This is a genomic window from Pseudoalteromonas sp. HL-AS2 (assembly GCF_031198805.1).
GTDB lineage: Bacteria > Pseudomonadota > Gammaproteobacteria > Enterobacterales > Alteromonadaceae > Pseudoalteromonas > Pseudoalteromonas nigrifaciens.
On sequence record NZ_CP133572.1, the window covers coordinates 634,385 to 680,547 of the forward strand.

The window sequence follows — 46,163 nt, forward strand, 5'->3', positions numbered from 1 at the left end:
ATAGTTTAAATAAAAGTTATAGCGCTATAAAAATCAGTTAATCCACTTATAAACTCACCTTAGAGTAAATACTCACACCTTGGGGTTGATTTTTTAACCGTGTGCCCAAAACTCCTGTATTAAGATATACATACTTAACCTGAGCTCTGGTTAAGAGATTTACTAACGTATTGAATCATCGTTATATTTGATTTTATTTTCTCTAGCCAGAGGTTTTCAGTGAAAACAAGGCGAATTTACGCGTCAATAGCTGGCCTATTGCAAGTAAATTCAACGCAGTTAGCGCTGAAAATAGCTGCTTGAGATAAGTTTATTATCCGGAGCTCAGGTTTCTTACTACTTATCTGCGCATTATTGTTTAGTTTCAACTTTGCTTTAAACACAAACTAAAACATTCAGATCAAAGTAGTTCACTCATCTATTGGAGATTTTATATGTCAGTAACCAGTCGACAACTCACGTTAGCATCACGCCCACACGGTGCTCCTACCGATGAAAACTTTGCATTAAAAACACTAGAGCTGCCGCCATTAAAAAATGGTGAAGTATTACTGCGTACCATTTACTTATCCCTTGACCCTTACATGCGTGGCCGCATGAGCGACGCTAAATCGTATGCCGACCCAGTAAATGTTGGCGACGTGATGGTTGGGGCAACTGTATGCCAAGTTCAAGAGTCTAAAAACGACTCCTTTAGCGAAGGCGAATGGGTATTGGCTTACACTGGTTGGCAAGACTACGCTATTAGCAACGGCGAAGGGTTAATGCAATTAGGCAAAGAGCCTGCTAATCCTTCGTATGCACTAGGTATTATGGGAATGCCGGGCTTTACCGCTTATATGGGATTACTTGATATTGGTGCACCTAAAGCAGGTGAAACCGTGGTCGTTGCTGCAGCAACAGGCCCTGTGGGCGCTACCGTTGGCCAAATTGCAAAAATTAAAGGCTGTAGAGTCGTCGGCGTTGCCGGTGGCAGTGAAAAATGTAAGCACGCAGTAGAAGTATTAGGTTTTGATGCCTGTATTGATCACAAAGCAGATAATTTTGCACAGCAACTTGAACAAGCCTGTGATAACGGTATTGATGTTTATTATGAAAATGTGGGCGGAAAGGTATTCGACGCCGTATTGCCACTTCTCAATACATCAGCACGCGTACCTGTGTGTGGTTTAGTGTCGCAGTATAACGCAACTAGCTTACCAGAAGGCCCTGATCGTTTGGGTATGCTAATGGGGCAAATACTCTCTAAGCGTATTAAAATGCAAGGCTTTATTATTTTTGACGATTATGGCCATCGTTATGATGAGTTTGCAACCGCTATGCAGCAATGGCTACAAGATGGAAAAATTCAATACCGCGAACATATGGTAGAGGGCATCGAAAATACCATTACTGCCTTTAACGATATGATCAGCGGAAAAAACTTCGGTAAAACCGTAGTTAAAATTAACAGCCCACTTTAAATTTAATGCGTTGCTGTCTATATAAAGTAGCAACGCAACAAGGATTACTATGATCAAGCTACATCATTTAAATAAATCACGCTCAAAACGTATTATCTGGTTACTAGAAGAATTAGCCGTAGATTATGAAATAGTTGCTTACCAACGTAATAAAGACACTTTTTTAGCCCCAGATGAACTTAAACATATTCATCAGCTTGGTAAGTCGCCGGTGATAGAAGATGATGGGATTATTGTTGCCGAGTCGGGCGCAATTACCGATTACCTCATTACTAAATACGGTAACGGAAAGTTTGCACCTAAAGCAGGCACTAGCGATTATGTTGATTATCAGCAATGGCTACACTTTGCCGAAAGCTCAGCTATTTTACCGCTGCTGCTTAAAATGTTTGTATTAAAAGATGGCGCTAAAACCCAGTTTTTAGAAGGTTACGCCGACGCCGAAACAGCTAAAGTAATAAGCTACTTTAACGATCGCCTAGCAGGCAAACGTTACTTAGTAGGCGACACCCTAACCGGCGCCGATTTTATGATGTCGTTTATTGTCGAAATTGTTAAAAACTCAGGTCAACTAGCGCACTTTAAAAACCTAGTTAAGTACGATGAGCAATTACAAAGCCATGAAAAATTTCATACCGCACAAGAGCTTGAAGCTAAATACGATTAATAATCGGCTGGTATTAGTTTTATAGTTATACCAATTACATTAAATTAGTACACATTTAAAAAGGGCCTTGGGCCCTTTTTACGTTTGCTGTAATAATTTAAATTCCGCCTAGCTCGCGCTCGGTAATACACTCATCCGACGCCATTTCAAATTCGCGACACACTAACGGGCGGTTTTCGTAAATAGAACACATGAGTGTGTTGCGATCGAGGGCTTGGCACCAGCCATCATCGGCACGTTTCATTACTTCGCTGCCCCATTTATCGTATTCAATATAATGAAATGGCACACCGGTATCTGTCACTATGCGTACTTCTAATTGGCAGCAACAGGCTTGGCAATTAGCACACGTAACAGGCTCTGGGGTGGTGGTGAGGTTTTTAACCGGAATAACAATTTGAGGCATAGTGGCTTAATAAAATAAAGTAAGCCACTAGGATACACCAACTAAGCTCAAATCGGCAGAGTAAATCTATCTCTAGGGGCTATTTTAAAGGCTAACTAGGTTAAATTTAGCTAATATTATGCTAGCTGACGCGCCAGTAATTTCGCTTTAATATCACTGTAGCGCATCGCTTCACACAGCGCAAAACCACTCAATTGGCGCACTTTATTGCGTGCAAATAAAGGCACGCTCATGCCCGCTAAAAAGCGACATTGGGTTTCTACACCTACGTTATTAATGCCTTTACTGGCTAGATGCTGTAAAAATTCATCTACTTTTTGATAAATTACACTCTCATCAACAACATCTGCTTGCACTGAATATTCAAGCTTAACACTGTGGCCTCTGCATACTGAGCAATGGCCGCATTGCTGGGGCGCATTTTGATCGTCAAAATAACGGGCAAGGTTGTAGCTTAAACAGCTTTGCAACTCAAAAAAGCGTACCAATGCAGCTATACGTTTTATTTCGGCTTGTTCTTTATCGGTAAAGTAATCATGCAGTTGCTGCGCAAGTTCAGGGTTGTTTATCACCTCACTATGCACTTTATACACTTGGGTAATACGTTTGGTTTCTAGGGTAATAAGCTGTTTTTCGGCTAAGTAGTCAAGCGCCGCAACCACTCGTTTTCGATCGACTTGCGCGGCTTGTGTCAGGCTATCAAAATTAAGCGTGCCCCATACTTTTTTAAAATCGGTATGGCTAAATATTTGCGTTAAAAATGCTTGGCGCTGCTCATCAAACTGGCCTAGCAACTCGTTTTTATCAACCAAAAACTTATATTTAAAATCGGCGTAGTAAGCGTATTGCGGCGTAATTGCACCTTGCATTTCTAGCTGTACTAACAAAGTTTTAAGCGCAAGTTGCCTAATATTACTGTCGCTTGAAAGGCTATATTCTTGCATTTCCCATTGCTGCTGCGAGCTGTGGTGCTGGCGAATATCGTTAATTACATGCTCAATACCGCTTAGCTCTGGGGTGTCGCCATACACAAAGTTCTCTACAGTATTTAACCCATCAAGGTTGGCTAAGGTAAAACACTGTGACGGGTTACCATCGCGCCCTGCTCGGCCTATTTCTTGGCTGTAGTTTTCAATCGATTTAGGTAAGTCGTAATGAATAACAAAGCGAATATCGGCTTTATCTACGCCCATTCCAAAAGCAATCGTAGCCACTACTACATTAATTTTACCACCCATAAAGTCATCTTGAATTTGCCATCTAAGTGTATCTTCAAGCCCAGCATGATACGCCACCGCTTGCAGCCCTTGATTGCTTAGCATATTAGCCACTTGTTCGGCACTTTGCTGCAAGGTAACATACACAATACCTGGGCCATTTTGTGCGCTAATAATGTTAGCAAGCTCGGTATTTTTATCCGCCGTTTTTACACTCAGCACACTTAAGTCTAAATTAGCGCGGTAAAAACCGGTTTGTACAATGCATTCTGGGGCAATGGCAAAGCGCTCGGCCATATCGCGCTTTACTTTTTTAGTCGCGGTGGCGGTTAATAATAATACCAGCGGAATATTAAGCTCTTCACGGTAGCGTGGTAGTTTTAAGTAGTCGGGTCTAAAGTTGTGTCCCCACTCAGAAATACAGTGCGCTTCGTCAACAACCAACATAGACACTGCTATTTGATTAATAAACTCTCTAAAACGCTCGTTCTTAAAGCGTTCAACCGACACCATTAACACTTTAACTTTACCGCTGCGAACATCGTTCATTACTGTGCTGCTTTGCATTTGGTCTTGGCTCGAATCAAGGCTGGCAGCATAAATACCTTTGCTGTTTAAAAAGCTAATTTGATCTTTCATCAATGCCAATAATGGCGACACCACTAAGGTTAAATGTGGTAAATGCAACGCGGTTAATTGATAACACAAAGACTTACCCGAGCCGGTGGGAAATATAGCCAACGACGATTGCCCATTTAACAGCTGCTCTATGGTTTGCTGCTGCCCGCCTCTAAACTGATTAAAGCCAAAGTGTTGCTCAAGTGATTGAATTAATGAAGGGGTCATAAAATATCCTGTTTAAATATTTCCCTCAAAAGGAAAAATATTCCTACACGGTAAAACCTAAGTAAGTATAAAAATACACACTATTTAGCTTTAAAAGTGTGAGTATAACTTATTCATTATTTTTTGCTGACACATCCTTTATTTAGGCGCAGAATATAGCCATATAAATAACGAGTTTAGCCTTTGCCAAAATAACTTGATTCATACCCAAGTAACCTCAAAAAAATAATTCTACATAGATTATTTGGGTATATTATTTTTAAAGGCAGCGTTATGAATATTACCACACCTAAAGTCGTCGTTATTGGCGGTGGGGCTGGCGGATTAGAGCTTGCAACCCAACTAGGACATAAACTAGGAAAGAAAAAACACGCAGACATACTACTCATAGATAAAAACCGCACCCACATATGGAAGCCGTTACTGCACGAAGTAGCGACCGGTTCTATTGACCCAGATTTAGATGGCGTAGTGTACAGCGCTCATGCTGCTAAACATCATTATCGCTTTCAGCTTGGTACATTTTGTAATATTGACCAAAGCAATAAAACCATTACCCTCGCACCACTTTATGACGAATTAGGCCACACTATTTTACCCGAGCGCAACGTGCGCTACGACCATCTTGTTATTGCCATAGGCAGCGTAAGTAACGACTTTAATACCCCTGGTATAAAAGAGCATTGCTATTTTTTAGATTCTAATCAGCAAGCAGAGCGCTTTCAGCATTCGTTACTCGACAGCTTTACCCGTTTGCACCAAGACGACAATCAACAACAATCTTTAAACATTGCCATTGTGGGCGGCGGCGCAACCGGTGTAGAACTCTCGGCTGAGTTGTATCATGTTTCTGAGTTATTAAAGCTATACGGCTTAACTAATATGTCGTCCAAACGTTTACATATTCATTTAATTGAAGCCGGGCCACGCATTTTACCCGCACTTCCCGAGCGCATTGCCGTTAGTGCCAAGCGCGAGCTGCTAAAATTAGGGGTTAATGTACGCGAACAAACGCAAGTAAAAGAGGCCACCGAGCACGGCTTCATTACCAAAGACGATGAGCACATTAATGCCGATATTATGCTTTGGGCTGCAGGAGTAAAAGCTCCTGATTTTATTAAAGACCTAGGTATTTTTGAGCTCACTCGCAGCAATCAAATTCAAGTAAACCAATTTTTACAAAGCACGGTTGATGGCAGCATTTTTGTATTAGGCGATTGCTGCGCCTTTACCCAAGCCGACGGCAAACAAGTGCCACCGCGGGCGCAATCGGCGCATCAAATGGCGCAATGTGTTGAAAAAAATCTTATAGCCACATTAAAACAGCAACCATTGAGTGGCTTTAAGTACAGCGATCACGGCTCTTTAGTTAATCTGTCTCGCTACAGTACAGTTGGTAATTTAATGGGTAATCTCACCAGTAATAGCTTTTTTATTGAAGGTAAAATTGCCCGCTTTATGTATATTTCGCTCTATCGCATGCATCAACGCGCCATTCACGGCAGTGCAAAAACCTTTGCCTTGTGGATCAGCGAAAAAATACTGCGCGTGGTACGCCCTAAAATGAAGTTACATTAGGGCCTGTTGATCTTTCAAGGTTAAATTTGCAGCAGTGTGTTTGGTATTTAGGCAAGGCAGAGCCTATGTGGTGTGGTTATTCCCCATAAATAGGCGATAACGTAGAATCAATGCCAAACATGCGCTGCCCGAAGGGTTCTGCCTAGGGGCGATTAACTCTTTGTTGCTCGGTTTTTACTTAGCCCACTAGGTTAAAAATCTCGCGCCGTGATTAAATCGCCCCTAGTTTGAACAAATTTTAATCCGCAAAGGTCAACAGACCCTAAAGTTTTGCAGAGTTTAAACACCACAGCGGTGAATTTATTACCGCTGTCATTAATATTTAACACTTTTACGTTATATATCCAAACCATCTCAAAATGCAAAGTTCAGCATTTCAAAGGCTTGCTTTGGGTATAAAGTAAAAAAGCTTAGGAGGTAATATGCAATGACGGCTAAAACACTCATTTTTAACTTTGATGGCACCGGTGCTGAGCCTAGAGACGCCGAGCAGTTTAGTGCTGATCATTTTAAAGAAGACAGCAGTATTTCTAATATTCTTAAACTACACTTACTCGCTGGCGGACAACTTAATAACTCTCCTAATACTAAATTAACCAATCAACTTAGTTTTTATTATCAAGGTATTGGTACTAAAGGCAGCCGCTTAAAACGTTTTTTAAATCAAACACTCGCACCACGTAACGACGATGTAGCTAGCATTTTAAAACAAGCCCTAAGTGATTTTAAAAGCCATTATAAGCTAGGCGACATTGTCTTATTAACTGGTTTTAGCCGAGGCGCTGCACTCGCTAGGCGCTTAGCAAAATTATTAGAACCATTAATAAGTGAGCAAGTATACCTGTGTGTATTTGACACTATTGCCTCTATTGGTTTATCAAAAATAACCAAAGCGACCCGTGGCGCAGAGCATGTAATTTTTGAAAACCACACCATAGCAAGTAATGTTACTCAAGCCTTACATTTTGTAGCCCTGGATGAAAAGCGTCGCGCGTTTGAACCCACACTAATGAACCAACAAAGCAACATTACCGAATTGTGGTTTGCTGGTGCGCATTCTGATATTGGTGGCGGTTACTATCGCGATGGTTTAGCCGATATTTGCTTGCGCTATGCAATAGAGTGGTTAATCTCGCAGCCGTTAAATATCACCTTTTTAACCAGTCACGATATTGACTATGCAGCCTTACTTCCTAACAATAAAGTAATCGCGCAAGACGATATAACAATTACACCCGACCCGTTGGCATTAAGCCATCAGCAAAATTATTTTTGGTTTAACCCATTTTTTAAACTAGGGGCTGTTGATCTTTGTAGTACATATATCAATCAGCCCACATTGGTAGCCACATCATAGTAAATGCTAAAGCGAGCATTGAATGATAATTTCGTTCAAGCTTTTCATACCGCGTGGCTATCCCTCTATATTGCTTAATACGGCCAAATGCATTCTCAACCAAGTGCCGATATTTGTACATGCACCAGTCAATATCTTCATTGCCTACTAAACTGTTGCCCTTACGTGGAATAACGGGTGTAGCGTTATTATCACGAACAAACGCTCTCAGTTTTTCACTGTCGTAGCCTTTATCTGCGACAACCATATTACTTGTTGGGCAATTAGCTACGAGTGACTCTGCATGGACGATATCATGCGTATTTCCACAGGATAATTCATAATAAACAGGCAACCCTCCGCTATCGACTGCAAGATGAATTTTCGTAGAATTTCCACCTCGGCTCTTTCCAATTGATTCATTGTCAGCAGTTCTTGCACCGCAACTATGTTGATGAGCCCTGACAATACTGCCATCAATGAAGACCCAATCCATGTCCGCATCACGAGATAATGCGCGAAACAGTTCATTCAAAATCCCTTTTTTGGACCATAAATTAAACCGTCTGTAGATAGCACTCCAACGGCCAAAATCAGAAGGTAAATCTCGCCATGGAATACCTGTGCGCATCTTATACAGTATGCCTTCGAGCGTTTTTCTATGGTCGGGCTTATTATAAATTCGACCACTTAAGTACATTACTTTTGATAAGACATTCCATGTCCCGTCTGTTAACATTAATCTTGGCATGTAGGTTCGGTGTAAAGTTTTCTGGCGAATTCAATTATACCTTATCTTCATGCTGTTTGTTTTTCATACCACAAAGATCAACACGCCCTAGTAGATAGAGAATGCTATGTACTGATAGATAACGAACCAAGTCCCCTTGAGCCATTAGTGCACCACAGCGTGGCCGAACGCATTAACAAACTCACCAGTTACCGCCCAGAGTCACTTAAAAACCTGCCTTATAAAATAATCTATAACGATAATACCCAACTTAGTTTTACCGGGTTAAGTGCACATATTATGCTTGCTAACCAAAATATGAGCGTACTGGCAGTAAAGCAAAGCCAAGATGTGGTGGTATTTGCCAGCGAAGCCTACAACGCCACTGGTTTAATGCTAGAGCAAGGCGCAACGTATCGCTTTACCCCTTACCCTGATCAGTATTGGTTCGACGACGGTATAAAATGTACTGCGCTTGGCTGGCACCGCGATGACGTGCAACTTGGCGTAAAAGAAATCTCTATGGCATTGCTCGAGCCATTTAGACGACTGCCAAATGCACAGTGGTTTTCGTTAATTGGCGCTATTAATAAAAGTGACAAGAACTTATTTGCAATAGCCGACGGCGCAGATGTTAAAATAGTGCAATCAGGTGAGTTTACTCCATTTGCAAACGACTTAAGCCGATTTTATGGCGCTAACGCCGGTAAAATTAAAGTCAAAGTAACGAGGTTAAAATAAAACAGCGTTCAGGTAAAAATTAAGCAAACCTTGTATTTAGGCTTGCTTAATTGCAATTTTATATCGCGCTATATAAGCTAAAACTGTATGCGTATTAGCATAATACTTGTTTCTTAATAGATGGCTAAATTAACTATGCCACTACACTCCCGAACTTTTAGTACGAGATTCAACAACAAAAATTTAAGGGAAAGTACTGGCTTTAGGTCTCAAGTTTTAGGTAAAGATTAGCCAAGCTCGGTGTTTGGGTTTACTTGTAAGTGCGATTTTTACATCGTGCTTTTTGTTATTAAGCTTTAATTTCATGCTAGCTCTGCCGCGCACCGCCTGCCCGCTCCGCAGTTTGGTGTGCTGGTAACCACAAACACACACCAATAAATTCCTACCTACCATTACTAATATCTTACTTGGCGAGCCTTTGCTGATATTTAATTTATTACCGTTAACCTATTTATTCCCCCACCTTTAATTTTTCTACATTGTTACTGCCAGGTAAAAGTCATTTTATTTTTATGCCGGTTATCATTTGTGATAAACAATGTAAAGTACGGCTCATGGGTCAAACAGCAGCAATGCACTGACGCTAAGCATTAAAACAAAACACACAATTTATAGATACTGATGTTTCAGTACAGCATATTAGGATCACATTAATGACTCAATCTGTTACCACTAAACTTGCTCAAGAGCCAAGCATTCAATTATTTAAAGCGGGCACTTATAAACTTAACGATCTTGCGGGCTTGCTTGAAGTTAAAGATTTAAAAAGTCAGATGGCTGAGCTGACAGTCACCGATAACTCAAACGGCTTAACGGTTGGTTTTTTTGCTATGCAGCCTGGCGTTGAATTTGAATTTGTTTATGAATTTGTAGAATACAAAGTAATCACTAAAGGCAAAATTGTGATGCGCGATTTACAAGGCAATAAATATGTAGCAGAAGTAGGCGACGTTGTGCTTTTCACGCCTAATGTTACCGTTATATTTGATGCTCAAAGTGATGGTGAAGCCGTATATACCGCACACCGCACTGCAGATAGCATGTTTACACCTAAATAAATTTTATTAAATTTTCGGAGAATCCACTATGAGCATATATACACATACAACAGTAGGCACAAACGATTTAAACAAGGCTCGCGCCTTTTACGACAACGTATTAAGTATTATTGGTCTTAAGCGTATTGCAGATTTAGATGACAATGGTTCAATTTGGGGCGTAGACGCACCGTCTTTCTTTGTACTAAAACCTGCCAACGGCCAGCCTGCAACTGTGGGTAACGGCACTATGGTTAGCTTTGAAGCCCCTGATCGTGCATCAATAGATGCTTTCCATGCAGCGGCTTTAGCAGCAGGTTGCCCTGATGAAGGCGCACCGGGTACTCGCGGTTGGGCTCCTAATGCCTACGCTGCTTATACTCGTGATTTAGACGGTAACAAACTTGCAGTATACTGTTTTAAAGCAGCATAACTAGGGTCTTATATTTGATAACAGCGGACTGTCGGCCATTTTGGCTGTCAGTCCGCTTTTTCATTTTGGGGGGCGAGCAGGCTTTAGGTAGTAATTAGCTTTGAAAACTAAAGTATTTGTTTAACCTACCTAGCACCTAATTTTTAACTAAAAGCCCTATTTGATCACAGCTATTTAAGCGGCGATTAAATAGGACTCTTGTCCTGCATGTTTGTTGCTGCGCTTGAAAGAGCCTTTACCTTTTTTAGCTTTAACCACTTGTGGTTTAAACACCTTAGAAGTAACCAGTGCAGCCAACGCATTGTGCCTTATAACACCGCGGCCAGTATCTACGGCGCTGTTAGTGGCCGTTTTTGCTTTCGATTTTTTAGTCATCATTTTTCCTATAAACCAACTAATTATAAAATAGATTGTATATTACTCAGATATGGCGATTGTATGCTTAATTTACAAGCTTGCAAGTGATTTAAAGCGCCATTTAAAAAATATGTCACTCCCCCTTTTCCCCCTATTTCACAGCCCTCATTTGTATAAAATTAAGGCAAAAAAAAGCGCAGTAAATAACTGCGCTTGTTACTGTTTAGCTGCTATTAAATATTAAAAGCTAAAGCTTAATTTTGCATAGTAGCTACGGCCATCAAAACCATAAGGTACGGCACGTAATGGGTATTTAAATCCGCCATTAGAGATAAAGTTAAGTACTTCATCATCACCTAATTCATCTGGCGTTTCGTCAAATACGTTATCAGCACCAACCGATACAGCAAACGTATCGTTAATTTGGTAAGTCACGTTTAAATCAACCAATACTGCTGACTCAACCGTGCTGGTAGGCTTAAATGAACCCGTAGGTGATAAAAACCCAGGTAACGAAATATGGTCGTTAGCAAAGTATTTAACATCGGTTTCGCCAAAGTAGTTAAAGCGTATCATTGAACTATAAGCATCGCGCTCATAATCAAAGGTTAACGTACCACGCTCACCTGGTTGGCCGTCTGTTAAAAAGCTGCTTTGTATATCATCAAGCGCGACATTTTTTGGAATACCAGGTGCTGCATTTACATTATCAATTTTAGTTTCGTTTAGGTTACCCGCAAAAGTAATACCTAAGTTACCACCGTCCAGTTCAGTACGGTAAGATGCAATAATATCAACACCTTGCGTAGTTGAATCTAAAGAATTTGAGAAATAGTTTGCTTGCACTGCACCGGTTGCTTGTAATGCAGCAACTGCCTCTGCACTAAATGCCACATCATCTGCTGATAATAAACTACCTAGCGTTATACGGTCTTTAATTTCTACGTGGTAAAAATCAACCGTTAACGAAAGCTCGCTGGTTACATCATAAACAAAGCCTGCGCTTAAGTTTTTAGATGTTTCTAGCTCTAAACTATTAACCCCTAAAGCAGAAGGAAATGCCGAACCTGTGGTTGCTGTAAACGATTGGCTTAACGTGCCGTCTGAGCCTAAGTTAGTGGTAAACGCTGTATAGCCACTTTGTTGTAACGACGGTGCTCTAAAGCCTGTTGATGCAGCAGCGCGCACGGCAAAGTCATCATTAAACTCATAACGCGTTGCTAATTTACCAATTAAATCATCGCCTGCATCCGAGAAATCTTCGTAGCGCAGTGCACCACTTACGTTCCATGCATCGGTGATCATGGTTTCAGCATCTACATAAAATGCATAACTGTCGCGGCTTTGTGAATTTGACGCTTCAGGGCGCAAACCGTTATAAGCTTGAAAACCACACTCTGCAAATTGATTAGGATCGTTAACTGACGGATACGAGGTATCCATATTAGCTAAACCACACGCATAAGAAGCTTCTTCCCCTGGGACTATTTCGTAATTTTCTTTACGGTACTCTGCGCCAAACGACAAATAAAGAGGCTCACTACGACCAATATCTATAATGCCATTAATGTCGGCATTAACTGTAGTTTGATCAAAACGGAAACCACCTGAATACCCACCACTTGGGCCCGCATTAGCCGCTATATCAGCGTCACTCGCATTTGGGTTATTAGCAACATACTCTGCCGCATACGAGGCATTAATGCTGTTACGTGAAGTAAAGTCGTATTGGTTTTCACCATACACCGCCGATACATCGTATCCCCAGTCGGTATTAATTTCGCCTTTAAGTCCAAGCGCAAGTGAAATATCTTGTGCTTCGTTAAAAATCTGCGGTAAAAAACCATCTGCGTATACTTGAGTTACGTTTTTGCCAGCTTCATTAAAGTTTCGGTAAAAACCATTACCTAAAGCGGTACGTTCAGAATAGCCACCAAATGAGTAAAGTTCATTATCGCCACCAACTGGCAGTGCCATATTATAAAATAGTGAGGTAAATTCGCTCTCTGCATTACCTTGGCTCCAGCGTACATCTTTAGAAAGCGTACCAGGTGCTACATCGAGTGAACCGCCAATATCGCGCTCTGCACGGTTCGTACCCTCGGCATCACGGTGCTCAAGTGATAGGTTAATAAATCCACCTTCGCTGCCTAAATCAAAACCGCGGTTTAAGCCAACCGATACTGTTTCGCCATCGCCTTCGCCGGTTTCGCTATATTGTACATAACCTGTAGTAACGCCAGTTGAATTGTTAAGCGATAAGTTAATAACCCCTGCAATAGCATCAGAGCCATACTGTGCTGCAGCACCATCACGCAGTACTTCAACACCTTTTAAAGCAACTAACGGAATCGCATTCATATCGGTGCCTGCTGAACCACCACCAACCGTACTTGTTAAACCAAAAATGGCTTGATTATGACGGCGCTTACCATTTATTAATACTAGTGTTTGATCTGGCTGTAAACCACGTAAAGTGGCAGGTCTAAATAAATCAGAGCCGTCAGATACTTGCGTACGCGAAAAGTTAAATGAAGGTGCGGTTGCTTGTAAGCTTTGCCCAAGTTCGGTAAAGCCACCTTTATTTAGATCGTCCGCGTCAATTAAATCAATAGGAGATGAGGATTCAGTAGAAGTACGATTAGATACGCGTGACCCCAATACTGATATTTGCTCAATGTTTTTTACAGCTTTAACCGGTGCTTCTTGTGCGTTAACAATGCTTGGTGCACTAAAAGCAAAAGCAACGGCAACAGCGAGTGTGTTTAAACGATATGTTGACATAGTGACGACCCTGTTTTGTGTGTTCTTATAATTTATGAAAGGCTGTTACATACAAACCTTGCTGCCAACATCCTAGCAACATATATAAATAAAAAGATACTAAAACGCATAAATAATTAGTCTATGTATGCAAATAACTTCTAAAATAGAAAATTAACACCTTTAATAGGTTAAAATACCATCAATTCGGCATTTTATTTTAAATATTAAAAAGTTAACGTATTATTTACACTGGCCTTCAACTCACTGACTGCTCATTTTACAGCCAAACCATGGTTACTTAGCTTTACAGTCTGTAACCTGGTGTTTACAGTGCACTAAAATGGCAGGTTTTTTAGTTTTTATATAAAAAGTAATAACCTCAAAGTATCTAATCGTGCTGATTTTTTAAAATTATAATTAAAACAACTAAATGATTGATCTAAACAGTGCTTTTTTTCGTTACACTATGCCTTAATAGTTATTTCTGAATATTTTGCTTGAAGGAGCATAACGTGTCGCGATTTTCTGCCGTTACCGATAATCCCCATGATGGGCGTTTCAATCAAAAAACAGGCATATTACTCACCAACTTAGGCAGCCCTGATGCGCCAACAGCAAGTGCTTTGCGTACTTATTTACGTGAGTTTTTATCAGATCCACGTATTGTAGAAATACCACGTTTTGTATGGATGATTATTCTCCATGGTATTATTTTACGTATTCGCCCAAAACGCTCTGCCAAGCTTTATGAAAGTATATGGACCGAAAACGGCTCACCACTTACCCATATTACTCGCCAGCAAAGCCTAAAATTAAATGCGCTATTAAAAGAGCATGGCTATACCAATACCGAAGTGGTTATGGCTATGCGTTACGGCAATCCTTCAATTGAAGCTGGGTTGGAACAACTTCGCGATAAAGGCCTTACGCGCATAATTGTATTACCGTTATACCCACAATACTCAAGCCCAACTACGGGCTCAACCTTTGACGCGGTATCAAACGTGCTGCGTAAATGGCGCTGGGTTCCTGAGCTGCATTTTATAAACGGCTATCACAAAAATACGCGTTACATAGAGTCGTTAGCTAACAGTATTAGCGAAGATTTAGCAGCCAATGGTATGCCACAAAAACTCGTTTTTTCGTACCATGGTATGCCTAAACTATTTTTAGAACGAGGCGATCCGTATCACTGTTTATGCCTACAAACCACACGTTTAGTAATCGAAAAGCTTGGCCTTGATAAAGACCAAGTAATAAGTACCTTTCAAAGCCGCTTTGGTAAAGCAGAATGGTTAAAGCCTTATACCGACGCTACGCTTGAAAGCTTTCCTGCACAAGGCATTAAAGATATTGCCATAATTAGCCCCGCGTTTAGTGCTGACTGCTTAGAAACCCTCGAGGAGTTAGAGGGCGAAAACCGTGAAATTTTTGAACATGCCGGCGGTGAAAAATACCGTTACATTGCTGCACTAAACGAGCGAGACGATCACATAGACGCCATGTTTGATATATTAAAACCAATGCTTTAAAGGCAGTAAAAGAGCAGGTTTAGGTATCAGGCTTTAGGTATTAACTGACTAAGATCGGTTTGCTGTAGCTGTAGCTGTAGCTTAATCGCACCTTTAGTAAAAAACCTTTTGTCTGCTTAGTGCCTTGTGCACGGGTGAAAGTGAAAACTCACCACAAAGGAGTAGCACCCAGTGGTGAGTTTTTTAATTTTTATACGCCTAAAACCTAGCGCCTAATCGCTTCCCTACAACCTACTTTTAACCCTTACGGATAATAAATAACGTTAATACGCCGGCTATAATTCCCCAGCAAGCTGAGCCTACCGACCACAGAGTTAAATCTGACGCAGTGACTAAAAATGTAATTATGGCGGCTTCGCTATATTGTGATCTATGCAGTGCTTGCTGCAGGCTTGAAGCAATAGTGCCAAATAATGCAATGCCCGCTAAAGCTAAAATTAATGCTTGCGGTAAGCTGGCCACTACGGCTACTAATGTTGCTGCGCACAGCGCCATAATAATATAAAAAACGCCACCGGCTATGCTCGCCCAATAACGTTTATCGGGGTTTTTATCTGCATCTTCACTCATACAAATGGCGGCTGTTATGGCAGCTAAATTAATTGAATAGGTGCCAAATGGCGCTGTTACTAAATTAATAAAACCCGTTACATTAAGTGACGCCGAAATTGGCGCTTTATAATTATGGGCTTTTAGTACTGCAATACCGGGTAAGTTTTGTGAGGTCATGGTTACTATATATAAAGGAATACTAATACTAATAAATGCCTGAAAGTTAAAACTTGGGGCTATATAAGCAAAACTACTAGCTTGCCATTGCAAGTTGCTGGTATCAATATGGCCCATATTCCACGCCAGTAATACGCCGGTTATTAGTACGCTTAACATAGTAAAACGTGCAAAGTAACGTTTACCTATGCAGTAAACTAATACCATTAAGCCAATCATTAACGGTAATTCGTTCATAAAGTTAAATACGTCAATGCCAAAAGTAACTAATACGCCCGCAAGCATGGCACAGGCAAGTTCACTGGGAATACGGTTCATAACTTTTTCAAACCAGCCCGTCACTCCCGATAAAAATACCAATAGTGCACAGAGCATAAATGCCCCTACGGCCTCATTTAGGTTATAGCCATCGGCGGTAGAAATTAGCAGTGCAGCCCCTGTAGTCGACCACGCAATTAATATAGGCACTTTATAATAATACGATAAAATAATAGAGGTGCTGCCCATTACTAAGCCCAGCATTAAAATCCAGCTGGCTACTAACTCAGGCGTGCCACCAAGCACAATAACCACCTGGTAAATCAGTGCTACTGAGCTGGTAAAGCCAATAATAACGGCCACCAACCCTGCCATTACACGGCTAACTAACTGATCAATCCCTGCCATAAGTTTCTCTATTTATTATTGTTATATTTTTAACATACGTGGCAGTTAAATACTTTGCAATTAGCAAGAGGTCTAATTTGAGTGAAAAATAGTCATGTCAGTTTACAGGCATAAAAAAGCGGCTAATTAGCCGCTTAGGTATTATGTAGTTTACAGCCTAAGCTGTTATTTTTTAGACTACAGATTAATGCACTATCATTTTTCGCTGCACAGCGGGCATTAAGCTTTTACCGTCGCCGTCGGTTTTACTAAGTAACTTTAGCCCCATTATTTTTGCCAATACCGGATAAATATCTAAGTTATTAACTTGCTCAATACTCATACCCTTTTTAAACGCAGGGCCAACAGCTAAAAAGGTTGCTGCCATATCATCGGTATAAGCATAACCGTGGGTGCCTATAGGGCCTGCTTTTTCTGAACTAGCAAATATTGCTGGTGCCGTTGTTTGCACTACAATATCGCCTACACGGGTGCCTTTATTATAATGATAGCCCGCTAACTGCTCAGCCGTTAATACCGTATAACGCCCTTTAGCTGCTTGTTGTAAACGCGCTTTATAGCCCTCAATATCGGCATTAACTGCCTCAGGTTTTGTATAAATAAGTAACCGCGGGCCGGTATTTTTTACTAAAAAGTTGTCATCTTTAGGTAAACTACTAACTAATATACTTTTAGCTGGATCAAGCTGCGCCATACCATGATCCGACACTATCACTAAGTTTACTTCTTGATCTAATTTGCTTAAACGCGCTTGTAATTGCCCCATTAACTCATCGAGTTGTTTAACTGCATCGCGCGTTTGCATCGCATCGGGCCCATATTTATGCCCCATGCTATCTACCAATGAAAAATAACCTGCAACAAAACGTGGGCGCTGCGCTTTAGGTAAACTTAACCACTGCACTATTTGATCAACCCGGTCTTGATAGTCACTATGCTGCGAGTAATGAAAATAGTAGTCAGGGGTCATGCCGTTAAAACGCGCATCCGACTCAGGCCAAAAATAAACTGCCGATTTAAGTCCCTGCATTTTAGCCAAGTTCCACAACGGCGTACCGCTAACCCAAGTACTATCGGTGAAGCCTTTGCCCATGCTATAACATTCATTATTACGTGCTTTATCACAAAATCTATTGTCAACAATGCCATGATTAACAGGGAGTAAGCCGGTAATAATTGAAAGATGGTTAGGAAACGTTTTGGTAGGATAAACCGGAATCAACTTTTGCGCTCTTACACCGCGATCACCCATTGCTTTTAAATTAGGCGCACCATGTTTTTCTATATAATCCCAGCGCATACCATCAATTGATATAAGTACTACCGTTTGCTCTTTTGCGGCAAACGCATTACTCATCCCTAATAAAAGGCAAACCGATATCGCCTTTACAATCCACTGTTTCATTTTAATACCCTGTTTAACATAACGTTTATTTATAAAATATGTGTGCAAATGAGCACGTTTGGCTCATCTCTACCAAAGCGCTAAAAATTAAAAGCTACGCTTTTCGCGCCAGCAAGCTATGCGCCTACAAAGTAACAGCGCGAGGTAAACTCCCGCCTACTTACAATCACCGCACTTGGCTAACCTTTACCTGACATCTAAAAACCTGCTTTGTAATTCGATCTTAAAGCAATATATTAATTTAAGATACAAACTGATAGATTAAAGCAAATTAATGAAAAACATATGACGATGCGCTGAAACTATGCCTGTCATCAGCTTAAAAAAGGACAAGATGATGATCGATTTTAGTAAAAAAATAACCCCCGCACGTATGTATCGCACTACCGCTAACTTACAAATGGCACTAGAGAGCGATCGGGGCCGAATTATAAACAGCGCCGCTATTCGTCGCCTACAACAAAAAACCCAAGTGTTTCCACTAGAGCGCAACGCCGCGGTACGTTCTCGCCTTACTCACTCGTTAGAAGTACAACAAGTAGGGCGCTTTATAGTACAACGTATTTTTGCATCACTAAGTTATCAGCAACTGCAAGACTACGGACTCACCGAGCTAGAGCGGCCGTTAGAAAGCCTAGTTGAAATGGCCTGCCTAATGCACGATATAGGCAATCCGCCGTTTGGTCACTTTGGTGAAGCCGCCATAAACCATTGGTTTAATAATAATTTAGCAAGTGTAACCCCCGAGCGCTGTAAACAGCCTAACTCTGGTATTGGGGTTGTTTTTAAAAGCCTAGCACACGACATTTGCAGCTTTGAAGGCAATGCCCAAGGCATACGTATTATTCACTCATTACAATTACTTAATTTAACCTACAGCCAAAGTGCCGGTATTTTAAAATATACCCGCCCTGCCGGGCTCGACAAAAAAGAGATACCACAAAACAAAAACTATTTAATGAAAAAGGTCGGTTACTACTACAGCGAAAAAAACTTTGTAGAGGCACTGCAAACTGCGCTTGAAATTCAGCCGTATTGCCGCCACCCTGCAAGTTATATTATGGAAGCCGCCGATGATATTTCCTATTGCCTAGCCGATATAGAAGACGCCGTAGAAAAAGACATAATAAGCACCGAACTATTATGCCAAAAGCTTAAAAGTCATTATACAAAAGTACTTATAAACCTCACTATCGACGACAGCCAACATCAAGACTTTGTAAATAAAGCCGTAGACTACGCACTTGAGCGTGCCAACGCACAACCTTATAATTTTAATAGTGAATTTTTTATATACTTACGCGTAGCGCTGCTGCATCCGTTAGTTAATCATGCGGCTAAACGCTTTATTAAACACATAGAACCCATTTATCATGGCGATTTTAACCAAGCACTACTTGAGGATCGCAGCTATTTACACGCACTCACCATAACCCTTAAACAAGTGGCGCTTGAATATGTATTTTCAAACAAAGAAGTAGAAAAACTCGAACTACAAGGCTACCGCATTATTAACGGCCTGCTCGATTGTTACAAACCACTGCTATTATTAAGCAGTGACGATTTTAAACGAGCGCTCAATGGCGATTCACGCTTATTAATAGAATCGCGACTGGTTAAAAAGCTTTCTAAAAAGCACTTAAACAGCTATCAGCACGCCATAGATGCAATGCAAGAAGAGCCTGATCACTTTACCGCCTATGAGTTTTATTACCGCTGTCGGTTAATTCAAGATTATATAAGCGGCATGACCGATCAATTTGCCTACGACGAATATCGCAGCCTAATGGTAATTGAGTAGCCCACAGTAGATATATTTTAAATTAGCGCTTAAAATCAAACTATTGATGCTTAAGCGCTACTGAACTTTATGATAAAAATACTCACACGCCTGACCCTTTGTGTTGCCCTATTTTATAGCTTTAATAGCGCAGCCTATAACCAAGCTATGTGCATACTTATAAAACAAGAAATGCAGCAGCACAGTAATAACAAAACGGGCCGCAGCTACCGCAATGCCGCGCGCGACTATAATAAAAATTGCAATAAGCCGGTAGTAACACCAACTCAGCCAAAACCTAAGCCACATGCTATTGTTAATGATCCAGAGCCGCAGAAGGCACTGCCCGAGCCTATTACTGAGCCGGTTAAAGCGCCTATTGTTGAGCCTTTAAAAACACACTCTGAGACAGACAATACCGCGAGTATTAATACCGAGTTACAAGCAAGCCCTAGTCAAACAAGCCAAGTAACAACTGATGAACCCGTTGCTAATGTAAAAAGCTCAGATATAAAAAGTACTGATGTAAAAAGTACTGATGTAAAAAGCACTGATGTAAAAAGCACTGATATAAAAAATCCGGCAGCTAAAAGTACACAGACAAACACGACAGAAATAAGCGCAGAGCCCATCGCAGCAGCACAAAAGCCGGCAAATATAAAACCTACGCCAGTATCAAAACCAAACACCGAAAGCGCCGCCTCACTACTGCTACCTAGCTTATTATTATTGCTAATAGTACTTATTGGCGTAATGGTTTTAGTACGTATGCGCCGCTCTAAACAAAGTAATTCTGAGGTGGCAACAGTACTGCCAACGAGCCCAGCTGTTACCACACCCGCTCCTAAATCAGTAGTTAAACCAGCAGTTAAATCGGCAGCTAAGCCAAGCCCTAGCGCCGTAAATACGCAAAATACGACAACAGCAAAAATTGCGGCAGAATCTGTTTCAATGCAACAAATTGATGCCGCGCTGGCAAAACCACAAGCAAGTACTAGCGAGCCAGAAACCGTAGCTAAAACAACAAATACAACATTTAGTAATGAAAAACCCAAAACAAAAACAAAAGCAGAGCCCAATACCGCAGAGTTTGAAGCCGCGGCTAAAAACACCTTAGAGCGAATAAAAAATGCCAGCGACTTTGCCGAGCCAGAAGTACGCATGTTCGATCCCGATGCACCACTGCCTACTAAAAAGCAGCGCCAGCAACAGGTTACTCAACAAGCGCCAGCAGCAATTAATGATCAAACGCCAGCTCAAAATGCAATTGAGCCCGCCAATATCAGCCCAGAGCCAATTATTGCGCAGCAACCAACAACGAATATACATCCCCCTGTAAACAGCACCACAGAGCAAGCAACTTCATTTAATACCGAGCACGAATTTAAAGAGCCCGAAGTACGTACTTTCGATCCCGATGCACCGCTACCAGGCAGTAAAGCAAAGCCTGTAATAAAAGCAGATACAAACCAACAGCCAGAACCAGTAGCTGAGCCTAAAGAGCAAAATGTGCAAATAGACAACAGCAACCCATTTGCTAACCTATCGCTGGATGATAGCTGGGATCCAAATTCATCGGTAAAACCTAAAATAGCAGAGAAAAAACGTGAACCTAAATCTCAAGCCCTGATCGAAGCCGAGCAGCGTGCTAAAAATATGCAAACTAAAGAATAGAGTTAAAGGTTTTATACATTGGTAAGTTAAGTGCCAATATAAATTTCAAAAAGTGTATTGGCTCATTTGGGGTTTACTTTTATTGTTGTGGTTTATTAATTTCGGCCAGAGTTTGAGGCTTAATTGTAAAAAGTGCGATATAAAATCGCACCTACAAGTAAATCCAAGTACCAAGCTTGATAGGGCGTATTGACCTTGATACGACCCTAGTCCGGTTTACTTTATCGGGGTCGTATCATCTATCTAAAAGCTAAAGCCCGACACCTAAAAGCTGCTCTTTTGCTAAACCTTACCTTCTAACTTTTGCTGCTCTGCGTGTGATGAACTTACAAGCTGTTTAAAGTAATCGCTTTGTGCTGCGCTCAGTGGCATTTTTTTCCATTGTGCAGTGAGCTCAGTGGCGCGCTGTCCTACCCAATCACTGTGATCCTGATTATTAGCGACAAGCTGCGTCAACATAAGCCCCGACGGAGTTAGCTCTGGCTGTTGTAATAATGGCTTATAGTGTTGTATCGCCTCACTGTAGCCGCTACCAGCTTGATCAAGTAATTCTGCTATAGCATCTAGCTCTGCAAATAGCTGTTCGCTCCAAGCACTGCGACTAAGCTCACCATTAGCAGTTTCTAGCAGTAAATCAGGGCATCGCCCCTGCTCGGTCACACGGGTATGATTGCATGCCAAGCGCTGTTGTTCTTGCTCGCCAATTTCTGGGCTATCTTGTAATAAGCAAAACAGTAAAAATGTATCTAAAAAGCGAATTTGAGTGTCATCAATACCTAGCGCCAACATGGGGTTAATATCGAGATTACGTACTTCTATGTATTCAACCCCGCGATCGTTCATAGCCTGCAGTGGTGTTTCACCCGCGTGAGTAACACGTTTAGGGCGAATATCGCTGTAGTATTCGTTTTCAATTTGTAAAATATTATCGTTTAGCTGACGTTTTTCACCATTTACCTCAACCCCTATACGCGTATAAGGTGCATGTGGCGTGTGAAGCGCTTGTGTTAAATCGCGGCTATATTCAGCTAAGTTATTGGTACTTACATTTAAACTCGCTTGGGCATCGTTTTGATAGCCAAAACCACTCATTCGCAACGAAGTTGCATAAGGCATATAAAGCGTATCGCTGCCCAAACTGGCTAACTGATGCGCGCGGCCATCAACAAACGAGCGGCTTAACGCAGGAGATGCACCAAATAAATAAAGCAATAACCAACCATAGCGACGAAAGTTACGGATCAGCGCAAAATACTGGGCAGAACGAAAATCAGCAAGCGAGTCTTGGTTACCCTGTAGAGTTTGATACCCCTGCCAAAAGCTATCCGGTAATGAAAAATTAAAATGAATACCCGCAATACTTTGCATAATACGCCCGTAGCGCATATCTAGCCCACGACGATAAGTGTGCTTCATTTGTCCTTGCACCGAGCTACCATATTGAGCAATAGGCACACTATCATTACCTTGAAGCGCACACGGCATACTTGCTGGCCATATATTTTGCGCGGTTAGTTCAGTGGCAGTATAACGGTGCAATTGTTGTAAAAAGTCGAGTGTGTCATCAATACTTTCAACTGCTGGGGTAATAAACTCCAATAACGACTCTGAGTAATCTGTAGTGATATGAGGATGAGTTAGCGCCGAGCCTAAATTATAAGGATGAGGGTTTTGTGCCAACAAACCATCTGTAGTTACTCGTAAAGCTTCCTTTTCGATACCCCTTTTAATATGCGCCAATGGTTGGATCAAATCAGCATTGGCTAACTGTGTTAGGCGTGGAGTTAGGGATAACGTCATAAAAACCTCTGTAATAATTCAGTTAATCAGGAAGTTTCCCTGATCCTTTTTACTTGTGCTGCTTTCGCGCCTTAACCTAGGCATACGATTACTGTGCTAGTAAAAATAAGTAGAGCATTATATTTCTTATGCATTAATAAATAATCCCCTCATTGTGTAAATGACTTTTACTAAGTGGTAATAGTGCCAAAGGCGAAGTGCAAATTTAAAAAGCAATCTAAAAGGTTAAAAACTAAAGCGGCTAAGTTGAACCAAAACTCTCACTGTAAATATTAAACCTAAAGCGCGAGCTAAAATGACATCTAAAAATGGCCCTTTAACACCGAGCTTGGCAAGTTTTTAGCAGATCACTAATACCTGCTATTTATAACGCTGGCCCTCCCTATTTAATGAGAATAATGCTACAATATCACAAGCTAAAAACATTTTTGTGTAAACAAACCCATGTTTATTATCGCTTATTATTTTACCTATTAAAAAATGAAAACCAGTTCATACTTAGCAGCAGAGTAACTACTATCCCATGCTCTAGTGCATAATTTACAATAACGACCTAACCCAGCCCTTAGCTATAAATGAGAATAATATATGTTTTTGATTGATCAAATAATATTGTTAGCCGCGGTATTAATTTTACTGGGTATTGTATCCAGTAAATTATCAGCTCGTCTCGGTTTGCCCGTACTGGTAATGTTTTTAATGGTCGGTATGCTCGCTGGTGAAGATGGCCCCGGAGGCATATTTTTTGACAATGCAGCAGCGGCGCACTCTTTAGGTACGCTCGCATTAGCAATGATATTATTTGATGGCGGTTTACAAACGCCCTTAAAAGCGATAAAAAAAGTCTGGAAACCCGCCTCCGTATTGGCCACCCTTGGGGTACTTATTACTAGCGCAGTGACTGGGGTTGCTGCCGCTTACATGCTTGATATTCCTTTACTACAAGGCTTATTGTTTGGCGCTATTGTAGGCTCAACCGATGCCGCGGCGGTATTTGCGCTGCTACGTAATGCCGGTATTCATTTAAACACCAAACTAAAAGCCACCCTCGAAATAGAAAGTGCCTCAAACGACCCCATGGCAATATTTTTAACTGTAGGCTTACTCGAAGTGTTAGTAAACGACATGGAGCTAGGCACAGGCCTGTTACTCATGTTTGTATCACAAATGGGCTTAGGCGCATTAGTCGGCTTAGCCGTGGGTTGGATATCAGTTAAATTAATCAATAAAATTCAATTAGTTGCTACGGGGTTGTATCCGGTATTGGTTGCAGCGTGTGGTTTACTCTCATTTGGTATTACCGCAAACATTGGTGGTAGCGGGTTTTTAGCAGTATTTATTACCGGTGTGGTTATTGGTAATAGCCGCTTTGTGTTTCAGCGCAGTACGTTTTTATTCCACGACGGATTAGCTTGGTTAGGCCAAATTACCATGTTCGTGGTGTTGGGCTTATTAATAAACCCAACCTCGTTATTAGATGTGTGGTTTGAGGGACTGATCATTGCATTAGTGCTTATATTTATTGCTCGCCCTTTGGCGGTTATTCCGGTGTTAGCGCTATTTGGTTTTAAAGCGCGTGAAATCACCTTAGTGTCTTGGGTTGGCCTGCGCGGCTCAGTCCCTATTATTTTAGCAATATTTCCTCTTATGTTTGGCCTGCCTGGCGCCGAACTCATATTTAACGTGGTATTTTTTGTGGTGTTAATTTCAGCCACACTACAAGGCTCAACGCTTGCTTTAATGGCCCGCAAACTCAAGCTAACTTTACCACCGCCAGTGACTCCCGCAGCCACGCTAGAGATCACTGCTTTAGGTGATGTTGACGCCGATATTGTTGAATACACCATAGGCAAAATGTCACGCGCTGTTGGCCGTCGTTTATCGCAATTAGCACTACCCGATAGCACAGTAATGGCAATGATCAGCCGTAATAATAATATTATTGCCCCGCGCGGCTCTACACTATTACAGGCAGACGATCAGCTATTTATGGTACTAAAACCGCATACCCGCGAGTTTGTTGACTGTGTTTTTTCAAGCACGATTGATCAAGATATTACCGAGCTTTCGGCTAAAGAGCTAAGAGTTAAAGGCAATACCAGTGTAGCCAGCATAGCCTATTCTTACGATATTCATATTGCTGCTGAACCAAACGATACGCTAGAGCAAGTACTAAAAACCTCGCTAAACAGCTTACCTAAGGTAGATGACTTTATTGAACTTGATGACGTAAAACTCACTATTTGTGAAATGGTTGGCGACCGTATTATTACTGTTGGTATTATAATTACCCTAGATGAAAGCCTAGAAGAATAAAGAGCTTACCATGGCTTTTAAGTAGTAAATTACATTTAATACAGCTATTAGCTAACAGCCTTACACGGCTGTTAGCTTTAAAAGCGCAACGTTAAGGTTGTAGTAACAGTGAGGTAAGTCGTTGCAACCCTTTACCTTTATTAGTTATTTTCCAGGCAATAAATAGATCTTGGCAAGGTCGTTGCTCGGTTAGCTTTACCTCCACTAACTGCCCCGACCCTATATACTGCTCAATTAAACGCTTGGGTAAATAACCAATACCTATACCGGCAATAATAGCCGCAATTTTTTGCGCAACAGAGCTAACAAAAAAGCGCTGGGTGCCCTCTATTATATTTGCCGACCATGGAATTTCTTGCTCTGCAGAGTCGTGTACTATCACACTGCGGTACTGAGCAAGGCTACTCATATCGAGTGGTTGCTGCTGCGTTGCTAACGGGTGCGTGCTATTTACCACAAGTACACTTTGATACTCATCTATTTTAACCGCGCGAATGCCTTTTTGGTTCGGCACTGGCGACGGTGCGCCAATAACTAAATCAACTTTGTCTTCAATCAGTACTTCCCAGCTGCCGTTCATTACCTGTTCTTGTACATCTATTTCAATATTTTCATGCTCTGCTAAAAACTGCTCTATACTGGTAAATATCGGTTTTATATCAATAATCGAGTCAAAAGCAATACGAATTTTTGGCTCCCAGCCATTCGCAATTGTTTGTGTTTGCTCCGACAATGAATTAATCGCCAAAAGCAACTTGCACCCCTCGGTCAGTAAATGTTTGCCCGCAGGAGTTAGCACAGCACGACGTCCCTGACGCTGAAACAAAGTCACGTTTAATTGCTCTTCTAGTTTTTGTACTATGTAGGACAGCGCCGAAGGTACTTTATTTAATTGCTCTGCGGCTGCCGCATAACTGCCACGATGCTCAATAGCGTCAAGCACCAGTAACGCTTCAATACTAATAGGAGGTGTACTCATGGTTTTTTTCATCCAAATAACAACTATTCAAATTATTTGAACATATCAAGCAAATAATAGGCATTATTTAATTACAAAACAACAACTACAATGGCTACATACTCAATTAAACATACTTACTTAACATCAACAAGGGTAAAAATTATGACTATTAAAAATATTGCTAACGTTATCACTAAAACTGAACAATCACTGGCTACAGTACCACTGCGCGTTATTGCAGGTATTATTTTTGCCGCTCACGGGGCGCAAAAATTATTTGCATGGTTTGGTGGTTATGGCTTAGAAGGCACAGGACAATGGATGGAATCAATTGGCCTAGCACCAGGGTTTTTAATGGCCTTAATGGCAGGTAGTGCAGAATTTTTTGGTGGCTTATTTTTAATTGTTGGCCTACTAACAAGACCTGCTAGCTTTGTACTGGCTATTACTATGGTTGTGGCTATATTTACCACTCACATTGATAACGGCTTATTTATGAGCAACAACGGTTACGAATTTGGCCTAGCGCTATTAGCAATCACACTGGCTTTAGTTATCCAAGGTGGCGGTAAATTCTCACTTGATAACGTAATTAACCGTAACTTAAACAAAGCGTAATATTAGTTATTTAAAACACACACCGCATAGCTATGCGGTGTGTGTTTATGCATTTACAGCACATTAAGGAGTTAATAATGGGATTAATCGTAGACGGAAAATGGGTTGACCAATGGTACGACACAAAAAAATCGGGTGGTAGGTTTGAGCGCCAAGCAAGCCGCTTTACCCAACAAATTTCAAACGCCGCCGATAGCCAATTTAAACCCGAAGCGGGACGTTACCATTTATATGTGTCGCTAGCTTGCCCATGGGCACACCGCACCATGATAATGCGTAAATTAAAGCAACTCGAAAACGTAATTACACTTAGCGTAGTAAAGCCCGAAATGCTCGAAAATGGCTGGGAATTTGGTGAGCACGGCGATCCGCTTTATAACCTAGATTACGCCTACCAATTGTATTTAAAAGCCGATGCCAATTACGAAGGCCGCGCCACTATTCCTATTTTATGGGATAAAAAAACCCATACCATAGTTAATAACGAATCATCGGACATCATGCGTATTTTAAATACCGCGTTTAACGAGCTAACCGGCAACACCGACGACTACTACCCGCAAGCACTACAAGCAGAAATCGACAGCGTAAACGAGCGCATTTACAACACGGTAAATAACGGCGTATATAAAGCAGGCTTTGCCACCACGCAAAGTGCTTATAACAGCGCTTACCATGCATTATTCGAAAGCCTAGACTGGTTAGAGCAACGCCTAGCTACACAGCGCTACTTAGTTGGTGAGCAAATTACCGAGGCCGACTGGCGCTTATTTACTACTTTAGTGCGCTTTGACGCTGTGTATCATGGCCACTTTAAGTGTAATCAGCAAAAAATTAGTGAATACCCTAACCTATATAACTATGTCACTGAGCTGTACCAAGTACCAGGCATTAAAGACACTGTTGACTTGGAATACACCAAAATACACTACTACGCCAGCCACAAAACTATTAACCCCACCGGCGTAGTACCACTAGGGCCTAAAACACAATTTGAGCAACCGCACGATCGCGACCGCCAGTATTAATCGGGCTTAGAGCTTCGGCAAAATTATGCCGAAGCTCTAAAGTAACTAAACAGCCAGTAAAAATTCACAAAGAGGGTATGAGGCGCTGCGCTTTAGAGAAAAAACAATCCACGGTCAGTTTCCAGTTAGCCCTCAGCTCGTAGCTTTTATTTACTAACAAATATAATGATGTAACACTAAACCCATATTGCGCAGAACGAGCTAATAAATGAAACTAGGACGAAATGATCCCTGCCCATGTGGCAGTGGCAAAAAGCACAAACATTGTTGTATGAACACTGTATCTACTAAACAGCATGCACAAATATTTGATGACATAACGCAAACTTTAGCCATGAATCCAGAGTTAAGTTTAGATGAGCTAAACCTTGTCGCAGAACAAACAATAGCTGCGCGAAACAACCAAGCCGATAGTGATTTTTGCGGGCTTTGCCCAACGCAAATATCTAATTGGCTCTATGCCCCGTTCAACGAATTAACAAAAGTTACTTTTAATACTCCAGCAGATTTATCAAGTAGCCCAGTGATGAGCTATTTAGCATTAATTTTTACTGAAGCCATGCAACAAGGCGGCTCAATTAAAGCAACGGCTAAAGGCAATTTACCTGCTAAATTAGTCAAACAAGCCTCTGAGCTACTACCTAACTTTGCTGTTTCTAAATACCCCATCCATATCAGTATTAGTGAATTTGCAGGCAGTAACGAAGATAAGTTTAACGCCCTACACTACACGCGTACTTTGGCTGATGTTGCCGGTATTATTTACTATAAAAGTGGCCATTTTCATATTAAAAAATCGGTGCAAAAGCTGTATCAAACCCAGGGGATTAATGCTTTTTACCTCCCTATGCTCGAAGCCGCCATCATGCAATACAATTGGCGTTACTTCGACAGCTTTACCGATAGCGTGGATCTGCGCGCATTTTGGCTATTTATGCTGTGGCGACTACAAAAACATGCCTCGGTCGAGCAACTAATTGACGAAGTCATTACCGCATTCCCTGCGTTACTTAGTCACGCTCCAGCGTCTCAATACTCAAGTCCGAGTGAGCTATTAGGCAGACTGATTGAATCTCGATTCATCAATCGCTTTTTAGAATTTTGGGGATTTGTTAGCATCGATCCAAAGCGTAGGGGAAATGCCAATATACAGCCATTGCTAACGCAAACCTTTCAGTTTGCAATTTAGTACCACACATACAATTATTATTCGCCTCACACAATGAGGCGAATAGTATAGCTAATTGCCTCATTACTGATTTTTACGGCAACATCTAAAAACAGGTCACTATCAATTAACATTTCATTTTCAGAGCCTATATCAAGAGTTATCGCACCTATCTTCTGCGTATGACCAATAAACACGTCTAACCTATTTTGTTTAATACCACTGCTCATCGTTCACCTCTTTATTATTGTGGTGCGACGCGTCATCACTAACAAGGCTAAACGACAATCCCAAGTACTCCATCACTTTAAGCACATTAAAAAACTGCACATTAACATCACCTTTTTCTATTTTTATCAGCGTAGGCTTCGAAATGTTTAGTGCTTGCGATACATCAACTAGCGTAAGCTTCATACCGGTTCGCTTTGAAGTGATCGCTTCAGCGAGTAACACTGACGAAAATGACTTAGATAAATCAGGCATTTCAGTGTGTTTAACCACTCTTCCAAGTGTTTTTTTTACAGGGGGGTTACTCATTAAAGGTCAACTACAGTTTACTTATATGCTTTATATTAGAATACAGCTATTAAAAGTCAAATTAAGTTTACTTTTAGTTGTAATTAATCAGGCAGGAAACCATAAGTAACCTAAAGTTTACTTATGACTCATTTGAATTAGTTTTAGACCCTTAAGTAAAGTATAGATTACCGTAGGCGTTGAGCTTGCTGACGCGAAAAGCGCAGCTTTTAAATTGTAGGCAGGAGTTTACCTCGCGCTTGGGCTTTTAAATTGCAAATTTGAGTTATATGTCGCGTTGGCGACAGCAGTTAAAGCTTTATGTTATTTAACACTTGATTGCAATATAACTTAAATACATCAAATGCTTGCTGCCAATTAAGGCTATTATTCCCATAAACCATAGGTACTACATATTTGTTAAAGCGTTCTTCATATAATGTATTGGTTTGTAGTAAGCTTAAGCCAAACTTCAGTTCAGCAATCGGACTTTTCATAAATTCAGCGTGTTGGTTTGAGTAACGCGTTAAGTCTTCCGCAATAACTTTACTTACCAAAGACATTACGCCAGAAGCACTCGCAAGCCCAGCTTGTTGAATATAATACGTATCATAAATATGGCGTATTAATGCAGGATCATCATCTCTTATATTATCGCGCGCAAAACTTGCTGTTCGCCTCAACATAGAGACTAGCTTTTCCGCTTGTGTACTCTTAATACTCGAAAACCCCATTAGCGCAACTTCAGGAGGCTTTTGAGTGACCTCATTCATTAAAGAACATATATCTCTACTCACTACTTGATCATAAAGCAAGGTCTCTATCAGCTCTAACTTAATAAACGGCCTTAGGCATGGAACTTTTGAATGTGCTTGAGGATAACGTATATCAATTTGTTGATAACGATATTCATCATAAATAGTAGGGCGGTTTTCTACCGAAAAAGAGTTGTGCAGACTAATGGCATTAAGTAATTGAAGATGTAACTCTTTCCTAGCCTTTCTTTTTTGTGTTTTTGAAATATTAGCAAACACATCTGTAGGTATGATTTTAATATCAATGTCTTCAGACATTCGATGAGTTTTAATGCCCGACTTTGTTAATGCGGTACCACCAGAAAAAACCAATAAGTGCGTATCAAAAGACAATTCAGAAAGTAGTTTTAGTAATGCAACAACATAATAATCTTTTTCAACAATAGCAGGGTTACCCATACCAAGAGCATCGGCAACATCTAAAAACAGGTCACTATCAATTAGCATTAATAGCACTATTATTTACGACAATTTTGCGTTTAAAGCGATTATTTGTAATTATTTTCAGAGACGCTGGAATTTGCAAGCTTTCACCATTGATACTACGTTGTGAAAACTCATCAAATTTGTAGTCAACACCTAGCTTTTCAATCGCTTCTAATATAACACCATCAGCTCCCGCAGGAGATGCCGGCATTAACTTACCCGTAATGCGATTTTCTCTCGCTTTAGTGTAAAGCCCATAACCAATACGCAATAAATGACCATTATCAACCAGCTTTTTTAATACCCGGCCAACTTGGTCGTAACCAGCAATATCTGCAAAATCAGCACGATCAAAAACATAACGCTTTGAGCGGTTTATTCTTGTTGTTACTTTACTTGCTATTGTCATAATAAATACCCTCGTTTCTTGTATTAAATATAGCAAATATACGACACCTTAACAACGCAAACATACGACATTTAATAATAGATTGGGTAAGGTAGCTATCAACACTTAATTTGCTGACGCGAAAAGCCTAGCTTTTAAATTGTAGGCAAGAGTTTACCTCGCGTTTAGGCTTTTAATTGCAAGTATTAGTTATATGTCGCGTTGTCGATGACTTTAAAGCTTCCTAATCAACATTAAAGCCTTAATCGTATTGCTATTAGGTACATCAGTGATATCCTATCCACACGCATGATTGAATGGAAGCCTCATGATTTTAAAAGATAAAATACTCACCACCAGTAACTCTGCAAAAATACAAGCAGGCCAAAAACAAGAGCTCGACGTGGCATTTTATTTACGCCGTGCATTTAAAGATCACCCTCAAGTTTTTGTGTTTAACGACCTCAAATTTAAACACAACGACGAAACAGCTCAAATAGACCACCTTATTGTATATACCTACGGCTTTATTCTCATCGAATCTAAAAGCATTACAGGGGAAGTAACGATTAATGAACATCAAGAATGGAGCCGAAGTTACCGTGGTAACTGGCAAGGTATGCCCTCACCAATAAAGCAAGTTGAGCTACAACTAGCAGTACTAAAAAGCCTATTACGAGCCAATGCCCCATTATTACTGCCAAAAATATTTGGTAAACTACAACAAGGCTTTGGTGGCCGAGAATGGCAAAGTGTTTGTGCAATATCGAGCAATGCTATTATCAACAGGGATCACACACCAAAAGCAACACAAGAGCGGTTAGTTAAATCAGAATTCATAGCTGATAAACTACTACAAATGATGAAACTACCCGCATCGACACCTAATGCTTTACATTTTTTATCCACTAACGTTAGACCATGGTTTAACGAAGAAAGTTTGGGCAAAATTTGCCAATTTATTTTAGAGAAAAACATATCACTTAGTTCACAAAATCATTCAAATGCCACGACACAAATAAATGAACTTAAACCGCCCTATCAACAAGTAGTAACGCATACTGAACCTGTTATTGAGGCACAGACCGAGCCTGAAGTAACACTAAGCAAAGAGATAGTTTTAACGTGTAAACAGTGTAATAGCTCAGCCAGTTTACAACCACGTTCTGGTCGCTATGGTTACTTTGTTACCTGTGGCATTTGCGAAGCTAATACACCAATGAAAGCTCCTTGCCCGCAATGTTCTAACGCCCATACTAAAGCAAGTAAGCGTAAGGATAGTTACTCATTAGTGTGCGGGAATTGTGACGAGACTGTGCCAATTCGGTTTTAGTTATAAAATTTATAATATAACTTAGCCATTTGAAAGTATTGATCTTATTTTCATAAAAATTTGTGTATCATGGCGCTTAATCAAAGCTTTTAGGTTTGCACTTGGTAAAAGTGCGATATTTACCCTTATATGGAAATAAATATATGTTAAAGAAACTCACTATAACTGCCGCTTTCTTATCCATTTTATCTGGTTGTACTATACAAAACTCATTCCCTGTGGAATACCATAAAAAAACAATTGAAAATGTTGAGGTTAAAAATATCGACTCTATTGGTGTAACCCAATGGAGAGATAAAAGAAACCTTGCCACTGTTAAAGATGAATTAGCAGAAAAAGCAGTTATGCGGATGGGCCCTGCAACAATCGGCATGACAAGTGATGGACAGGAATTTGTAAGAGTTGCTGACTTTATAAGAAATGCCTTTATTAATGAGCTTCAATCTTTAGGTGTAAATGCAAAAAAGATTGACATAATACCTGCATCTAGTGATGCGAAGCTATTAAGTAATATCGCAATAAATAATCAAGTAGAAATGTTAATTTCTGCAGACCTTATGAGTTTTGATGTTAATTGTCATGGTGCATGGACTTTAGACTGCAATAGAAATGTTTCTTTTTCACTTTCATTAGTAAATAAGCTAGGGGAAGAATTAATTACACGTGAATTATTTGATGCAACTATGGCCAATAATGAAGGTATGGGAGTTCTCCATAAAACATTATTAGATCAATTAACTAACGAAGTTATGCGCAGCGCTTTAAAAAAAGCTGTAATTAGAACTGTTGAAGAAATTAATAAACAATCTAAATAACTAAAGAAAAAGTCGCGTTGGCGACGGCAACCAAGGGGCGCTCTTTACCAAGTTAAAGCGCCGACCGCCCCTTGGAACCCCACGGCGCCCCGAGGATCACACTATCTCCTCAATTGTAATTAATGATATGAACGTAATCAGCGTAGATAGGCCATCCGTGGCCAAGCTACGCTTTATCGCGCATTGCCTAAAGGGATTTAGGTACTTGGAATTTGTCGGGAACAAAATTCCGCCATGCGCAGCTATTACTCATCATTAATTCAATTTCGGGTGTGATCACGGGGAAATATCTCAGCGTCAGCCTTCAAATTGTAGGCGGGAGTTTACCTCGCGCTTTGTTTTTAGATCCGAGTTTAATTCGCGTAGTGCTTTGCATAACTCCTTAAAAACTCTGTTTTCTAAATGGGGTTTTCAACCATTGTCTATAGTCTTTATCCAATTGCGGAAAATGCTGATACAGCATATTTTTTAACTCTGCTGCAGTGAGTTTACTGCATGGCGATTTTTGCTCGGCTAGCATGATGCTTTTTAAAAACTGTTTGCCTTTATTAGAATCCATCATAAAATATATAGCAGCCCAACTGCTCGCATAAAGTTTAGTGTCATCGCCTGTTTGCCACGTGTCATCTAAACCTATCAACCAATTAATAGTAAAAACACTTTGCGCTACGCGCTTATTATTTACCCAGCCAGGATGTGGCTCAACACTAACTAGTTGCATGCTGTTTTTGGTATATTCAAAATACTCAGCTAACCCCTCATTGAGCCAGCGAGGAGTAGAGCCTAATATTGCTTTGTTAACCGCATGCACCGCTTCGTGTACCGCTGTGCGCATAGCACTTTGCTCATTTCTATAATTTATTAAAGCTGAGTTGGTAGAATGAAAATACATACCATCGGTGTTTGTTGGATCGGCCCCGCGCAGTTTAATTGCTTGCTCATAGCTTCTTCGTGTTGCAAATACAGTTAAATTTAACCTTACTTTTTTTAATGCATCAACACCTATAATTTGACCATACACCTTAAAAACAGTATTCAATTTTATACGTAACTCTTCAGTAAACGAGGGCGGTAAGTTAGCTGCATGTAGCGTTAATTCAAAGTAATCGAGCGGCTCAACAAAGTCTGTGTCGAGTGTTGCGGCCTCAAAGTCAGGCTTTTCATCACTAAAATGTGGCACGCCATTACTATCTGTCCAAGTGTAAATATTGCCATTACGCTTATATTTAACCTTACCTAATGACACATCTACACAGCGCGTAGTGTCGGCTTGTGGTAAATGTTTTTGCATTGCAGTTTTAGCAGAAAGTGACGGAGCGGCAATCGTTTTAATAGCGGTTAGTTCAGACTCTTCAGCCATTTCGATTTTAGTTTTTATATCTTCGTAAATAGCCCTAACACTGCCAATAGGATCATGATAATTAAATACCCGTCCTGTCAAATGATTAGCAATAAGTGCCGATGCAATTAACAGCACAATAAATACAAATAGCACTCGCCATTGTGTGTTTAACATATTTATGGCCGCTTACTCCACTGCTCTTCAAATAATCGTTTTTGCTCACCGCGGTACTCACTGCACCATACAAAATCGGATGACTCCATTCCCTTAGCTCGGCAACGTTTAGGTAAAGTATAAAACTCAGACCAAGCTTTAAGCTTACCTGGGTCGTTATAGCTATCACTATAAAATTGCATATTCGGCATTTTTGTGTGTAATAACGCGTTATTACTAGTGCTATAAACGGAAGACCGTTGATATGTTCGATTGGTTTGTTTGGGGTTATCACAATGCTTTGCAAGTTCTTCAAATAAAGATTTGAATCGTGCTTTTAATCGCTCACCTTCTTTCACTCTATAGCCTTGACGCAACCGTGAACGTATTGTTTCACGTTCTTTTTCAATACTATCGCAATGCCCTTGCGAGTAAGGTTCGTATGCTTGCGGGAAAGAAGTAAATAGACCAAGTAGTATCAATAAAATCCATTTAATCATTATTTATCCTTAAATTGAGTACTTTCTTCCTTTATGCTCCTAGAGTGAATATAAGGGATTGGATATAAAATAGAAACAGATAGTTTAGGGGAATTGGTAAGTCGTGCTTTAGCGCAATAGTAAAAGTAAAAGTAATTTTGTAGGCGTTAAGTTTGCTGACACCAAAAGCGCAACTTTTGAATTGTAGGCGGGAGTTTACCTCGCACTTGGGCTTTTAAATTGCAAATTATTTATACATATCGCGTTGGCGACGGCACCCAAAGAAAGGCAAACGCTGGTCTCTCTTTGGAATCTCACAGCGCCCCGAGGATCACACTGTTTCTTCAATTGTAATTAATGATATGAACGTAATCAGCGTAGATAGGCCATCCATGGCCAAGCTACGCTTTATCGCGCATCCATGCGCAGCTATTACTCATCATTAATTCAATTTCTGGTGTGATCACGGGGTGTTGTCTTAGCACCAGCCTTTAGTTCAACAATGAGTTAATGCTTGTTTACATTGCATTTTTTAGTAAACTGAATGTTCGCAAACAGGGAGTGGCTTTAATGCAGCAGATTGGTATTTACGAGCAGTTAATTACGCAAGTAATTGAACAAAATTTAAATCATGATACGATTTTTTAATTGCAAATATTAGTTATATGTCGCGTTGGCGACGGCAACCAAAGAAAGGCAAACGCTGGCCTCTCTTTGGAATCTCACAGCGCCCCGAGGATCACACTGTTTCTTCAATTGTAATTAATGATATGAACGTAATCAGCGTAGATAGGCCATCCATGGCCAAGCTACGCTTTATCGCGCATCCATGCGCAGCTATTACTCATCATTAATTCAATTTCTGGTGTGATCACGGGGTGTTGTCTTAGCACCAGCCTTTAGTTCAACAATGAGTTAATGCTTGTTTACATTGCATTTTTTAGTAAACTGAATGTTCGCAAACAGGGAGTGGTTTTAATGCAGCAAATTGGTATTTACGAGCAGTTAATTACGCAAGTAATTAAGCAAAACTTAAATCGTGATCAATTTTATGTAGGTGAGCGCCAGCTTGAAACGGCCGAAGCCGCAACATGGCTTTCACGCTTTTTAGGTAAGCTTGTTGAACATGCGATTGATGCAATCCCTAATTCAAAAAAGCGCTTAGAAGAACAAATTGACCTTGCCAACAACCTTGTACTTTGGCTTAAAGATCACATTCGTGATGACGAACTAATCAACGAAAATCTTATCGACAGCCAAGGCCGAATACTTACCGCGCTATTTAATACCCAAAACCCTATTGCGGCCAACCTTAAAGATTACTCAAGCGATATATTCCCACTCACAGGCCTTACACAAAGCGAATTATTTAGCGGTGCTAATGCAGGTATATCGCTCGAAACCGAGCTAAAGCGCGAGATAAAATCGTCCGACACTATTTATTGGTTGGTCTCATTTATAAAATGGACAGGGCTGCGCATATTTAAAAATGAGCTGGAAGCGTTTACCAAAAGCGGCAATAAACTCAAAGTTATTACTACTTCGTACATGGGCGCAACGGATGCTAAAGCCGTTGAGTTTTTAGCAAACCTACCAAATACCGAAGTAAAGCTAAGTTATAACAATCAGCAAGAACGCCTACATGCTAAATCCTACTTATTTATGCGTAATACGGGTTTTCATACAGGGTATATTGGCTCGTCTAACTTATCGCATTCGGCGCTTACCAGCGGCCTTGAATGGAACTTAAAAATTACCGCACAAGAAATCCCACACATAATAGCCAAAACCAAAAGTACCTTTGAAACCTACTGGGAATCAAAAGACTTCGAGCTATTTACAGGCGCTGTTGAGTGTAAAGAAAAGCTCATTAATTCACTTAACGAGCAACGCGGTGTTGGGCAATCAAGCAGCCTATTTTATTTTGATATAACACCAAAAACGCATCAGCTCGCTATTTTAGAAAAGCTAAGTGCTGAGCGCAGCGTACATAAGCGTTTTAAAAACTTAGTGGTTGCCGCAACCGGCACAGGTAAAACTATAATATCGGCGTTCGACTTTAAAACCGTTTACGACAAAAACCCAAACGCACACTTTTTGTTTGTAGCCCACCGCGAAGAAATACTAAAACAAGCGCAAAGCGCTTACCGTGGTGTGCTTAAAAATAACGACTTTGGTGAGCTGTGGGTAGGTAACTACAAACCACAACGCTACAACCAATTATTTGCATCAATCCAAACGCTGAACAGCCAAATTGAATCGCTAAATTTAACTCACGATTATTACAACTACATAGTAATAGACGAAGTACATCACGTAAGCGCTGCCAGTTATCGCGCTATATTAAACCACTTTACGCCCACAATATTACTTGGCTTAACCGCAACACCAGAGCGACAAGATGGTGCAAATATACTCGATGATTTTTGTGGCGTAATAGCCGCCGAAATTCGCTTACCAGAGGCAATAAACCAGCGCCATTTATGCCCATTTCAATACTTTGGACTAGATGACGACACCGACCTAAGCCAAATAACATGGCGAGGCGGCCGTTACGATATAAGCGAGCTAAGTAACCTTTATACAGGTGAAAACAACCGCGCTAACAAAATTATATCCAGCCTTGCCGATATCGTAACCAATGTTCACGCTATTAAAGCACTCGCGTTTTGCGTAAGCCAAAAACACGCTGAATTTATGGCCTCTAAATTTAACTTAGCAGGCATAAACGCCGATGTACTCACCAGCAAAAACACCAATGAGCGCGCGGCTAAGCAACAAGCACTGCGCCAAGGCGAAATACAAATACTCTGTGTAGTTGATATTTTTAACGAAGGTGTCGATATTCCAGAGGTTGATACTCTGTTATTTTTACGCCCGACTGAAAGCCTAACGCTGTTTTTGCAGCAACTAGGCCGTGGTTTGCGCCTGCCCGATAACAGCCAAAAGCAGTGCTGTACCGTACTCGACTTTGTAGGCAATGCTCGCCCAGAATATGACTTTGCGAGTAAATTCCGCGCACTCATTGGTAAAAGTAACCAGCCAATAAAAACCGAAATCGAAAACAACTTCCCGCATCTACCGCTAGGTTGCCGTATAGAGTTACAAAAGCGCACACAACAAACAATATTAAAAAATATTCAGCAAGCTATAAACTCTAAACGCCGTTTACAGCAGCTTATAAATAGCTATTCGCAACATACCAATGACGCGCTAACGCTAAGTAACTTTTTACGCATAAACCCACAAGTCACGCTTGAGGATATATACAAACCAAAAGACGGTAGGATCGGCGGCTGGCATTGGTTAAAGGACGGTGAAATACCTGCAGAGCAAGCCGATATTTACGCCGCGTATTACCGCGCAATCAACACCCAATTACTCGGCTGCGACTCGCTCAGTTACTTATGCTTTTTACGTGATTTATGTAATAACGATTTTAGCTTTATGCCAACAGCACAAAACCAACAGTACGCACTTATGGCGCATTACAACTTTTGGGATTCCACTGGCACAAGTTTAGGCTTTAAAACGCTTGAACAAAGCTTACAAACGCTTATTCATCCAGCGTTACAGCACGAACTTGCACAAGTAATCACGCTTTTATTAAACCGCATTCACCAACAAGAAAGCGATTTAGCGTGTTTACCTAATCACGCCATAAAATTGCACAGCCGCTACACGCGCCAGCAAATACTTTCTGCATTTGGAGCGCACTCGTTTGATAAAAAATCGACAGCCCGCGAAGGCGTTTTAGAGTTTAAAAACCAAAATCTAGAGCTATTATTTGTAACGCTTAATAAGTGTGAAAAAACCTACTCACCCACCACGCTGTATCACGATTACGCAATCAGCCCCACCCTATTCCATTGGCAAACGCAAAACAGCGCTCGCCCTGAACACGGCCGTGGCCTTAGTTATATTCAGCACCAAAAAACTGGCAAAACCATCCTGTTATTTGTGCGAGAACAAGGCAAAGACGAAAACGGCAGAACTATGGGATTTGTAAACTACGGCGAGGTTAAATACCAAAGCCATAACGGCAGCCAGCCAATGAATATAACGTGGGAGTTAACAAACCCCATGCCAAGTAAAATGTGGCATGGGGCTGGGAAATTGGCTGTTGGTTGATGGACTACAATTTTGGTTAAATTCTGACTCAGTTCACATTTTAACTATTGATACTAAGCGAAAACATATGAAAAACTCTACACTCTTACAAATTAAGACACTTCCTGAACTAGTACAAAAAAATGAAAGTAACTCATGCGGAGCATACTGCGTCGCAGCAACTTTAGCTTGCTTTGGCCTTTTTCCCCCCAAGCAATCGCTCCGTATAAATCGTTTTAACATTGAAGCCAATCAATTTAATGGAAAAGCATTAAATATTCCCTTTAATATTAGCTTAAACAATTTTGCAGATTATGTTTATCAGATAACTGGCATCTTGGATATCGATGAGCCATCTCAATATGTTGAAAAAAATGGACTTAACTCTCTAGCGGCTATGTTTTATGCACTTGAAAAATATAATTTAAACGTAGCAGTATTATTTAAAGATAAATCAAAATTTGAAAATTTAAAGAAGACTTACCCGAATGAAATAGAATTACTCTGTAAGAATCTAAAAGCTAATATTTATATAAATAATTCTGTATCTACGATCTCTAACTGCGTGACCATTTATGCAATTTCTTATAATAATGGCAATACACATTACATAGCTTGCAATAGCAGTGGTAACTGGTATGACCCCGCTGAAGGAAATTACTCTACGGACTTTAATTCAATAGAGCAATTTACTGAAATGTACGGTGGCGAGTGGCTTGGAGTTAGCTTAGTGTGCAATATAAAAAATTAGCAATAAACACTAAAAGACCACCTAAAAACACACAGGTAATTTGTTCTAAATGTATCTTGTAACTGTTTTTTTCAATCGCGGATAAGGGCGTTAACGGTGCATTTTGTGAAGTATATTCCCACTCAATTCTCAGTATTTTAAGCTTATAATCAAGCTTTTCACTTTCAATTAAATCTTTTTCAATATTTAGTTTTTCTAGTTGTCTCCTTAGTTTCCCATAACAACCAGCGGTAGATCTGTGCTGTTCCGCTTGCTCTGAAAACCTAGCAAAAGAAACCACACCAGATAAAACAGCTGCCAAAATGCTCATACAAACCATGATGTTCTTCAACAAACCTTTTGCTTCCATAAACAACATCGCTGTAACTATTGTTGAGCTAATGATTAATGCGTATCCCGTTAAGTTAGCTCTAAGGTATAAAGTTTCAGAACGAGTATAATGCCCTTTTTGAGCATTATGTAATCTAGTTATCCAGTCATTGATTAACGTCTGTACATCAATCAATTGCGTATTATTTTCAGACATACTTTTCTCTTTAAACTTTACTACAGGTAAACTCACTCTTGATGAGTCTATGAAAAAATGACCCTAAAGAATTTGAGTTAATTAATTCCTCATAAATATACTGTGGTACATCATAATATTGATAAACGCCGCTTTTAAACTCAATTTCGAGAGTTAAACTATTTTCGTCATACCCAACTGATAATAAATTACTTGATTCTACTGGTTCTCTTTCCATATTATTTACTCTTCTTTAGCTATTAGTCACTTAACTTCTGTACTTTGAGAACGCCAAGCATTCACCAAAACTTTAAAATCATGAGCCTTTCTTACATTAGTCCAACTTTCAGATACTTGAGGATCGTGACTGTTTGGAAATTGACCATCCTTAGGTATTCTAAACTTAAATCGCATAGGTAACTTTGCTGCCTCCCCCGTCACTATGGCTTCTCCCGTCCTTAAAACAGGCAAAGAATCAACTATACCTGAAAGGCTATCTGACATTGCCGCCTTAACTCTACTACGGTCTGCTGAGTTGCTTATTCTTAATGAAAATAGAGTTCCGCATTGCGAAAGGATAGTTTCATCAATCTCAGAAGGCCTTTGACTTATTAGCATTGAGCCAACTCCAAATTTTCGACCTTCTTTTGCAATTCTTCTCACCATTGATTTAGATAAACCACTATTCTCTGTCGATAGATAACGATGTGCTTCTTCCATAACAAGTAATAAGGGGTTTGAGCGCATACCTGCATCTAAATTTTTGCTCCAAATTGCTGCCTCAAAGAGAATATCAAGCATTGATCCAAGTAAAAGATCCAACCTCTCAGATGGCATTCCGGATAAGTCTAATATCGTGATCGGTTTATCATCGCCTATCCAACATCTAATCAAATCTGGTAAGTCTTTCTTTGATTTGTAGCCTGTGTCCGGTGTCCAATCTCCAGGTGATAAGAAGAAGTTATATTGGCTATCAAGTAACTTAGAACGCATATTCTCAAGGTTTTTCTTCCATTTGTTATCCCCTCCTTTTTTTGTAAAACCATTATTTGAAGTATTAGGAGGTCTAAATTTTGGAGGTATTAAATTATCGATATCACCTTTCCCATCATCAATAAAGGCTGGTGTTTCCATTTCCTTATCATTCCAAGTGATTGAATCAAATATATATAAGTCATACCAAATTTTTTTTAAGCTAAATGGAATTGGTGTTGCCGCTGTTACTTTGTTTGGGTCTAAGTTAATTTTCGGATTGTTATTAAGAAAATTTTTTTTCTCTTCCACTATCAAGTCTAAAAATTTATTTTTTAGGTCTTGGGTATTGCCACAAAGAAATTCAATCAAGCTTTCAGGAGCGACACACCAGTATGGTATAAATAAATTTTCAGTACCTTTTTCACCATCAATGGTAAAAACATTCGCAATATCACCTAAAGCTGATGAATACTCGCCATGCAGATCAAAAAGAACAACTCTAGCGGATGGCATTAAAATTTTCGGAGTATGAGAGGTAATAATTGCTCTTAATAAACTGGCAACACTTGTCGATTTCCCTGAGCCTGTAGAGCCAAGCACAGCGCTATGTTTATTGACTAAGCTATCTAAATCGATACTTACATCAATACTATCTGAGCTTGAAAGCTTGCCTATTATGATTTGTCCTAGCTCTCCAGCACCATATATTTTTTTTAAGTCTGCCTCAGTGACTAAATGTACTTCTTCTGAAATTGAAGGGAACTGACTAATTCCACGCTCAAAATCACTACCAATAGCTTCACCAACTAGCTCAACTTTAATTACTCTACTGGTAGTTTGGTCATTCTTATCAGATGAGTGTTCCGCTGTCTCTGATATTACGCCATAAAGACTGTTATAACCTTGTGGTATCCTAACAAAGCTACCTACTTGGCCGATCCTATGTGTTTTTCCTTCAATAACTAATAAGCCGGAAACAACCTGTGGTGTTAACTCTACAAAAATAGAAGAACCAGAGACCGATGTTATATTTCCTAAAAAGGTTGGAACTTTAATCATCAGCAAACCCCATATCTTCTTTTTTACCCTCCGACAAAAGCTCTTGTAAACGGATTGAAGAACCACCTGAGCTAGCTAAAAATTTTGCAAAGGTAACAAAGTCACCTAACTTAAATGAATCTTTCATCCAATATTCACTTCTAATGACATCCCAATTCTTACTCGGTGATTGGCCTATTGCCCAAGGTGCTTTTATTCCATTAATAACAGCACCATCAGAACAATAAACACTTATATTTGGTGTTCTTAAAGCTGCGCAAGTTGCATGAAGTTCTTCGTCTAATTTTTTATATTGAAATGCAAATATTGCTGAAGATTTATTTTCCGATAAACATTCATCTAACTTGGCCGTAATATGCGCATCAGCAAACGAAAATCCGATTGTTAAAAGAAGAGTATCCGGTTCAAGAAGAAAATTTTTAAGTCTATCGAATAAAGCTGAAAATGGAGCTGATTGAGTTTGGTCATATTTTATATGGGAAGGATAAACCATCGTATCTACATCATTGCTACTTCCTCGGATTACCTCACCCTTTTTATTTTTTGACCAATTAATTGATCCATGCAACTTCCATAGCCTAATCCATTTGGCTGGTAAATCATTACTTGAAATACTAGATGGGTCAAAGAATGCATTACGGGAGCCTGAAAAACCATCAAAATATGGGGTTCTCACTCTCTCCATTGCCTCTTCTAATAATAAATCATAGTTTGTTGTAAACAGCTCAACTGCGAAATCACGGTTTATACCATTAATCCATGAAATTAAGTGGCTATAAGGATTATCAACATCTGGTAACTCCTTGCTTACTATGACTTTAATTATACTACATATTTTGAATGATAACTTTTCATAACCTTCGGCATTAAGACCATATACTTCAGTTAAACCGATTACTTCAGCTAAGGAGCGTACCCGAGAAAGTATTAATTCAATATTTCTAACACCGAGATCTTTCTCTAAAGCATTAAATACTTTTTTTTCTAAAACAGCATCTAAACCCTGATACACAAGATCTGTTAATCCAGCTATATCTGGTATAAGAGGCTTTCTTGGGGCTTCTGGGGCGGCAGTATTAATACTAACAGGTGCTCCTGCACCGATTAGGATTCCTATTTTCTTCTTATTGTGCGTTAGTAAATGGCGAAAGTCATACATATATTGATCTGGATTATGTACTGTCGTGGTAGTCATATTTTTCCTTGAATATCCATAAACTTTAAGAGCTATAAATTCTTCGCTATTAACTCAGCTTTCAACAAACCACCTTTAGTCAATAGCTTAGGCGCAAAACTTGGGTTACGTTTTGACTTGTATGCATCAAGTATTAACTTAAGGCCATGTGCTTCTAACAATGAAATATTAACTTCGGTATCCATTTCGGCTGATTCGATGAAATCATCTGAAAAGCTAGGGGCAATTATTAATACCTGCGCCACTCGTTTACCTTGGTTTTCAGCACGGGTTACATAAGCTTTTACTTGGCGAGACGTTGTTGAATATTTAGCGAAATCTCCATTTTTACAGGTTTTTGCTTCACCAATAATTATGTCGTTATCACTGAGTGAAATTACGATATCGGCTTTATCTTTAGTGGTGTTCAAATCTTTACGGAGATCTTCATCAATATTAAGCTCTAGTAGTTCAAAAATGGCTTTTGTAACTTCTTCAAATTTAATGCCGATATCAGCTTCTGTTACATCTGCGCCAGCTTCTCTTAATGCGTTAATATCACGACGTGCTAGTGCGTCATAGTTCTCTATTAGCTTATCTGTCGCGTTTGCAAAGCTTTCTAAAATAGCAAAACGTGCATTGCCACGCCTAGAAAGCCCCATGCTGTCGCGAACTTCTCTTACTTCATCATTTGATAGTAAATATAAAATGTCGTGTGGCGTAATACTTAAAGCACGCAGCTTTTCAGTGTCAATTAATTCATTAGCTTCAAGTTCAAATGCTTCCTTTAGTACAGCTTGCATCGTTGGGAAGTGTTCTTCTAGTGTTTTTAGAAGTTGTTTAAAACCACTGGCGCTAAGTGAATCAAACTCTTTTTCTGTAGCACCTGATAATGATGACAGTATTAAACCAATACGTTCATCTAAAGTAGTGCCTAATTTTTCAGTATCAATTTCTAGGTCTTGTATCAACTGCTTTAGGCGTTCTTTACGTTGATTTTGGTTATCTTCGACATTATGAATATCGTCCGATAATAATTTAGCGGCGCTAATCCCTGAGTGAATAATTGTTTGAATTTTATCAGTGCGGCTTACACCTCTAATTTTACGCCCATGGGCTTTAAGCGCATTCGAAAGCTCAGCATCTGTGAGTGTTCTAAGTATTCTAAGTACATACTTATCGGCTAAATCCTTGCCTTGAATTTCATTAAGTAAAGTTACAATTTCATCTGGAATAAACACTTCTTGGCGTTTTTTACTTATAAATAACAGCCCTATATCTCTTAGGCTATTTAAGGCATCTAACACACCATTTTGAGGGATAATATCAACTAGGTGCTCTACTGCGGCACATTCATCTGTTGTAAGGTTTAACTCATTAGAAAGCACATTAAGAATACTGCGCTCATCGTCTGTAACTTTAGTATCTCGGTTGTTTTTTTCGTCATTGAAATATGCTTCTTTCATACAAGCATGATAAATTTTTAATGCGCGATTTCTTTCTAAAATACCCTCTGCTGAGTTTTGTTGAATACACTCTTTAAGCTCTTTTGAAAGCTTTGATAATTCAGCCCACTCTTTTTCGTAAAGCGACTCTATCCAACTAATTCTTGCTACACCATTCCCGTCTCGACTTAAAATATTCACCAATAAGTTAAGTTGAGCGCTACTCATTAATATTTGTTCTTGGACAGAGATTTTGAAGAAGTCACGAACAGTATTGAACAGTTGAGTAATTTCACTACCTGAGGCATTTTTAATTTGACCGTCGATATTATCGATTGTTTTCGCTAGTTTTTTATTGTTTTTAGCGGCATCAGAACAAAGACGATCGAGGCATGAAATGAATTTTGATTTTTCTACTTGGTTAACAACTGATAAAACTTGGTTGAGTTTCATTATTTAGAATCCTTTCTTTTAATGTGGTTACTAACGTACCAGTTAATTATTGTTACGGCAATATCGTTCACTTCATATTCAAATTGTTTAATCCGTTAAACAAAAAACAATTGAAATTAATAAGCACCAATTTACCAACAAACTCCAATCCCCGTGATCACACCTGAAAC

37 protein-coding genes and 1 pseudogene are annotated in these 46,163 nt (G+C 40.0%); 18 read left to right on the plus strand and 20 right to left on the minus strand.

The genetic code is table 11. From position 1 onward, the window contains the following. Positions 1-434 precede the first annotated feature (434 nt). Both RB215_RS17620 and RB215_RS17625 read left to right on the plus strand, forming a co-directional pair. Positions 435-1,463: an NADP-dependent oxidoreductase gene (locus tag RB215_RS17620; RefSeq protein ID WP_011329763.1), complete on the plus strand. Its 1,029-nt coding sequence runs from the start codon at positions 435-437 to the stop codon at positions 1,461-1,463. A 49-nt stretch (positions 1,464-1,512) separates the two neighbouring features. After that, a complete protein-coding gene (locus tag RB215_RS17625; RefSeq protein WP_011329762.1) occupies positions 1,513-2,130 on the plus strand; it encodes a glutathione S-transferase family protein in 618 nt (205 codons plus the stop codon). 97 nt (positions 2,131-2,227) lie between these two features. Here the strand turns inward: RB215_RS17625 and RB215_RS17630 are convergent, their stop codons facing one another. Together RB215_RS17630 and RB215_RS17635 are read right to left on the minus strand one after the other, a co-directional pair. Beyond that, complete coding sequence (locus RB215_RS17630; protein WP_176359701.1) at positions 2,228-2,536, minus strand: YkgJ family cysteine cluster protein; 309 nt, start codon at positions 2,534-2,536, stop codon at positions 2,228-2,230. Positions 2,537-2,652: 116 nt separating this feature from the next. Continuing rightward, a complete protein-coding gene (locus tag RB215_RS17635; RefSeq protein ID WP_011329759.1) occupies positions 2,653-4,599 on the minus strand; it encodes an ATP-dependent DNA helicase RecQ in 1,947 nt (648 codons plus the stop codon). A 273-nt stretch (positions 4,600-4,872) separates the two neighbouring features. Between RB215_RS17635 and RB215_RS17640 the strand changes: the two genes are divergently transcribed. Both RB215_RS17640 and RB215_RS17645 read left to right on the plus strand, forming a co-directional pair. After that, complete coding sequence (locus tag RB215_RS17640) at positions 4,873-6,177, plus strand: NAD(P)/FAD-dependent oxidoreductase (RefSeq protein WP_309217305.1); 1,305 nt, start codon at positions 4,873-4,875, stop codon at positions 6,175-6,177. A gap of 427 nt (positions 6,178-6,604) precedes the next feature. Continuing rightward, positions 6,605-7,474 (plus strand): annotated as a pseudogene (locus tag RB215_RS17645) (phospholipase effector Tle1 domain-containing protein); the annotation flags it as partial. 28 nt (positions 7,475-7,502) lie between these two features. On the opposite strand, the gene RB215_RS17650 reads toward RB215_RS17645, so the two are convergent. After that, positions 7,503-8,264 carry an IS5 family transposase gene (locus RB215_RS17650; protein ID WP_024600859.1) on the minus strand — a complete coding sequence of 254 codons (762 nt, stop codon included), beginning with the start codon at positions 8,262-8,264 and terminating at the stop codon, positions 7,503-7,505. Between the two features lie 159 nt (positions 8,265-8,423). On the opposite strand from RB215_RS17650, the gene RB215_RS17655 reads away from it, so the two are divergent. From RB215_RS17655 to RB215_RS17665, 3 genes are all read left to right on the plus strand, one after another. Further along, positions 8,424-8,984 (plus strand): hypothetical protein, encoded by a 561-nt coding sequence (locus RB215_RS17655; RefSeq protein WP_375144264.1) that lies wholly within the window; start codon positions 8,424-8,426, stop codon positions 8,982-8,984. A gap of 653 nt (positions 8,985-9,637) precedes the next feature. Next, entirely contained in the window at positions 9,638-10,042 is a 405-nt protein-coding gene (locus RB215_RS17660; RefSeq protein ID WP_011329756.1) for a hypothetical protein, read from the plus strand. A gap of 28 nt (positions 10,043-10,070) precedes the next feature. After that, on the plus strand, positions 10,071-10,454 hold the full coding sequence (locus RB215_RS17665; protein WP_011329755.1) for a VOC family protein: 384 nt from the start codon (positions 10,071-10,073) through the stop codon (positions 10,452-10,454). Positions 10,455-10,628: 174 nt separating this feature from the next. On the opposite strand, the gene arfA is transcribed toward RB215_RS17665, so the two are convergent. Together arfA and RB215_RS17675 are read right to left on the minus strand one after the other, a co-directional pair. Then, positions 10,629-10,829 (minus strand): ribosome alternative rescue factor ArfA, encoded by a 201-nt coding sequence (gene arfA, locus RB215_RS17670; protein ID WP_011329754.1) that lies wholly within the window; start codon positions 10,827-10,829, stop codon positions 10,629-10,631. A gap of 222 nt (positions 10,830-11,051) precedes the next feature. Further along, positions 11,052-13,595 (minus strand): TonB-dependent siderophore receptor, encoded by a 2,544-nt coding sequence (locus tag RB215_RS17675; RefSeq protein ID WP_011329753.1) that lies wholly within the window; start codon positions 13,593-13,595, stop codon positions 11,052-11,054. Between the two features lie 494 nt (positions 13,596-14,089). Between RB215_RS17675 and hemH the strand changes: the two genes are divergently transcribed. Continuing rightward, positions 14,090-15,109: a ferrochelatase gene (gene hemH / locus RB215_RS17680; protein WP_011329752.1), complete on the plus strand. Its 1,020-nt coding sequence runs from the start codon at positions 14,090-14,092 to the stop codon at positions 15,107-15,109. Positions 15,110-15,346: 237 nt separating this feature from the next. Here hemH and RB215_RS17685 read toward each other — a convergent pair whose 3' ends face one another. Then, entirely contained in the window at positions 15,347-16,504 is a 1,158-nt protein-coding gene (locus RB215_RS17685; protein ID WP_309217306.1) for a benzoate/H(+) symporter BenE family transporter, read from the minus strand. Positions 16,505-16,688: 184 nt separating this feature from the next. Beyond that, complete coding sequence (locus tag RB215_RS17690) at positions 16,689-17,909, minus strand: alkaline phosphatase family protein (RefSeq protein WP_208834428.1); 1,221 nt, start codon at positions 17,907-17,909, stop codon at positions 16,689-16,691. Positions 17,910-18,243: 334 nt separating this feature from the next. Here RB215_RS17690 and dgt point away from each other — a divergent pair, with 334 nt between their 5' ends. Both dgt and RB215_RS17700 read left to right on the plus strand, forming a co-directional pair. After that, positions 18,244-19,710, plus strand: a complete 1,467-nt coding sequence (gene dgt, locus RB215_RS17695; protein WP_041454886.1) for a dGTPase — start codon at positions 18,244-18,246, stop codon at positions 19,708-19,710. 69 nt (positions 19,711-19,779) lie between these two features. After that, positions 19,780-21,363 carry a cell surface protein gene (locus tag RB215_RS17700; protein ID WP_309217308.1) on the plus strand — a complete coding sequence of 528 codons (1,584 nt, stop codon included), beginning with the start codon at positions 19,780-19,782 and terminating at the stop codon, positions 21,361-21,363. A 282-nt stretch (positions 21,364-21,645) separates the two neighbouring features. On the opposite strand, the gene gshA is transcribed toward RB215_RS17700, so the two are convergent. Further along, positions 21,646-23,163 carry a glutamate--cysteine ligase gene (gshA, locus tag RB215_RS17705; protein ID WP_309217309.1) on the minus strand — a complete coding sequence of 506 codons (1,518 nt, stop codon included), beginning with the start codon at positions 23,161-23,163 and terminating at the stop codon, positions 21,646-21,648. A 588-nt stretch (positions 23,164-23,751) separates the two neighbouring features. Between gshA and RB215_RS17710 the strand changes: the two genes are divergently transcribed. Further along, positions 23,752-25,479 (plus strand): potassium/proton antiporter, encoded by a 1,728-nt coding sequence (locus RB215_RS17710; RefSeq protein WP_309217310.1) that lies wholly within the window; start codon positions 23,752-23,754, stop codon positions 25,477-25,479. Between the two features lie 91 nt (positions 25,480-25,570). On the opposite strand, the gene RB215_RS17715 is transcribed toward RB215_RS17710, so the two are convergent. Beyond that, positions 25,571-26,458: a LysR substrate-binding domain-containing protein gene (locus tag RB215_RS17715; protein ID WP_179808333.1), complete on the minus strand. Its 888-nt coding sequence runs from the start codon at positions 26,456-26,458 to the stop codon at positions 25,571-25,573. A gap of 144 nt (positions 26,459-26,602) precedes the next feature. Here RB215_RS17715 and RB215_RS17720 point away from each other — a divergent pair, with 144 nt between their 5' ends. The 3 genes from RB215_RS17720 to RB215_RS17730 all read left to right on the plus strand — a co-directional run bounded on the left by RB215_RS17720 (position 26,603) and on the right by RB215_RS17730 (position 29,275). Beyond that, entirely contained in the window at positions 26,603-27,058 is a 456-nt protein-coding gene (locus RB215_RS17720) for a DoxX family protein (RefSeq protein ID WP_011329744.1), read from the plus strand. Between the two features lie 77 nt (positions 27,059-27,135). Next, on the plus strand, positions 27,136-28,086 hold the full coding sequence (locus RB215_RS17725) for a glutathione S-transferase family protein (RefSeq protein ID WP_179808332.1): 951 nt from the start codon (positions 27,136-27,138) through the stop codon (positions 28,084-28,086). Between the two features lie 208 nt (positions 28,087-28,294). Then, a complete protein-coding gene (locus RB215_RS17730) occupies positions 28,295-29,275 on the plus strand; it encodes a YecA family protein (RefSeq protein WP_086996885.1) in 981 nt (326 codons plus the stop codon). A 26-nt stretch (positions 29,276-29,301) separates the two neighbouring features. On the opposite strand, the gene RB215_RS17735 is transcribed toward RB215_RS17730, so the two are convergent. The 4 genes from RB215_RS17735 to RB215_RS17750 form a co-directional block, all read right to left on the minus strand. After that, on the minus strand, positions 29,302-29,484 hold the full coding sequence (locus RB215_RS17735; RefSeq protein WP_086996888.1) for a hypothetical protein: 183 nt from the start codon (positions 29,482-29,484) through the stop codon (positions 29,302-29,304). Then, on the minus strand, positions 29,468-29,791 hold the full coding sequence (locus RB215_RS17740; protein WP_086996891.1) for a helix-turn-helix domain-containing protein: 324 nt from the start codon (positions 29,789-29,791) through the stop codon (positions 29,468-29,470). The genes RB215_RS17735 and RB215_RS17740 overlap by 17 nt, the downstream gene beginning before the upstream one ends. 290 nt (positions 29,792-30,081) lie before the next feature. Further along, the gene (locus RB215_RS17745; protein WP_193038940.1) at positions 30,082-31,032 is read right to left on the minus strand and encodes a nucleotidyl transferase AbiEii/AbiGii toxin family protein; all 951 of its coding nucleotides are present in this window, start codon (positions 31,030-31,032) and stop codon (positions 30,082-30,084) included. Next, on the minus strand, positions 31,022-31,420 hold the full coding sequence (locus RB215_RS17750) for a DUF6088 family protein (protein ID WP_011329741.1): 399 nt from the start codon (positions 31,418-31,420) through the stop codon (positions 31,022-31,024). The genes RB215_RS17745 and RB215_RS17750 overlap by 11 nt, the downstream gene beginning before the upstream one ends. Positions 31,421-31,727: 307 nt before the next feature. On the opposite strand from RB215_RS17750, the gene RB215_RS17755 reads away from it, so the two are divergent. Together RB215_RS17755 and RB215_RS17760 are read left to right on the plus strand one after the other, a co-directional pair. Then, positions 31,728-32,732, plus strand: coding sequence for a nuclease-related domain-containing protein (locus RB215_RS17755; protein WP_089369053.1), 1,005 nt, complete (start codon positions 31,728-31,730; stop codon positions 32,730-32,732). Between the two features lie 143 nt (positions 32,733-32,875). Further along, positions 32,876-33,547 (plus strand): hypothetical protein, encoded by a 672-nt coding sequence (locus tag RB215_RS17760; protein WP_089369052.1) that lies wholly within the window; start codon positions 32,876-32,878, stop codon positions 33,545-33,547. A gap of 382 nt (positions 33,548-33,929) precedes the next feature. Here the strand turns inward: RB215_RS17760 and RB215_RS17765 are convergent, their stop codons facing one another. Continuing rightward, positions 33,930-35,063, minus strand: coding sequence for a DUF1570 domain-containing protein (locus RB215_RS17765; RefSeq protein WP_089369051.1), 1,134 nt, complete (start codon positions 35,061-35,063; stop codon positions 33,930-33,932). A 2-nt stretch (positions 35,064-35,065) separates the two neighbouring features. Next, positions 35,066-35,542 (minus strand): hypothetical protein, encoded by a 477-nt coding sequence (locus RB215_RS17770; RefSeq protein WP_089369050.1) that lies wholly within the window; start codon positions 35,540-35,542, stop codon positions 35,066-35,068. A gap of 957 nt (positions 35,543-36,499) precedes the next feature. Between RB215_RS17770 and RB215_RS17775 the strand changes: the two genes are divergently transcribed. After that, the gene (locus tag RB215_RS17775; RefSeq protein ID WP_309217312.1) at positions 36,500-39,652 is read left to right on the plus strand and encodes a DUF3427 domain-containing protein; all 3,153 of its coding nucleotides are present in this window, start codon (positions 36,500-36,502) and stop codon (positions 39,650-39,652) included. A gap of 67 nt (positions 39,653-39,719) precedes the next feature. Continuing rightward, positions 39,720-40,382 carry a hypothetical protein gene (locus tag RB215_RS17780; protein ID WP_309217314.1) on the plus strand — a complete coding sequence of 221 codons (663 nt, stop codon included), beginning with the start codon at positions 39,720-39,722 and terminating at the stop codon, positions 40,380-40,382. Here the strand turns inward: RB215_RS17780 and RB215_RS17785 are convergent. From RB215_RS17785 to RB215_RS17805, 5 genes are read right to left on the minus strand one after another with little or no spacing between them, the layout of a single operon-like run. Next, complete coding sequence (locus RB215_RS17785) at positions 40,354-40,908, minus strand: SLATT domain-containing protein (RefSeq protein WP_140391180.1); 555 nt, start codon at positions 40,906-40,908, stop codon at positions 40,354-40,356. The genes RB215_RS17780 and RB215_RS17785 overlap by 29 nt on opposite strands. Positions 40,909-40,918: 10 nt before the next feature. Further along, a complete protein-coding gene (locus tag RB215_RS17790; RefSeq protein WP_086995443.1) occupies positions 40,919-41,125 on the minus strand; it encodes a KTSC domain-containing protein in 207 nt (68 codons plus the stop codon). Between the two features lie 26 nt (positions 41,126-41,151). After that, complete coding sequence (locus tag RB215_RS17795; protein ID WP_086995446.1) at positions 41,152-42,921, minus strand: ATP-binding protein; 1,770 nt, start codon at positions 42,919-42,921, stop codon at positions 41,152-41,154. Continuing rightward, the gene (locus RB215_RS17800; RefSeq protein ID WP_086995449.1) at positions 42,914-44,116 is read right to left on the minus strand and encodes an SIR2 family protein; all 1,203 of its coding nucleotides are present in this window, start codon (positions 44,114-44,116) and stop codon (positions 42,914-42,916) included. Before RB215_RS17800 ends, RB215_RS17795 begins: the two co-directional genes overlap by 8 nt. A 32-nt stretch (positions 44,117-44,148) precedes the next feature. Beyond that, complete coding sequence (locus RB215_RS17805) at positions 44,149-45,993, minus strand: hypothetical protein (protein ID WP_309217318.1); 1,845 nt, start codon at positions 45,991-45,993, stop codon at positions 44,149-44,151. Between the last annotated feature and the right edge of the window lie 170 nt (positions 45,994-46,163).

Bases quoted from the DNA above. Each gene is read 5' to 3' on its own strand.
- RB215_RS17805 (WP_309217318.1), bottom strand. From the start codon at position 45,993: ATGAAACTCAACCAAGTTTTATCAGTTGTTAACCAAGTAGAAAAATCA.
- RB215_RS17625 (WP_011329762.1), top strand. From the start codon at position 1,513: ATGATCAAGCTACATCATTTAAATAAATCACGCTCAAAACGTATTATC.
- RB215_RS17700 (WP_309217308.1), top strand. From the start codon at position 19,780: ATGATAAAAATACTCACACGCCTGACCCTTTGTGTTGCCCTATTTTAT.
- RB215_RS17710 (WP_309217310.1), top strand. From the start codon at position 23,752: ATGTTTTTGATTGATCAAATAATATTGTTAGCCGCGGTATTAATTTTA.
- RB215_RS17620 (WP_011329763.1), top strand. From the start codon at position 435: ATGTCAGTAACCAGTCGACAACTCACGTTAGCATCACGCCCACACGGT.
- RB215_RS17745 (WP_193038940.1), bottom strand. From the start codon at position 31,032: ATGCTAATTGATAGTGACCTGTTTTTAGATGTTGCCGATGCTCTTGGT.
- RB215_RS17800 (WP_086995449.1), bottom strand. From the start codon at position 44,116: ATGACTACCACGACAGTACATAATCCAGATCAATATATGTATGACTTT.
- dgt (WP_041454886.1), top strand. From the start codon at position 18,244: ATGATGATCGATTTTAGTAAAAAAATAACCCCCGCACGTATGTATCGC.
- gshA (WP_309217309.1), bottom strand. From the start codon at position 23,163: ATGACGTTATCCCTAACTCCACGCCTAACACAGTTAGCCAATGCTGAT.
- RB215_RS17785 (WP_140391180.1), bottom strand. From the start codon at position 40,908: ATGTCTGAAAATAATACGCAATTGATTGATGTACAGACGTTAATCAAT.
- RB215_RS17635 (WP_011329759.1), bottom strand. From the start codon at position 4,599: ATGACCCCTTCATTAATTCAATCACTTGAGCAACACTTTGGCTTTAAT.
- RB215_RS17795 (WP_086995446.1), bottom strand. From the start codon at position 42,921: ATGATTAAAGTTCCAACCTTTTTAGGAAATATAACATCGGTCTCTGGT.
- RB215_RS17770 (WP_089369050.1), bottom strand. From the start codon at position 35,542: ATGATTAAATGGATTTTATTGATACTACTTGGTCTATTTACTTCTTTC.
- RB215_RS17760 (WP_089369052.1), top strand. From the start codon at position 32,876: ATGTTAAAGAAACTCACTATAACTGCCGCTTTCTTATCCATTTTATCT.
- RB215_RS17650 (WP_024600859.1), bottom strand. From the start codon at position 8,264: ATGCCAAGATTAATGTTAACAGACGGGACATGGAATGTCTTATCAAAA.
- RB215_RS17675 (WP_011329753.1), bottom strand. From the start codon at position 13,595: ATGTCAACATATCGTTTAAACACACTCGCTGTTGCCGTTGCTTTTGCT.
- RB215_RS17780 (WP_309217314.1), top strand. From the start codon at position 39,720: ATGAAAAACTCTACACTCTTACAAATTAAGACACTTCCTGAACTAGTA.
- RB215_RS17685 (WP_309217306.1), bottom strand. From the start codon at position 16,504: ATGGCAGGGATTGATCAGTTAGTTAGCCGTGTAATGGCAGGGTTGGTG.
- RB215_RS17630 (WP_176359701.1), bottom strand. From the start codon at position 2,536: ATGCCTCAAATTGTTATTCCGGTTAAAAACCTCACCACCACCCCAGAG.
- RB215_RS17640 (WP_309217305.1), top strand. From the start codon at position 4,873: ATGAATATTACCACACCTAAAGTCGTCGTTATTGGCGGTGGGGCTGGC.
- RB215_RS17660 (WP_011329756.1), top strand. From the start codon at position 9,638: ATGACTCAATCTGTTACCACTAAACTTGCTCAAGAGCCAAGCATTCAA.
- RB215_RS17665 (WP_011329755.1), top strand. From the start codon at position 10,071: ATGAGCATATATACACATACAACAGTAGGCACAAACGATTTAAACAAG.
- RB215_RS17750 (WP_011329741.1), bottom strand. From the start codon at position 31,420: ATGACAATAGCAAGTAAAGTAACAACAAGAATAAACCGCTCAAAGCGT.
- RB215_RS17735 (WP_086996888.1), bottom strand. From the start codon at position 29,484: ATGAGCAGTGGTATTAAACAAAATAGGTTAGACGTGTTTATTGGTCAT.
- RB215_RS17725 (WP_179808332.1), top strand. From the start codon at position 27,136: ATGGGATTAATCGTAGACGGAAAATGGGTTGACCAATGGTACGACACA.
- RB215_RS17790 (WP_086995443.1), bottom strand. From the start codon at position 41,125: ATGGAAAGAGAACCAGTAGAATCAAGTAATTTATTATCAGTTGGGTAT.
- RB215_RS17690 (WP_208834428.1), bottom strand. From the start codon at position 17,909: ATGAAACAGTGGATTGTAAAGGCGATATCGGTTTGCCTTTTATTAGGG.
- RB215_RS17720 (WP_011329744.1), top strand. From the start codon at position 26,603: ATGACTATTAAAAATATTGCTAACGTTATCACTAAAACTGAACAATCA.
- RB215_RS17740 (WP_086996891.1), bottom strand. From the start codon at position 29,791: ATGAGTAACCCCCCTGTAAAAAAAACACTTGGAAGAGTGGTTAAACAC.
- RB215_RS17730 (WP_086996885.1), top strand. From the start codon at position 28,295: ATGAAACTAGGACGAAATGATCCCTGCCCATGTGGCAGTGGCAAAAAG.
- RB215_RS17775 (WP_309217312.1), top strand. From the start codon at position 36,500: ATGCAGCAAATTGGTATTTACGAGCAGTTAATTACGCAAGTAATTAAG.
- RB215_RS17715 (WP_179808333.1), bottom strand. From the start codon at position 26,458: ATGAGTACACCTCCTATTAGTATTGAAGCGTTACTGGTGCTTGACGCT.
- arfA (WP_011329754.1), bottom strand. From the start codon at position 10,829: ATGACTAAAAAATCGAAAGCAAAAACGGCCACTAACAGCGCCGTAGAT.
- RB215_RS17755 (WP_089369053.1), top strand. From the start codon at position 31,728: ATGATTTTAAAAGATAAAATACTCACCACCAGTAACTCTGCAAAAATA.
- RB215_RS17765 (WP_089369051.1), bottom strand. From the start codon at position 35,063: ATGTTAAACACACAATGGCGAGTGCTATTTGTATTTATTGTGCTGTTA.